This is a genomic window from Streptomyces rhizoryzae (assembly GCF_023155275.1).
Taxonomy (GTDB): domain Bacteria; phylum Actinomycetota; class Actinomycetes; order Streptomycetales; family Streptomycetaceae; genus Streptomyces; species Streptomyces rhizoryzae.
On sequence record NZ_JALMUV010000045.1, the window covers coordinates 1 to 56,779 of the forward strand.

The 56,779-nt window shown below is 73.0% G+C and carries 49 protein-coding genes, 1 tRNA gene and 3 pseudogenes (1 of these 53 cut by a window edge); 26 read left to right on the forward strand and 27 right to left on the reverse strand.

Annotated elements, in window-relative coordinates; genetic code table 11:
• Window positions 1–52: 52 nt before the first annotated feature.
• The 5 genes and pseudogenes from MUU72_RS28260 to MUU72_RS28280 form a co-directional block, all read right to left on the reverse strand.
• Window positions 53–1,129: pseudogene (locus tag MUU72_RS28260) on the reverse strand (putative type IV secretion/conjugal transfer ATPase); the annotation flags it as partial.
• 26 nt (window positions 1,130–1,155) lie between these two features.
• Window positions 1,156–1,608, reverse strand: coding sequence for a DUF6238 family protein (locus MUU72_RS28265; RefSeq protein ID WP_248016246.1), 453 nt, complete (start codon window positions 1,606–1,608; stop codon window positions 1,156–1,158).
• A gap of 34 nt (window positions 1,609–1,642) precedes the next feature.
• Complete coding sequence (locus MUU72_RS28270) at window positions 1,643–3,109, reverse strand: SCO6880 family protein (protein WP_248016247.1); 1,467 nt, start codon at window positions 3,107–3,109, stop codon at window positions 1,643–1,645.
• 152 nt (window positions 3,110–3,261) lie between these two features.
• A complete protein-coding gene (locus tag MUU72_RS28275) occupies window positions 3,262–4,671 on the reverse strand; it encodes an SCO6881 family protein (RefSeq protein WP_443743068.1) in 1,410 nt (469 codons plus the stop codon).
• A pseudogene (locus tag MUU72_RS28280) lies at window positions 4,634–4,990 on the reverse strand (hypothetical protein); the annotation flags it as partial. The pseudogene MUU72_RS28280 and the gene MUU72_RS28275, both read right to left, overlap by 38 nt.
• Window positions 4,991–5,567: 577 nt before the next feature.
• Here MUU72_RS28280 and MUU72_RS28285 point away from each other — a divergent pair.
• A complete protein-coding gene (locus MUU72_RS28285; protein WP_248016248.1) occupies window positions 5,568–6,314 on the forward strand; it encodes a DNA-methyltransferase in 747 nt (248 codons plus the stop codon).
• Window positions 6,315–6,407: 93 nt separating this feature from the next.
• Here the strand turns inward: MUU72_RS28285 and MUU72_RS28290 are convergent, their stop codons facing one another.
• From MUU72_RS28290 to MUU72_RS28345, 12 genes are all read right to left on the reverse strand, one after another.
• Window positions 6,408–7,346 carry a DUF5655 domain-containing protein gene (locus MUU72_RS28290; protein ID WP_248016249.1) on the reverse strand — a complete coding sequence of 313 codons (939 nt, stop codon included), beginning with the start codon at window positions 7,344–7,346 and terminating at the stop codon, window positions 6,408–6,410.
• A gap of 197 nt (window positions 7,347–7,543) precedes the next feature.
• Window positions 7,544–8,395, reverse strand: a complete 852-nt coding sequence (locus tag MUU72_RS28295) for an immunity 49 family protein (RefSeq protein WP_248016250.1) — start codon at window positions 8,393–8,395, stop codon at window positions 7,544–7,546.
• A gap of 12 nt (window positions 8,396–8,407) precedes the next feature.
• Window positions 8,408–11,212 carry a hypothetical protein gene (locus MUU72_RS28300; protein WP_248016251.1) on the reverse strand — a complete coding sequence of 935 codons (2,805 nt, stop codon included), beginning with the start codon at window positions 11,210–11,212 and terminating at the stop codon, window positions 8,408–8,410.
• The gene (locus tag MUU72_RS28305; RefSeq protein WP_248016252.1) at window positions 11,209–11,661 is read right to left on the reverse strand and encodes a DUF6507 family protein; all 453 of its coding nucleotides are present in this window, start codon (window positions 11,659–11,661) and stop codon (window positions 11,209–11,211) included. The genes MUU72_RS28300 and MUU72_RS28305 overlap by 4 nt, the downstream gene beginning before the upstream one ends.
• Before the next feature lie 130 nt (window positions 11,662–11,791).
• On the reverse strand, window positions 11,792–12,103 hold the full coding sequence (locus MUU72_RS28310; RefSeq protein ID WP_248016253.1) for a pore-forming ESAT-6 family protein: 312 nt from the start codon (window positions 12,101–12,103) through the stop codon (window positions 11,792–11,794).
• A 52-nt stretch (window positions 12,104–12,155) separates the two neighbouring features.
• The gene (locus tag MUU72_RS28315) at window positions 12,156–12,488 is read right to left on the reverse strand and encodes a hypothetical protein (RefSeq protein WP_248016254.1); all 333 of its coding nucleotides are present in this window, start codon (window positions 12,486–12,488) and stop codon (window positions 12,156–12,158) included.
• Window positions 12,489–12,678: 190 nt separating this feature from the next.
• Window positions 12,679–14,097, reverse strand: coding sequence for a DUF6177 family protein (locus MUU72_RS28320; protein WP_248016255.1), 1,419 nt, complete (start codon window positions 14,095–14,097; stop codon window positions 12,679–12,681).
• An 81-nt stretch (window positions 14,098–14,178) separates the two neighbouring features.
• A complete protein-coding gene (gene eccCa / locus MUU72_RS28325; protein WP_248016256.1) occupies window positions 14,179–18,153 on the reverse strand; it encodes a type VII secretion protein EccCa in 3,975 nt (1,324 codons plus the stop codon).
• 57 nt (window positions 18,154–18,210) lie between these two features.
• Entirely contained in the window at window positions 18,211–19,443 is a 1,233-nt protein-coding gene (locus MUU72_RS28330) for a MinD/ParA family ATP-binding protein (RefSeq protein ID WP_248016257.1), read from the reverse strand.
• Between the two features lie 52 nt (window positions 19,444–19,495).
• Window positions 19,496–20,851 (reverse strand): type VII secretion integral membrane protein EccD, encoded by a 1,356-nt coding sequence (gene eccD / locus MUU72_RS28335; RefSeq protein WP_248016258.1) that lies wholly within the window; start codon window positions 20,849–20,851, stop codon window positions 19,496–19,498.
• A gap of 164 nt (window positions 20,852–21,015) precedes the next feature.
• Window positions 21,016–21,294, reverse strand: a complete 279-nt coding sequence (locus tag MUU72_RS28340) for a hypothetical protein (protein WP_248016259.1) — start codon at window positions 21,292–21,294, stop codon at window positions 21,016–21,018.
• 568 nt (window positions 21,295–21,862) lie between these two features.
• The gene (locus tag MUU72_RS28345) at window positions 21,863–22,732 is read right to left on the reverse strand and encodes a 3-hydroxybutyryl-CoA dehydrogenase (RefSeq protein WP_308403883.1); all 870 of its coding nucleotides are present in this window, start codon (window positions 22,730–22,732) and stop codon (window positions 21,863–21,865) included.
• Window positions 22,733–22,892: 160 nt separating this feature from the next.
• On the opposite strand from MUU72_RS28345, the gene MUU72_RS28350 reads away from it, so the two are divergent.
• Window positions 22,893–24,110 (forward strand): glycoside hydrolase family 10-like protein, encoded by a 1,218-nt coding sequence (locus tag MUU72_RS28350; protein WP_248016261.1) that lies wholly within the window; start codon window positions 22,893–22,895, stop codon window positions 24,108–24,110.
• A 54-nt stretch (window positions 24,111–24,164) separates the two neighbouring features.
• Here MUU72_RS28350 and MUU72_RS28355 read toward each other — a convergent pair whose 3' ends face one another.
• Both MUU72_RS28355 and MUU72_RS28360 read right to left on the reverse strand, forming a co-directional pair.
• Window positions 24,165–24,374: a DUF1918 domain-containing protein gene (locus MUU72_RS28355; protein ID WP_248016262.1), complete on the reverse strand. Its 210-nt coding sequence runs from the start codon at window positions 24,372–24,374 to the stop codon at window positions 24,165–24,167.
• A 256-nt stretch (window positions 24,375–24,630) separates the two neighbouring features.
• Entirely contained in the window at window positions 24,631–25,602 is a 972-nt protein-coding gene (locus tag MUU72_RS28360) for a DMT family transporter (protein WP_248016263.1), read from the reverse strand.
• Between MUU72_RS28360 and MUU72_RS28365 the strand changes: the two genes are divergently transcribed.
• The 3 genes from MUU72_RS28365 to MUU72_RS28375 all read left to right on the forward strand — a co-directional run bounded on the left by MUU72_RS28365 (window position 25,601) and on the right by MUU72_RS28375 (window position 28,709).
• Entirely contained in the window at window positions 25,601–27,064 is a 1,464-nt protein-coding gene (locus tag MUU72_RS28365) for an aminotransferase-like domain-containing protein (RefSeq protein ID WP_248016264.1), read from the forward strand. The genes MUU72_RS28360 and MUU72_RS28365 overlap by 2 nt on opposite strands.
• Window positions 27,065–27,131: 67 nt before the next feature.
• Window positions 27,132–27,584 carry a GNAT family N-acetyltransferase gene (locus tag MUU72_RS28370; RefSeq protein ID WP_248016265.1) on the forward strand — a complete coding sequence of 151 codons (453 nt, stop codon included), beginning with the start codon at window positions 27,132–27,134 and terminating at the stop codon, window positions 27,582–27,584.
• A gap of 21 nt (window positions 27,585–27,605) precedes the next feature.
• On the forward strand, window positions 27,606–28,709 hold the full coding sequence (locus MUU72_RS28375; protein WP_248016266.1) for a pyridoxal-phosphate dependent enzyme: 1,104 nt from the start codon (window positions 27,606–27,608) through the stop codon (window positions 28,707–28,709).
• 17 nt (window positions 28,710–28,726) lie between these two features.
• On the opposite strand, the gene MUU72_RS28380 is transcribed toward MUU72_RS28375, so the two are convergent.
• Window positions 28,727–29,497, reverse strand: coding sequence for a helix-turn-helix transcriptional regulator (locus MUU72_RS28380; RefSeq protein ID WP_248016267.1), 771 nt, complete (start codon window positions 29,495–29,497; stop codon window positions 28,727–28,729).
• 312 nt (window positions 29,498–29,809) lie between these two features.
• Between MUU72_RS28380 and MUU72_RS28385 the strand changes: the two genes are divergently transcribed.
• Together MUU72_RS28385 and MUU72_RS28390 are read left to right on the forward strand one after the other, a co-directional pair.
• Window positions 29,810–30,001 carry a DUF1059 domain-containing protein gene (locus tag MUU72_RS28385; protein ID WP_248016268.1) on the forward strand — a complete coding sequence of 64 codons (192 nt, stop codon included), beginning with the start codon at window positions 29,810–29,812 and terminating at the stop codon, window positions 29,999–30,001.
• A gap of 172 nt (window positions 30,002–30,173) precedes the next feature.
• Window positions 30,174–31,748, forward strand: coding sequence for a N,N-dimethylformamidase beta subunit family domain-containing protein (locus MUU72_RS28390; RefSeq protein ID WP_248016269.1), 1,575 nt, complete (start codon window positions 30,174–30,176; stop codon window positions 31,746–31,748).
• A 38-nt stretch (window positions 31,749–31,786) separates the two neighbouring features.
• On the opposite strand, the pseudogene MUU72_RS28395 reads toward MUU72_RS28390, so the two are convergent.
• Window positions 31,787–32,137 (reverse strand): annotated as a pseudogene (locus MUU72_RS28395) (YybH family protein); the annotation flags it as partial.
• 143 nt (window positions 32,138–32,280) lie between these two features.
• On the opposite strand from MUU72_RS28395, the gene MUU72_RS28400 reads away from it, so the two are divergent.
• Entirely contained in the window at window positions 32,281–32,718 is a 438-nt protein-coding gene (locus tag MUU72_RS28400; RefSeq protein WP_248016270.1) for a winged helix-turn-helix transcriptional regulator, read from the forward strand.
• Window positions 32,719–32,980: 262 nt separating this feature from the next.
• Here the strand turns inward: MUU72_RS28400 and MUU72_RS28410 are convergent, their stop codons facing one another.
• Together MUU72_RS28410 and MUU72_RS28415 are read right to left on the reverse strand one after the other, a co-directional pair.
• The gene (locus MUU72_RS28410) at window positions 32,981–33,706 is read right to left on the reverse strand and encodes an SDR family NAD(P)-dependent oxidoreductase (protein WP_248016271.1); all 726 of its coding nucleotides are present in this window, start codon (window positions 33,704–33,706) and stop codon (window positions 32,981–32,983) included.
• A gap of 75 nt (window positions 33,707–33,781) precedes the next feature.
• Window positions 33,782–34,765 carry an amidohydrolase family protein gene (locus MUU72_RS28415; protein WP_248016272.1) on the reverse strand — a complete coding sequence of 328 codons (984 nt, stop codon included), beginning with the start codon at window positions 34,763–34,765 and terminating at the stop codon, window positions 33,782–33,784.
• Between the two features lie 177 nt (window positions 34,766–34,942).
• Between MUU72_RS28415 and MUU72_RS28420 the strand changes: the two genes are divergently transcribed.
• The 6 genes from MUU72_RS28420 to MUU72_RS28445 all read left to right on the forward strand — a co-directional run bounded on the left by MUU72_RS28420 (window position 34,943) and on the right by MUU72_RS28445 (window position 40,534).
• The gene (locus MUU72_RS28420) at window positions 34,943–35,395 is read left to right on the forward strand and encodes a MarR family winged helix-turn-helix transcriptional regulator (RefSeq protein WP_248016273.1); all 453 of its coding nucleotides are present in this window, start codon (window positions 34,943–34,945) and stop codon (window positions 35,393–35,395) included.
• Window positions 35,396–35,518: 123 nt separating this feature from the next.
• On the forward strand, window positions 35,519–36,547 hold the full coding sequence (gene argC, locus MUU72_RS28425; RefSeq protein WP_248016274.1) for an N-acetyl-gamma-glutamyl-phosphate reductase: 1,029 nt from the start codon (window positions 35,519–35,521) through the stop codon (window positions 36,545–36,547).
• Entirely contained in the window at window positions 36,544–37,698 is a 1,155-nt protein-coding gene (gene argJ / locus MUU72_RS28430) for a bifunctional glutamate N-acetyltransferase/amino-acid acetyltransferase ArgJ (RefSeq protein ID WP_248016275.1), read from the forward strand. The genes argC and argJ overlap by 4 nt, the downstream gene beginning before the upstream one ends.
• A gap of 64 nt (window positions 37,699–37,762) precedes the next feature.
• Window positions 37,763–38,752, forward strand: a complete 990-nt coding sequence (argB, locus tag MUU72_RS28435; protein WP_248016276.1) for an acetylglutamate kinase — start codon at window positions 37,763–37,765, stop codon at window positions 38,750–38,752.
• Window positions 38,749–39,972, forward strand: coding sequence for an acetylornithine transaminase (locus MUU72_RS28440; RefSeq protein WP_248016277.1), 1,224 nt, complete (start codon window positions 38,749–38,751; stop codon window positions 39,970–39,972). Before argB ends, MUU72_RS28440 begins: the two co-directional genes overlap by 4 nt.
• Before the next feature lie 19 nt (window positions 39,973–39,991).
• Entirely contained in the window at window positions 39,992–40,534 is a 543-nt protein-coding gene (locus MUU72_RS28445; protein ID WP_248016278.1) for an arginine repressor, read from the forward strand.
• 140 nt (window positions 40,535–40,674) lie between these two features.
• On the opposite strand, the gene MUU72_RS28450 is transcribed toward MUU72_RS28445, so the two are convergent.
• Window positions 40,675–40,748 (reverse strand) — tRNA-Pro (locus tag MUU72_RS28450).
• A gap of 145 nt (window positions 40,749–40,893) precedes the next feature.
• Here MUU72_RS28450 and MUU72_RS28455 point away from each other — a divergent pair.
• From MUU72_RS28455 to MUU72_RS28475, 5 genes are all read left to right on the forward strand, one after another.
• Entirely contained in the window at window positions 40,894–41,286 is a 393-nt protein-coding gene (locus tag MUU72_RS28455) for a DUF488 domain-containing protein (RefSeq protein WP_248016279.1), read from the forward strand.
• A 162-nt stretch (window positions 41,287–41,448) separates the two neighbouring features.
• Complete coding sequence (argH, locus tag MUU72_RS28460; RefSeq protein ID WP_248016280.1) at window positions 41,449–42,885, forward strand: argininosuccinate lyase; 1,437 nt, start codon at window positions 41,449–41,451, stop codon at window positions 42,883–42,885.
• Between the two features lie 124 nt (window positions 42,886–43,009).
• On the forward strand, window positions 43,010–43,561 hold the full coding sequence (locus MUU72_RS28465) for a TetR/AcrR family transcriptional regulator (RefSeq protein WP_248016281.1): 552 nt from the start codon (window positions 43,010–43,012) through the stop codon (window positions 43,559–43,561).
• Entirely contained in the window at window positions 43,558–45,201 is a 1,644-nt protein-coding gene (locus tag MUU72_RS28470) for an MFS transporter (RefSeq protein WP_248016282.1), read from the forward strand. Before MUU72_RS28465 ends, MUU72_RS28470 begins: the two co-directional genes overlap by 4 nt.
• Before the next feature lie 284 nt (window positions 45,202–45,485).
• Entirely contained in the window at window positions 45,486–47,456 is a 1,971-nt protein-coding gene (locus tag MUU72_RS28475) for a bifunctional metallophosphatase/5'-nucleotidase (protein WP_248016283.1), read from the forward strand.
• Between the two features lie 101 nt (window positions 47,457–47,557).
• On the opposite strand, the gene MUU72_RS28480 is transcribed toward MUU72_RS28475, so the two are convergent.
• Entirely contained in the window at window positions 47,558–48,226 is a 669-nt protein-coding gene (locus MUU72_RS28480) for a lysophospholipid acyltransferase family protein (RefSeq protein WP_248016284.1), read from the reverse strand.
• 327 nt (window positions 48,227–48,553) lie between these two features.
• Between MUU72_RS28480 and MUU72_RS28485 the strand changes: the two genes are divergently transcribed.
• Together MUU72_RS28485 and MUU72_RS28490 are read left to right on the forward strand one after the other, a co-directional pair.
• Complete coding sequence (locus MUU72_RS28485) at window positions 48,554–49,720, forward strand: glycerophosphodiester phosphodiesterase (RefSeq protein ID WP_248016285.1); 1,167 nt, start codon at window positions 48,554–48,556, stop codon at window positions 49,718–49,720.
• Between the two features lie 203 nt (window positions 49,721–49,923).
• The gene (locus MUU72_RS28490) at window positions 49,924–50,412 is read left to right on the forward strand and encodes a GNAT family N-acetyltransferase (protein ID WP_248016286.1); all 489 of its coding nucleotides are present in this window, start codon (window positions 49,924–49,926) and stop codon (window positions 50,410–50,412) included.
• Between the two features lie 49 nt (window positions 50,413–50,461).
• Here the strand turns inward: MUU72_RS28490 and MUU72_RS28495 are convergent, their stop codons facing one another.
• Window positions 50,462–50,923 (reverse strand): hypothetical protein, encoded by a 462-nt coding sequence (locus tag MUU72_RS28495; protein WP_372503269.1) that lies wholly within the window; start codon window positions 50,921–50,923, stop codon window positions 50,462–50,464.
• Window positions 50,916–51,284, reverse strand: a complete 369-nt coding sequence (locus MUU72_RS28500) for a hypothetical protein (RefSeq protein ID WP_248016287.1) — start codon at window positions 51,282–51,284, stop codon at window positions 50,916–50,918. The genes MUU72_RS28495 and MUU72_RS28500 overlap by 8 nt, the downstream gene beginning before the upstream one ends.
• A 706-nt stretch (window positions 51,285–51,990) precedes the next feature.
• On the opposite strand from MUU72_RS28500, the gene MUU72_RS28505 reads away from it, so the two are divergent.
• The 5 genes from MUU72_RS28505 to cbiE all read left to right on the forward strand — a co-directional run.
• Window positions 51,991–53,049 (forward strand): methionine ABC transporter ATP-binding protein, encoded by a 1,059-nt coding sequence (locus MUU72_RS28505; protein WP_248016288.1) that lies wholly within the window; start codon window positions 51,991–51,993, stop codon window positions 53,047–53,049.
• Window positions 53,046–53,780, forward strand: a complete 735-nt coding sequence (locus tag MUU72_RS28510) for a methionine ABC transporter permease (protein ID WP_248016289.1) — start codon at window positions 53,046–53,048, stop codon at window positions 53,778–53,780. Before MUU72_RS28505 ends, MUU72_RS28510 begins: the two co-directional genes overlap by 4 nt.
• 87 nt (window positions 53,781–53,867) lie before the next feature.
• Window positions 53,868–54,725, forward strand: coding sequence for a MetQ/NlpA family ABC transporter substrate-binding protein (locus tag MUU72_RS28515; protein ID WP_248016290.1), 858 nt, complete (start codon window positions 53,868–53,870; stop codon window positions 54,723–54,725).
• A 210-nt stretch (window positions 54,726–54,935) separates the two neighbouring features.
• Window positions 54,936–55,571 carry a GNAT family N-acetyltransferase gene (locus tag MUU72_RS28520; RefSeq protein WP_248016291.1) on the forward strand — a complete coding sequence of 212 codons (636 nt, stop codon included), beginning with the start codon at window positions 54,936–54,938 and terminating at the stop codon, window positions 55,569–55,571.
• Window positions 55,572–55,749: 178 nt separating this feature from the next.
• Window positions 55,750–56,779 carry the 5' portion of a precorrin-6y C5,15-methyltransferase (decarboxylating) subunit CbiE gene (cbiE, locus tag MUU72_RS28525; RefSeq protein ID WP_248016292.1) on the forward strand. Its footprint extends 191 nt past the window's final position, so the window shows 1,030 of its 1,221 coding nt (coding positions 1–1,030); the start codon lies at window positions 55,750–55,752; its stop codon lies beyond the right edge, outside the window.

Below are 56,779 nucleotides of genomic sequence, written 5' to 3' on the forward strand. Positions count from 1 at the left end.
CCACATCAACGATCCGGACGCAGAGCAGTCACATGATCGGCCGGACAAGTCCTAGTGCGCTCTCCATCCACGCGGAAGCGCAGGTCATGGCCAAGACCAACGCGGTGTCGTCACCGGAGCCGCCGAGACGGGAGAGGTCGATGGACAGCATCGGGGTGGTGGGGTCGAAGGCCACCGTGGAGGGGGCGTCGAACATGCCGCTCAGGTCGCCGTGGACGAGACGGCGAAGGGCGTGTGCGAGGTCCTGTGCGGCGGCCCCCATGCGCCCGGCGTGGTCACCGAGGGCCCGGTCGAGGCGCTCGGGCGAGCCGAGGGCGTGCGCGATGTCGCCGAGCAGCGGCACCGTGCCGCCGGCGTCGGCCTCGGCGACGGCCAGGTCGAGGGCGAGGTCGAGAGCCGTGTGTTCCATCGGCAGGAGATCGCGCTTGAGGACTGTGCGGGCCAGGCCGGCCAGGAGCAGGAGGCGTCGCTTTCGCACCTCGGTGGTCCAGTCGCTCTCGCTCACCGAGGCGGGCCGGGCCGGAGCGTCCAGCGGGTTCAGCCGGCCCGGGAGCCCCGGCCCCAGCGCGATGCTGTAGCCGCCGAGGGCCTGGGCGACGGCCGTCCATTCTCCCTTGGGGTCGCACGGAACGTAGACCCGGTAGCCGTGGGCGATGGCACGGGTGGCTATCGACTTGGCCAAGGCGCTCTTGCCCATCCCGATGATTGCGGCCAGGACGGCGTTCGGATTGGTGAAGCCCTCGATCCGCCCGTTGCCGTACAGCGAGAAGGGGTCGTAGCAGAACGCCGCTTCGGCGTGCACGTCCCGGCCGATGAAGATCCCTTCGGCGCCCAGCCCGCCCTCCGCGAGAAACGGGTCCGCGCCGCTGACGGTGGCCGTGGTCATGCGGTGGGCGGGCAGGCTGAGCTTGCCGCCCCGGGCCGAGGAGGGGCCAGGGCGGCCGGACGGCGGGTAGGTCGGCCGCAATTCGGGGTCGAGGGTCTGCTCGGCGCGGTGCTTCGGTGAAGTTCCGGCGAGGCGGGCTTGGCGGCGGGCCTCGGCGAAGCCGGCACGTGCGGCTCGCTGCTGGGCGCGGGATGCCTTGCGGGGGACGAACAGGTGGGAGGCGCTGGCGCGGGGGCGGGGCATGAACGTTTCTCCAGACGGAAAGCTCGTCAGCGGTGGACGAGGCCGGTGAACGGCGCGTGCAGGTCGGCCGGGGTGGTGCGGCGGCGCACCAGATGCGCGGCGCGCTGGTGGCGCTGGCAGATGGTCAGCTCGGGCGCCCCTTCGGGCAGGCCGGCCTGGCATACCTCGGGCTCGGGCAGTTCGCCGGAGTGCGGCCGGGGTGCCGCGTGGTACGCGGTGTGGACGTGATCGGCGGCCTGCCAGATGCGAGTGCGGGCCGCGCGGAGCTGGTCTCCCGCAGCCGGGACGAGCTGCCCGGTGCGGACGGCATGGGCATCGAGCAGGCCGTGCAGTGAGACGAGGTGGGCGTGCAGGGCGTCCAGCTCGGCGCGAGTGGTGACGAGCGGGCCGCCCGGGATGTTGAGCGCGCGGTGGAAGTCGAGCGCTGCGGTGGCGAAGGGCACGAAGTCCTGCGCGGTCGGGCTGGTGGTGCGGGACATGGGCTGCTCTTTCGAAAGGGAGGGGCGGCCGGAGTCAGGTGGCGAGGGCGAGCGGCAGGGCGGCGGCGGTGAACGCTTCGGCCTGCTGCCAGGTAAGCGGCCGGAGGTTGAGCTGGGCGCCGACGGCCGCGGTCTCCACGACCGCGCAGGCGGACCGCAGTTCCTCCTCCGAGTCGACCGAGACGGTCAGCAGGCCGGTCAGGGCGACATCCGCGTGGCCGGCGATGAGCTGGCGCTCACGGGACTTGATGTCCTGGTACTCGATCGAGTCCGCCTCGGAGTCGACCTGGCCCCGCCGGGCTCGCTCGGCGGCGTCGGCGATCACACTGGCCTTCTTGCGCTGGACGTCGCGCAGCGCGGCGTCCAGTCCCTTCGGCTCGTACGACAGCGACAGGGTGCGCCGGCCCCCGGCGGTGAACAGGAGCTGGTGCAGGAAGCCCGCCGACGTCTCGGTCCGCGGCCAGTTCCCCACCCAGTACGTGGCGTGGACGGTGGAGTCGGTCGCGATGTGGTCCGACTTCTCAACGACCACGACGGGACCGGCAGCGGCGGGCTGGGCCTCGGGGCGGCCCGCGGTGGACCAACGGTCCAGCGTTGCGAGGGCCTTCGGGTCGTACGCGGCTCGCACGACGGCCGCGATCTCGCGGGATGTGAGCCAGCCGGTGGGGTTGAGCCCCGCGGTGCGGGCGGCCTGGTCGAAGGTCGAGGTCAGCTGGGCCAGGACGCTGAAGGCCCCGGTGAGACCGCCGCCGGCCTGGTTGATCAGACGTCGTGCGGCCTTGGCGTCCAGGGACACCGCGACGTACGCCTCGTGCGGCGCCGCGGCCGGGCCCGCGCTCTGGATCAGCTCGTTGTAGAGCGTGCCGGCCACGGGGGCATCGGGCCGGCCGTGCTCCTCCCAGTAGCGGCGCAGCGCGTCACCGGAGTCCGGGACGGTGCGCTCGATCACCTGGATGCGGGCGACCTGGCCGGTCCGGGTGAGCGCGGCCAGTGCGCGTCCCCAGCCATTGACGTTGGCGTTCTGGGTTCCCGGGTCGAGCAGCGCGTAGGCGCGGGAGGAGACCTCGACGACCGCGGTCAGGGTACCGGTGTGGGGGTTGTGGACCGCGCCGTACCGGCGGTCGGGGGCGGTGACCACACGCAGACTGGCCGCGGTACCGGGCAGGTGCAGGAGTCCTTCGCGGACCGGCCGGCGGGAGGGCCGGGCGAGCCAGATCAGCTGGCCCCGCGTCCGGCGCAGGACGTACCGGATGACGATCGGAGCCCAGTCGGCCAGGGCGCGGCCTCGGTACCGGACGAAGGTCAGGACGGCGATGACGGCCCAGAGGGGTATGAGTTCGAGGGCGCCGACCACGCCGTGCGTGAGGATCACGGCGAGGAGGAGCAGGCCGGTGAGACTGACGACGATCAGTTGCGGGGCGGTCAGGCCGAGCAGGATGCCGCGCCTGCTGCGGTGGGGAAATTTCACGGTGGCCGCTTGGGGCCGGTGCTTGTCAGACATGGTGATTCCAGACGGTGGGAGCGGGCGGAGGGCGAGGCGCGCAGCGCTCTTCTGGAGGTCATGGCGGGGCTCCGTTTCCGGCGATGGGCGGTGCGGGGTATGGGGCGCCGGGGGGCGGGCTGCGGGTGCGGCCCGCCCCCGGCTGTGGCTGGTCAGGAACCCGAAGGCGGCTGCTTCGGGAACACCCAACTGGTCGGTGTCGTAGATCCGATTGCCGAAGGCCCACTGGATGGCGGAGGCGGTGCGGCAGGGTCGCTCGTTCCGCCGGGAGCAGGGCCGGCAGGCGGCGCGGTACCCGCGTGGGTCATGCTGCCGCCCGGCGTCGTCGCGCCGGCGAACTGTCCACCCAGCGACCCTGCTTCGGAGCCCTCCGTGTCGCCGTCGCTGGGCCGGGTGATGAGCGGCGCGATGCCGGTGCGCTGGATCAGGGCTCGGCCCTTGTCGCCGGAGGCGTTCGGGTCTTCGCCGTATCGGAACCGTGTTTGGGGCTTGGGCGGTCCGGCGTCGATGCCCTCCTTGGTGAGGTTGCTGCCGGACGGGTTGATTCCGGAGGCGACACCGTCACTGTCTGCGCCGGGGACCTTGCTCGGCCCTTGCGGTGCAGGGGTGCCGGTGCCGGCCTGCATCGCCAGGCTGCCCGCGGTCTTCGCGGCCCCCGCGGCGACCGCCATGCCTGCGACGCCGGTGCGGTGCAGGTCGTCGTGGCCGCCACCGTCGCTCGCCCAGTGAACGAACTTGTACGTCGCGTACGGACAGAGCAGCACCAGGACCATTACGACGATGCCGGCCAACGCGTCGGACAGAGCCGCCATGCCGTCGTGGGCGTCGGACTTGCCCATCGCGGAGACACCGATCAGGAAGACCACGGTCATCAGCAGTTTCGAGACGACCAGGGTGGCGGTGGCCTCGATCCAGCCGCGCCGCCATCGCATGGCGACCTCCCAGCCGCCGCCGGAGCCGGCGAAGACGGCGAGGGCCACCATGATCAGCACGCCGACCTTGCGGGCGACCATCACGCCCCAGTACAGGAAGGCGCCGAGCGCGCACCCCAGGGCGACCAGGGCCGGGACGCCCCAGCCGAGGCCGTACATCGCCCCGAGCTCGTTGACCTTCACCACGCGCCGGATCGCGTCGTCGACTGAGGTGTTGGCTGCTTGGAACAGGCCGTCGGACAAGGCGTCGACCACAGTGAGGGCGACGGTGGTGAAGGCGAGGGCGCAGAAGCTGAAGAGGACGCCGGTCATGGTGCCGACCGCGGCCTTGGCCAGAGCGCGTTCGTCCCTCCGCCAGGCCGCGAACATCAACTGGATGCAGAACGTGCCCACGGTCAGGGCGAGCCCGATGGGCAGCAGCAGCTCGTAGTTGTGCCGGAACCACCCGGCGTTGAGATCGATGGCGGTCGTGTTGTTGACGGCCTTGGCGGCGAGATTCGACGCGCTGGCGGCCAGTTCTCCCGCCGACTTCGCGATCCACGCTCCGATGCCGTCGGTGACGGTTCCGGCGGGGTCGGTGGCGAAGTCAAGGCGAATCCCGGTCGCCGTAGGTGAGGTTCCGCAGGCCACTTTCCTGTAGTGCGGTGGCCAAGGCAACGACCTGCCCCCGGGCCGGGATGTGCATCGCGACGCCGGTGGCCTGGATCGTCTTGGCGTTGGGCACTTGCTCGGCCGGGTCGTCCAGCCCCGGCACGGCGACCGTCCCCTTGGTGCCACCGCCCAGGATCGCCTTGACCTGAGCGGCAACGGCTGAAGTGTCCACGGCCTGTGGGCCGTCGGTCGAGCAGGCGGCCGAAGCATTCCCGGCGCCGATGGCGAGGATCGGAACGGCCAACAGCAGCGGTCCGGTTGCGAAGAGACCGACGACCGCTCCGGTGGTCTTCTTCATCACCGCCGCCGTTCACCGACGCGCAGGTGCCGGCCGGATAGCGGTGCTGGATCAGGGCGCGGACGTATCAGGGCATGCTGCATCGCAGCGGCTCCTCGTGGTTCGTAGGAGGCGCGGTGCCGACTTCTCGTGCAAAGCCGTCGGCACCGCGCCGATGTGCATCCGCCTCTCGGGCGGGCCCGGGCCAGAGGAGTTGCTAGCTCCTGGGCGCCGGTCTCCGGTCACGCGCGGCAGCCAGCCGCGCTCGTAATCTCAGGCGGAACACCGGGTCTCCTCACGGCTTCGGGAATGAGCGGCCAATGGGCCTGCCGTGCTGCTCCTTTGGATGAGCCGACACGGATAAGTACAGGTCAGCGCGGGTGGAGCGAGGCTCTGTCCCGGTGACATGGCGAGACAGTAGGCCGGGATTCCGGCCGCACCAAACGGCTCCCGGCCCCGACCGCAGAGCACCGCTCGGATGGTTGGGTGCCGCCGGGAAACGCGGCTAACCTCCGGCGCACCCCCGCTCGGAACGACCGCTGCTGAAGCGCCGTGCGGAGCGGTTCAGTTCCGCCATGTCCTGAAAGAGGCCCCGCACATGAGCTACACGCTGCATCGAGGCGACGCCCTGACCGTGCTGAAGACCCTCCCGGACGAGAGCGTCAACGCCGTCATCACCGATCCGCCGTACAACTCCGGCGGACGCACCAGCGCGGACCGCACCGGCCGCACCGCGCGCGCCAAGTACGTCACCAGCAACAGCGCACACGACGTGCAGAACTTCCCCGGCGAGAACCGCGACCAGCGCAGCTACCGGAGCTGGTTGACCGCCCTGCTCACCGAGGCGTACCGGGCCTCCACCGAGCACGCGGTCGCCCTCGTCTTCTCGGACTGGCGCCAAGAACCGACCACGTCCGACGCCGTGCAGATGGCGGGCTGGACCTGGAGCGGCACGATTCCGTGGATCAAGCCCGCCAGCCGGCCTCGCAAGAGCGGGTTCAAGCAGTCGGCCGAGTTCATCACCTGGGGCGTCAAGGGCAGCCTGGCCAAGGACCGGGATCTGTACCTGCCCGGCCACTTCATCGCCTCCCAGCCGCGCAAGGACCGGGTGCACATCACGCAGAAGCCGGTCGAGATCATGCAGCAGCTCGTACAGATCTGCCCCGAAGGCGGAGTCGTCCTGGCCCCGTTCACGGGCAGCGGCTCCACCGGAATCGCGGCCCTCCGCGAGGGCCGTCGCTTCGTGGGCGTCGAGCTGTCCTCGCACTACGCCGACGTGGCCGAGCAGCGCCTCCGCGCGGAACTGACGCAGGACGACTTCGTCCTCGCCGGACCGGGGGAGTGACCATGAGAGCGGGCCCGGGGCCCGCGGACCGCAGACGCCAAAGGGCGGCCGGCACATCGAGTAAACGATGCGCCGGCCGCCCTTCCGCTTGCGTCAGGCCGCCTCGAACGCGCGCCGGATCAGCGGTGCTGCCTTCTCCAGGTCGGCCGCCGAGGCGATACGTACCTCCAGGTCCCCGGTCCCGAGATGTCCGATGCCGCGCATGTCCCGCGTGAAGCCCTCCTCCAGCGCGACGGTGCCCGGGTCCAGTCTGAGGTAGACCAGGATCGCCTCGTGCTTCGGACGGAAGATCACCGAGGCGACGTTGACCAGCCGGCGGTAGGCGATGTAGTGCCGGAGCGGGGCCACCTCGACCTCGCCCCACGCCGTGAGCGCGTCGTCCAGCTCCGCGTACAGGTCGCGCAGGCACTCAGGGACGAGACCACCAGGGTCGGTCGGCGCGGAAGCCGCCGGGGCCGCCGGCACGTCGGCGGTCGCCGTGGCGCGCTCCCTGCTCCGCCGAGACGAAGCAGCGTTGGCCGAACCGGGCGAGGAGTGCACGAGCAGCAGGCTCAGCAGGCCACCCTCGAAAACGCGGTAGCGCACCAGGTCGATCCGTTCGGGCAGCCGCTGCACGGCCACGCGGTCGTGGTGGGAGAAGCCCGCCGCGATGCAGACCATCCGCGGGCGGCGCCAGTCGATGGTCTCCGCGGCCTCCGCGCCGAGCACCCTCCGGACGAGTGCCTCGACCTCGTGGCGCGCCGAGTCCAGCCAGGACAGATAGGAGACGGCCTGCGACAGCACCCCGCTGTCGGAGCCCTTCTTGTACTCGATCACCACCGGGCTGCCGTTCTCATCCAGCCCCAGGGTGTCGATCCGGCCCCGGTGCCACGGACCGGTTGGGTACTCCGATGCTAGGAACCGGATGCCGAGCATCTGCTCCAGGCCGGCCTCGACCCGCCGCTGCAGCTCCACCTCCAGCGCCACCGTCGAGCCGGGCAGCTCGACATCCCGCCCGTTCTCGTCGCGTCGGAACAACATCAGCTCGGCCACCAGCGTCCCCCTCCCGTGATCTCTGCAAGAAGACCAATCAACGGGGGACTCTGACTATTCCGCAGTGGGCAGCCAAAACGGCTGTTTTCCCAGTTCTCTGGGCTATGACGGCCCGTCATCTAGCACCTGTCCAATGGGCCAGTACGGCCCATCGGATATCTCGCGGTGGAATGTCGGTGCGGCAGATGGGGTGGCTGCTATGTGGGGAACTCTCCGCACCAGTTGCGCTTGATGAGGACGGCGGGCAGGTACTCGGACTCGATCTCGATGGGCATGCCAGCGTCGTGGGCGATGCAGGCCATGGCGAGCGGGGCGAGGGCGACGAGGCCCGAGATCTCGAAGGCTCGCTCCTCCTCGCTCCAGTACTGCTTATGCCACTGTAGGGCGTTGGCCAGCGCCTTGTTGAAGCCGTCCTGGTCCTTGCGGATGAATCGGTGAAACATCTCCATCGGGGGATACAGCAGCTTGCCTACCGTTTCAGGATCGTCGACTGCTTCCGGGTCGGTGGCGTCGACCGCGGCCACCAGCTTCGGGACGAGGTCCTGGCCTCCGAGCCAATAGGTCTGGAGGGTTTCGATCCAGGCGTAGTCGTACTCCCCGAAGCGTGAGCCGTTCTCCCGCAGCAGGGACAGGGGTACCTGGCACAGGGCTGTGATCCTGTCCTTCTCCCGGCACACCACCGCCAGGTAGAAGGCACTAAGCCAGGATCCCGGGTGTACGTACCACTGCGGGCCCGTGGCCGAGAGCGTGCGGTCCTTGTGAGCGATGCGGCACTGCACGTGCTCATCGGTCGTGGTCGCGGCGGCGAACAAGGCGGAGCCGACCTGCATCGCGTTCACCCAGGCGTCCCACGTCGGGAAGATCGCGGCCCGTGGGTCCAACAAGCAGTGTGCCTCGGCCAGGGTGAGCGTGGTGCCCAGAGCATCGCCCAGATTAGCGGTGCCCGCCTCCAGACCGTCGATCAGTTCCTGCGCGTTCTCCTGGAGCACGGCGAGGCCGTCTTCCGCGTTCCCTGTGGGAAAGGGGTGGCGGGGGATGCTCGAGACCAACGCGTTTTCTCCTTAGAAGATCTTGAGGTATTTGAGCTCTGCGCCAGCATAGCTTCCGGTGTTTTCGGTGGCCTGGACGAGAACGTAGCGCAGGGTCTTGTTCTCGATGGCCGCTCTGATCTCCTTGGCGTATTGCGCGTCTTTCGGCGACACAAGGGCGCGCTGCTCCATATCGGCGCAAATGGTGCGGACATACTCGAGGGTTCCCTGCTTCACCATGGTGCCCCGGTCGAGCGCACCGTTGCCCTTGCGCCAGTCCAGTCGCGCGTTCGGGCCCTTCGCCTCGACGATGATGAGGTTACCGTCCTTGTCACGCCAGAGCTGGTCGAACCTCTTCGAGCCGTTGGGCGTCTCGGGAAGGTCGGTGATCTCGTGGGCCCCTTCGAACTCCTTCTGCAGGAGCATGTGGCAGCGTGCGGCCTCCTCGCCGAGGGCTTCGCCGAGCTTGGTGTTGTTGGAGACACCCTCGCCGACCGTCTTGTTGAAGTGATCCTGCGCGTCGGCGAGTGCCTGAGCGGTCTCATGGGTCGGGTTGTTCTCGTAAGCCTTTTCAGCGCTCTTCAGGTCCATGCCTGCTACGCGCTTGGCCGAAACGTCGTCGAGGTGGTTGAGGTGGCCTTGGTGGCCGACCGTATCCCGGCCCCGTACGAGGTCGTCCAGGTGGTACTTCTCGGAGTTCGCGTAGGGCAGGTCATCGGCGGCCATCCATCCGCCGCCCGGTTTCTCGGCCAGCTTCGGCAGAAGCTGGCCGTCGACCAATGCCTCGCCATTGTTCCGTTTGCCAAGCCCCCACTTGTCGTAGTGCTTTGCGCGCCAGACCGGGTCCTCGTTGGCCAGCCGGACGTGCTCACGGGTGATGGCCGCCCGTTCTGCGGGTGTCCGCTCGTCGGCAGGCTTCTCGCGGGCAGCTTCGTACTCCGCTCGGTGTGCCGCGTTCTCCGCGCCGCGGGCCGACTCCTCCGGGCTGCCCGGATGGATTCCACCTGCCGACGGGGGCTCGTGGTGGCTGCCGCCCGCGCCGGGCCCGTCGGCGTGAGAGCCGCCTGCCGACGGCCCGTCCGAATGACTAGGGTTGTGGCTATGGTCGGCAGTTGACGGGCTGTCCGGGTGACTACCGTCCGTGTGCGGTGCGTCACCTCGGCCACCGCGGGAGGCGTTGTCCAGCTCGTTGGTGACCATGCGGTCAGCTGCGTGGCCGGCAGGAGTGTGGCTCAAGGTGCCGCCCGGAGCCGTGTCGGTGCGGCCGACCGGGACGTCGTCTGCGGCACTCACCGGATCAGAGATGTCAGAGCCGACGCGTGTGACGTCGTCGCTGCGTCCGCCGACCCCGACCAGGACTGGCTGTTCCTGTCGGACTGGGCTCTCGGTCCGTGGGTTGTCCGCGCCCGTGGTAGGTGTGGTGGTCTGTCCCTTCGGGGCGTCTTCGGCGCGCTGGAAGAGGCTGCCATCCTCGTTGTAGAGGTCGCCTCTGCCGCTCATGTACCGCCCGGTGGCCGGGTCCTTCACCGTATTTGGCGGGAGTTCAACCGTTCCTTCGGGCAGTTTGACCCTGCTGCCGGAGAGTTTGTTCGCCCCTTCCGGGATGGCGGCGTCCTTGGGCAGCTGGATCGTGCCGTCCGGCAGCTTGGTGGCGCCTTCGGGCAGGCTGTAGACGCCCTCGGAAATCTTCGGGACCTGGAAGTGGCCGGCGTTCTTGAGGTGGGCCATCACGTCGCCGATCTTGGAGATGCCGGTGCCCGCGCCCTTGAAGACGTAGGTCATCGGGTCGATGACCTCGCCCACTTTCCCGGCTACCGACACGGCCCTGACCGCCACGCCGGCCTTTGTCGCGCCCTCCACGGCGGCGCCTCCGCCACGGGTGATGATCGCGGTGATGGCGTTGAAGGTGACCGCGCCGGCGGCACGGGAGCCGTTGGATTCCCACTGGTCCCAGGCCACGAATGCCTTGCCGGTCTCCAGCATCGCGGTACGGGAATCGCGGAACCAGGAGGGGAGCATGCGCCCCGGTGTCATCAAGTAGGGGGCGGCCAAGCCGGGCATGGCCAGGATGAGCGAAGTTGTGGTGGTGAGCTTGGCCAGGCCGAGCCATGCCTGTCCTGCGGCCTCCGAGCCCTCCCAGCCGAACAGGGTCAGCAGGCCCTTGATGCCGCCCCATGCGCCGTCGATGATGACGCCCTTGCCGAAGTCGTAGGCGTGGTCCCAGACCTTCCACCAGGGGACGGATTCCTCGACCGCGTCGCCCCAGGGCAGGCTGCGGGACTGCTTGAGGGTTTCGGCGTCGTAGCCGTAGCCGTTCTTGTGGGAGGCGTCGATGGCGTGGAGGGCTTTGCCGCCGACCAGGCCGACGATCTTGGCGTGACAGTCGCGTTCGGCCGCCTGGAACGCGGCCCACACCTCGGCGATCTTGTTGCGGCGCGCCAGGTTCTCGTCGGTCAGGTCACTGTCTTCGCGCCAGTCGTCGTCGCTGGAGTCGACTTTGTGGCGGAAGGCGGCGGCGTCCTGTTTGAGTTGCTGGAGCTGCTTGACCAGCGGGCGGATCTCGCTGGCGTAGGTGCCCAGGGCGCCGGCGATGACACGCGCGTCGTGGCCGACCTCGCGGGCCTTGTCCGCCACGGGCTTGGTGACGCCGAACAGTTGCTCCGCCTCGGGCGCCTTGTAGTAGGCGGACAGGCCGCCGAAGGACTTGTGGACGTCCGAGCCGGCGGTCGCGACCTTGGAGCCGCCGTTCGAGAGCGACTTCACCTTGGCTTCGAGTAGGTCCAGGTCGCCGGTGAAGACCGGTACCTCGGACGGGTCGACCGGTGCGCCGTCGCTCATCTCTGCTTCCCCCCGAAGTCCTTGAAGGCGTCCAGGCGCACCGCGCGGGCGGCGCGCTGGGCGTTCTGGGCAGCTTCCAGGTCGCCTTGGACGTACTCGTTGGTGGCTTTGGCCGCGCCCAGGACGGCGGCCTGGCAGCGATCGGCCATCGCCTTGAGGTCGCTCTTACGGGCCGCCGCGTACTCGGCCAGCGCGGCGCCGACCGGACCCGTCGACGTCTGCGACAGCACCGCTGCGCCCGTCGGCCCCTTCAGAGCGGGCCCCGGCATCACGGGCCCGTGCGGCAGCGCGGCCGCCTGTGAGCCCGGCACAGCCGTACCCGCTGCCCCAGCTGCCTCTCGCAGGTCCGCGAGCAGGGTGCTCAGGGCGTCCCCCAGATCTTCGGCGCGGGTGCCGACGATCTTCAACTGACCCTGGACTCCCTGCGGCTGAATGTCCCACGACGCCATGAAACGTCCGCATTCCTCTCTGCTGCGCTTTCACCGCCGCCACATCCCCCGTGGCTCCGCCGCTTCCTGCGGTCGGTAATCCGTCGGCGCACCGCGGAGGACCGCTCCTGCCGCTGCTGCGCCGGGTGGTTCAGCCGATGTTGTCGACCGCGGACTTCGCGCGGGCGAGCGTCTGGTGCGCGGTGGCGTCGTTCTTCTCCAGCGTGGTCTTGAGCAGGTGGATGATGTTCTTGACCTCCTGCGAGGCGCGGTTCCAGCGCAGTTCCTTGCCGTGGTACTCCTCGGCGACACCGTCCGCGGTGAAATCCGCCATCGCCTGCTTGACCTGAGCGTCACGTGCCGCGATCACCTGCTCCAGGCGGCCGATCACCGCCTGGATGTTGCCCTGTGCCTCCGCTGATGCGCCCGAGTCGTACGAGCGGCGGTCCATGCCGGCAGCCATCACAATCCTCCCCGTGGAAACCTGGTCGTAGTACGTCTGTCGCGGTCGGGCGTCAGCGGCCCGAGAAGCGGGCCGCGTCGAAGTTGGCCGCCGCCATCTGCGACCGGGCGTTGTCGGCCTGCTCCTGGACGCCGGTGCTGAAGGCCGATTCCATGCCCGACTGGCCCCCGATGATCGCGGCCAGCGCGCCGTTCAGCTCCGCTGTGATCTCGTCCGCGTGCGCCTTGAAGGAGTCGAAGGCCGCCTTGCCCGCGCCGTTGAACTTCCCCTCCAACGGCTGGGCCGCCTGGATGAGCTGGTGGATCAACGTCCCCAGCTCCGTGCTCGACCCCTGCGACTGCGACCTCAGCGTCGAGAGCGTCTGCGCCCCCATGTCGAACTTCATTGAGCTCCCCCCACTGGACTGGATGACCGTTTGCACGTCATGCCTATCAACTGCGCATCACCGGAGCAATCCGCCATCCCCATGCTATGACCAGGGTGTGACAACGGCTCAGAACCGCTGTCCGCCGACCCGGCGCCGCAGTGCGTTCGACGATGAGCGGGACGCGCCCGTCCACTCGGTGCAGGTGCGCTCACGCGCCTTTCAGATGCCGCATCAGGCGCTCGAAGTCCTGCCAGACCGACAGGTCCGACGGGTCTCCCTGGAAGGGGTAGTACAGCGCAGGGCGGGTCTGCGGTCCGAGCGGGGCGGGCGCCTCGGTCAGCGGGGTCTTTCGGGCGCGGTCGTCGGGTATCCCGCTGACTTCCTCTGCGCCGAGCACGAAGGCCAGTGGGACACCGGGGCCCTCGAAGCGGGGCGGCACGGCCAAGTCGCGGCGGGCTTTGCGGAGCTGGATGAGCATCGACTGGAGGCGGTGGCGGGTGGCGAGCAGCTCCGCGGCCCTGGGCAGGGCGTCTATCGGCGGGGCCTCGTCGGGGCCGTAGCCGAACATCAGCGTGACGTCTTCCTCCACGCCCGCTTTCGTGCGGCTGATCCGCACCGTGGCAAGGCCCGGCCGCTCCGGGTTGCCGACCACCACGACCCAGGTCGGCTCCGGCGCCCGGTCGCGGGCGAGGTCGGTGAGCTGTCGCGGTGACCAGGGGAGGTTGGCGGGTTCGGCGGTTCCCCAGCCGGCCGGGGGCCGGCCGGTGAGTTCGCGCCATATCGACTCCAGCGCGCCGCCGAGCACCAGGTGTTCGTCGGCGGGGTGGACGGTGCGGAAGGTCACGGCCAGCTGGCGCCCGGCGGCGGGTGTGACGTCCTGATAGGTGGCGGCCACCGGGGTGCGCGGGTCGTCAGCGGTTGCGTCGGGCGACGGTACGGGGGCGAACATGCCGTCGTGCCAGCGCAGTACGGCGCCGGTCAGCCCGTCGTAGTAGCCGCCCCGTTCGTCGCGTACCACCCAGCGGCAGGGCCAGGTGCTGAGGCTCTCGCGGACGGCCGGGGAGAGCGTCGCGCCTGGTGGGGTGACGACCTGGAGGCCGAGCTCGGCGGTGGCGGCGGCGCGGAAGGCGTCGGAGAGCCAGGCGGTCATGGCGACCACAGGCCGGTCCTGGATGACGACGGCGACCTTGTCGGTGAGGACATCGACGGCAGGGTGAGCGGCGGCCGGTTCGGGCGCGACGCTCAGGCCGTCGGTCTCGACCACGGCCAGGGACCGGGTGGCTTCCGGTGGCCAGGCGGAGCCGTCGGCCAGGGCGGCCAGTCGGGCCGCGCAGGTGCCGGCGAGGCGCTCGGCCTCTTCGACGCCGGTGGTGGCGCGGGCCTCGGTCCACCAGTACGGAACCGGCGGCGGGGTGGCCCCCAGCAGCCGCTCAGCCTCCCCGGGGACCTGTACGAACAGCGGTGCCTCGACGGAGACCAGCGGCCGGCCCTCACCGTCGCACAGCCGCACCACGGCGCCCTCGCCGGCCGTGTCGACCAGCTTGTCCGGGCCTCCGGAGAGGAGGCCCGCAAGCATGGCCCACGGGTCGGGCATCCGTTGGGTGAGGGCGATGACGTCCTTGGTCATGGGTCGTCTGGTCCTTTGCGTTGTTCGGGGCACCGGTGCCGTAGGTCCCGGGTGGTGCGCGTGCACGGGCACGTCCGGGAGTCAGGCGCCGGAGTGCACGGTCTGGATCAACCGGTTGGGGTGGCCCCTGCGGATGAGGATGCCGCGGCCGGCCGGTTGCCGGGACGCGTACACGCCGGGGAACAGCTGTCCCTCGCCGCGGTCGCCGGACATGACGAGGGCGGCGGATCCCGATTCGCGCAGGGCCTGTACGAGGGGTTCGTAGAGGCCGCGGGAGGCTCCTGCGACGCGGCGGGTGAGGACGAAGTGCAGGCCGATGTCGGCCGCCGAGGGGATGAACGGCAGGAACGGGGCGAGGGGTTCCTGGCCGGCGGTGGTGAGGACGTCGTAGTCGTCGACGAGGACCACGATCCGCGGACCGCCGCCCCAGTTGCCGGGTTCCAGGTCCTCCAGCCGCGCACTGTCATCGGGCAGCCGTTTGCCCAGGACGTCGGCGATACCGTGAGCAAGGCCCGCGCACAGCTTGGCGTTGTAGGCGTAGCCGCCGTTGAACTCCTCAGGGACCGCGCCGCGCAGACTGCGCCTGGGGTCCATGAGGGCGAAGACCAGCTCGTCCTCGCCGTACCGCTCGATGAGGCCCGCGGCGATGGTTTTGAGCAGGTTCGTCTTGCCGCATTCGCTGTCACCCAGGATCAGCAGGTGCTGGTCATGCCGGAACAGGTCGAGCACAACGGGCTGGAGCGCCGCTTGGTCGAGGCCGATCGGCACCCGCCGGGGTTCGGTGGCGGGACCCGGCAGGAGATGGGGCTCCAGCTTGTGCGGCAGCACCCGCACCGGCTGGGCGACCTCACCGCTCCAGGTGGCCCGGATCGTCCGGGCCGATCGCTCCAGGACGGTACCCACGTCCGCGGCATCGGTGCGTCCGTCGGTACGGGGAAGCGCGACCTGTGCGAAGAGTTTGCCGTCGGTGAGCACACGGCCGGGCTCGTCGGGGGAAAGCGTCGCGGCGAGCTTGTGGTCGATGCAGGACTCGCCGGGGTCGTTCAGCCGCAGTTCGATGCGGGTGCCGAAGTTGGACTGGACGGCGATGCGGGCGTCGTTCCAGCGGAGCATGCCCGCCACCACGTGGATGCCGTAACCACCGCCACGCTTGAGGAGGTCGGCGACGGCGTCGTCCAGCTCCTCGAAGTCGTCGCGCAGCGCGCCGAAACCGTCGATGACGAGGATGATCTCGGCCGACGTGAGCCGTGGCAGCCGGCCTGCTGCATGCAGGGCGCGCAACTGCTCGACGGAGTCGATGCCGTGCTCGCGGAAGAGGTCCTCCCGGGCCGCGAGCATGGCTCGTACCTCTTCGACTGTCCGGGCCGCGCGCTCACGGTCGGCGCGGCCCGCGATGCCACCGACGTGCGGCAGGCCCGACAGCGCCGGCAGGCCGCCGCCGACCAGGTCAAGACCGTAGATGCCGACCTCGCGTGGGGTGTGGGTCAGCGCGAGCGAGAGGACGAGGGTGCGCAGGAGCGTGGTCTTGCCGGACTGAGGGCCGCCGATGACGGCGGCGTGACCGCCGGCCACCGTGAGGTCCAGGTACCACGGGCCCTGCCACTGCCGGGTGGGGTCGTCGAGGAGCCCGAGCGGGACGTCGAGCGGCCCGCGGCGCCCCGCCACCTGCGTACCGCGGGCACTGACCTCCAGCGGTCCGGCGACGGTGTCCAGGGTGATGGCCTCGGGGAGCGGGGGCAGCCAGATGCGGCGCACCGGGCCGGCGGCGTTCGCCAGCTGCTCGACGATGACGCCCAGTTCGGTCGGCCCCGTCTCGCGCCGCCGCGCCATCTGTTCCTCCCCCTCCGAAACTCCGGTGGCGGCAGTGGAGTTGAAGGTGTCGTAGGGGAGGGCGAGGGGTCCGCTGTCCTCCTCCTCGTCGCGCTGTACGGGACCGCGGTAGGGGCCGGAGACGTAGCTTGCCTTGAAGCGGTCGTAGTGGCTGGTGTCGACCTTGAGGTAGCCGAAGCCGGGCAGCGGCGGCAGGTGGAAGGCGTCCGTGGTGTCCAGGACCGTGCGGGACTCGTCCGCGGAGAACGTCCGCAGGCCGAGCCGGTACGAGAGGTAGGTGTCCAGCCCCTTGAGCTGGCCGCCTTCGATGCGCTGGCTGGACAGCAGCAGGTGCACGCCGATGGAGCGGCCGATGCGGCCGATGGACAGGAACAGGTCGATGAAGTCCGGCTTGGCGGTGAGCAGTTCACCGAATTCGTCGATGACGACGAAGAGATGGGGCAGCGCCTCCAGGTCGGGCCGACTGCTGGTGCGCAGCGCGGTGTAGTGGCCGATGCCGGAGATGTTGCCGGCGTCCTTGAGGACCTGCTGACGGCGCTTGACCTCGCCGGCGAGGGAGGCGTGGACGCGTTCGACCAGGCCCGCCTGGTTCTCCAGGTTGGTGATGACGCCGGCGACGTGCGGCAGGCCGGCGAACGGCGCGAAGGTGGCGCCGCCCTTGTAGTCGACCAGGACGAGGGAGAGGTCCTCGGGAGGGTGGGTGGCGACGAGGGCGAGGACGAGGGTGCGCAGGAGTTCGGACTTGCCGGAGCCGGTGGCGCCGACACACAGGCCGTGCGGGCCCATGCCCAGCTCGGAGGACTCCTTCAGGTCCAGCAGCACCGGCTCGCGGGCGTCGTTGAGGCCGATGGGTACGCGGAGGAAGGCGCGTTCGCCGCGTGGTGCCCACAGGCGAGAGACGTCAAGGTGCGCTACGTCGTCGATGCCGAGGAGGCCGGCGAAGTCCACCGGCCCGGTCAGCGGGGCATCGGCGAGGGACTCGGCGGACAGACGCAGCGGCGCCAGCATCCGGGCCAGCCCCTCGGCAAACGGAATGCTCACCTCGTCCACGGTGCCATGGGCGGTGACCGGCTCCCGCTCCCGCAGGTCCTCGATGAGGACCTGATCGTCGTCGACGGTGATCCGGACGCTCACCTGCCCCGGCTCCTGGACCCGCTGTTCCACCAGATGCACGACGGTGACACCCATTTCCCGCAGGCCGACCGCCTCGTCGGGACGCGGCAGGTCGACGGCGTCCTCGCCGTGGCCGTCAGCGACGACCACCAGCCGGGACGTCATCGCCAGGGCATCGCCGCCGGACAGACCACGGCGCACCTCGGCCGCGTAGGAGGCCCGGCGACCCAGTTCTGGGCCGAGCTGCCGGGCGAGCTGGAGGGTGGAGGGGGCGATGCGGCGGGCGGCGACCGGGCCGTCGAACTGCTCGGCGTCGAGCAGATGCGGCAGCCACTTGGCCCACTCCCAGTCGGCGAGCCGATCCCCGGGCACGGCGAGCGCCATCGCGACGTCATCCGGGGCGTGCAGGGCCGCGGCCTGGAGGAGCAGGGCACGCGCGATGCGCAGGCAGTCAGGGCGGGGGCCGATGATGCTGACGTTGCCGACGCGGTCCAGCGGGACGGTCAGGGGGAGCCCGGTGCCGGTGCGGAAGCGGGCTATCAGCGCCGACGCCTCGTTGAGCATGAAACGGTCCGGCGGGGTAAGGACCGACGAACCCTGCTGAGCGATCTTCAAGTCCCGCACGGGCATCTCACCGGTGCCCACCCGCACGTGCAGGAAGTCGCCGTCGGTGCGGCGGCGCTCCCACAGCCGCGCCGGATCCCGCACGATGTCATAGAGGGCGGCCGGCGGCGGGTTGAGGACCCCGGCGCGTTCGGCACGCCGGCGTTCCTCGGAGGAGAGCTCCTCGCGCAGGTCCTCCAGGTACACGAGGTATGCCTCGCGCTGGGTGCGTCGGATGCGCTGGGCCTTGCCCCGCTGGGAGAAGACGAGCGCGACGGACCCGATGACCGTGACGACGAGGATGATCGCGCCCAGCACGGCGAACTGGCTGTTGCGCACGACCGTCATCATCACCACCGACGACATGACCCCGGCGACGGGCAGCAGCGACATCGCGATGTTGCCCGCCTTCCCCTCGGGGAGGTTGGGCGGGGCCTCGATGACGCGTGCCTCAAAGGCGGCCGGGGGCCGGGTGGTCCTGGCCGGGCGGTGGATCAGTCGGGTACTCATCGGCGTCCGTCATTCACGGTTCGTCGTCCGTTGTTCACGGTCGGGTTCGGCATCTGGTCAGTGACGCTGCTGGGAGAGGTGGAAGACGTCCGCGGCGATGCGGGCGGCGGCCTGCCTGGTCGGGTGGGCGACCAACTCGGTCCGTATCCGGCCGCCGGCTGCCAAGTGCCGGTCATACGGCAGCACCTGCACGCTCACTCCGGTGGACCTGAGCCTCTCGGTGGCCTCGCCGAGGTCGATCCCCGACCGGGGCATCAACTCGGTGAGCACGACGACGGTGCCGGCGATCACGTGCCGGGGTAGCCCCCGCATCCACTGGAGCACCGCATACGTGCTGGAGATGCCCTCCGGCGTGGCCGGCGTGGCCAGCACGCGACCGTGGGCGGCGTTGAGCGCTACCCGGGCGACCTCGGCGGGCAGCGTCTCGCAGTCGATGACCATCACCCCGAAGTACCGCCGCAGCGCCACCACGGCCCGCTCGTATGCCCGGCTGTCCAGCATCGCGCCGACCTGGCCCAGGCTCGCGGGCAGCAGCCAGGCGTTGTGGGGGAGTTGGACGAGGTAGCCGGTGACGTCGAGCAGCGTCATGTCCGGCGTGACGATGTCCGCGATATCGCTCGTCGTCCAGCGCCGCGACGGGGCACCGAGCCGCAGCGGCAACGAGCCCAGCGCCGGATCCGCCTCCAGCAGGAGGACCGGATCCTGCCGGTAGTGCGCGAATGTCGTACCGAGCAGCGCGGCGACGGTCGTCTTGCCCGAGCCGCCCCGGATGGACGTCACAGCGATCTGCCGACCCGTCGTCACCGGCTGCTGAAGCACCCCGGCGGTCCGGGTGACCGCGGCGACCTCGCGTGCGGCCGACGAGGACACGGTGCGGCGCAGGGCGCGTGCGGCCCGCGCGGCGAAGGACTCGCCGTGCCGCGGCTTGCGCCGTACTGCTCCGGCCAGTTCCTCGTCCCTCACGGGCAGTGAGCCGGAGGCGCCGCCCGGTTGGGGACTCGCGGGGTGCGCCGCCGGGGCTTGCTGCTTCTGCTCCCGGTACGGATGGTTGCCCTGCTGCGACCAACCGTCCTGCCGGGCCGCCTGCTGCTCCTGCCCCGGATACGGGGAGGCGGCCGGCAGGGGCATCCCCCCACCCACGGCAGCCGGGGTCGGGGAGCCTGGTACGGACGGGCCCGCACCGGGCGCGGACGCCTGGTGCGCGCCCCCGCCGGGGCCCTGCGCACCCCGCTGAGCGCCGCCTCTCAGGTCGCGCAGCACCTCACCCTGCCAGCTGTCTCCGTTCGGCATACCTGCCCTTCACCCCACCCCGCTGCCCCGCCCGGAGCGCCTGCACATCGACTCAGAACTGGTTGAGCAGCTGCCCGTACACACCGAACACACCGAACGCGAGCGGGAAGAGCCCCACCATGCCCACGGATTCGACCAGGTCGGCCACGCGCCGCAGCCGCACCTGCACATGCTCGGGCACCTGCACCGCCAACACGACCAGCGGCAGCACCGCAGCCGCACCCAGCACAGCGAGCGGCCCGGCACCCGCCGCGTGCTCCCGCCACACCACCACAAGGCGCACGAGGAGACACGATGCGGCGACCAGGAGTGTCACCACCTCGGCGACCAGCGGGAAGGCACGCGCCCTCGACACGAGCACCACCACGACGAGCGACACCAGCAACACGGCCCACACGGTCGGGCTTTCGGCCAGGGTGAGCAACCAGCCGGCGGCAGCCGCAGAAACCGCCGTGACGACCGTTGACAGCACCAGACCACGGTGCGTCGCCGCCAGCGCGGTACCCACCTGGTGGCGGCTGACCGAGACCCCACCCGAGCGGCGATCGTCGAGCGCGGTCAGCCCCGACGCCATCAACGCAAGCCGCGGCAGCACGCCGAGCAGCACCAGGGAGAACACGGCCATGACGGCGCCGAGCCGGGCCGGATCGCCCTGGACAGCGGCGGCCACCTCCCAGACGACGGCGACCACGGCAGCCGTCACGGCGCCCACGAGCCCACCTTTGCCCAGCGGCGAGAAGCAACCAAGGCACCCGAGCGTCAGCACCAGCACACCCGCAACGCCGGCAAGCCGCGCCGACCCTGGCCAGGCGTACGCGTCAGCGGCCGTCCACGCCGTGAGAACGCCAAGTCCGCCGGAGGCGAGCAGGAGCGCGGTCGTCAGTCCACGGTTCCCCTGACCGATCTTGGCGACGAGCACCCCGGCCACCAGGAGTACGAGCGCGAGGGACGAGCAAGGACCGACGAGGGAGTCGAGCGCGAACTCCCGGCGGGCGAGCAGCGCGGCAATCACCGTGAAGGCGACCGACGCCGCGCCCGCGCTGGCCCGGCGCGCGGCCGGCCGCCAGCGCCACGCCCGGAGGTCGAGGTCGTCAGCCACCTGGTCGGTGACGTCGTGCACCACCGGGGCGGGCGGCGCGGAGTGCGTCCTGACGAGCCGGAGCACGGCACCGTCGACGATCCCGGCCGACGCCAGCGTGCTGTCGTGCGGCAGAACGGAGCCGTCAGACGTAATCAACTGCCGCGTCATCGGTCCCGACCCGGGCCGGTCGCCCAACAATTGCAGGATGTCGGGAAGCAATTGCCCGATGGGAGTGTCGGAAAGCAGGACGATGTCAGCCCGGCGCCGCTCGCCGACCAAGGTCACTCGACTCAGTTGCGCCCGGGAAGTCGTTGCTCTGCTCACCACTTACGTGAACCTATCATCGCGACGCTGAGAGCACTCAGGCCAACCGCAGACGCCCGTCCTGCATGTGCCTCCCCGGCACCGCTTCAGAGAGCCGTCCTCTGGGTACGGGATGCAGTCCGCGTATGTCTGGGAGTGCTGCAAAAGATTCCCGCATCTGCGGACTTCTAGGGTTTCGCTGGCTTCGTCGACGGCTCGTACTGCTGCACCTGGTGCTGCTGCTTGTCCTGCTCGACCTTCTGCTTCGCCAGCGTGTGCTGAAGGAAGGACCACCCGACGCACCCCGCGCACAGGACGGCCGTGATGGCGATCCCCGCGAACACCTTCCCGAGCCGCTCGTCCGCCGTGCGACGCCCCCGCTGCACACCGAACAACAAGGCGTCCCGCATCCTGCGCCGGCGTACCGCCACCGACTCCAGCAACTGACTGTCGTCATCCCGTGCCATTTCCTCGACCGTCGCCTCTCGTCCGCCGCTGCACCTACGCTCGTTGATCCCTTGGTCGCCGGCGACAACGTGCCAGCCACCGTGAGGCCCTCCGAACCTGCCCCTCACCCCCAGACCGGTACTCGGCCGCTCGAAGGACGCCAGTTCGGTCCGGGCATCGTGCCCCTGAGGGAGTCCTCAGGTGAGAGGACGCACTGCTGCCGCCGTCCATCGCCCGCCCGATGCAGTGCTCGGAACGCAGGTCAGGACGCTCCACAACGGGGACATGCCAGGGATTTTTCAGGGACTTTCAGCTCTGTCCCAGGGATTTTCCCGGGACTTTTCGCTGAGTGAGCGGGAAAGGCCCCGACAGCCCTGAAAGATGCAAAGCCCCAGGTCAGGGCCGGTTTTCCGGTCGTCGATGAGCCTCGCCGGGTCGTTTCCCTGGGGAGACCACGGGGACCGGGCGCGCCTGCGTGGGCGAGGGGCTGACCGGGCCTCGAAAGCCACCCGGCCGCAGCGCCGCCGCTGGCGCTGCCCGAGTGAACTCACCCTGGAACAGCGCCAGTGGGCGACGTCACCGTACTCCCTAGTACGAGTAGAAGCCGGATCCGCTCTTCCGCCCGAGTCGCCCCGCGTCCACCATCCGCGCGAGCAGCGGCGGCGCGGCGTACAGCGGCTCCTTGTACTCCTCGTACATGGAGGCGGCGACCGAGGCGACGGTGTCGAGGCCGATCAGGTCGGAGAGCTTGAGCGGGCCCATGGGGTGGGCGCAGCCCAGTTCCATGCCGTTGTCGATGTCCTCGCGGCTGGCCATGCCCGACTCGAACATCCGGATCGCGGAGAGCAGGTACGGGATGAGCAGGGCGTTGACCACGAAGCCGGAGCGGTCCTGGGCGCGGATGGCGTGCTTGCCCAGGACGTCCTGGGTCAGGGCCTCGGCGCGCTTGAGGGTCTCCTCGGCGGTGGTCAGTGCGGGGATCAGCTCGACCAGCTTCTGCACCGGCGCGGGGTTGAAGAAGTGGATGCCGATGACCTGGTCGGGGCGGGAGGTCGCGACCGCCAGCTTGACCAGCGGGATGGACGAGGTGTTGGACGCCAGGATCGCGTCCGGGCGGACCACCACCTGGTCGAGCACCTGGAAGATCTCCGTCTTCACCTGCTCGTTCTCCACCACGGCCTCGATGACGAGGTCGCGGTCGGCGAACTCGCCGAGGTCGGTGGTGAAGCTGAGCCGGCCGAGCGTCGCGTCGCGTTCGGCCACCGTGATCTTGCCGCGTTCGGCGGCCTTCTCTAGCGAGTTGGTCAGCCGGGTGCGCCCCAGCTCCAGTGCCTCGCCGGTGGTCTCCGCGACCTTGACGTCCAGGCCGGCGCGGGCGCACACCTCGGCAATGCCGGCGCCCATCTGGCCACAGCCGACCACTCCGACGCGTGCAATGTCGGCGAATGAGTCCGTCACCTCGTGCCTTTCGCTGATCTTCGGGACCGGCGGTACGCCGTAAGGGTCCGACGCCCGCCTCGCCCCCGACGTTACTCCGCGAGGTGCTGGGAGGACGGCCCCGGGGCGGGCATTCTGAGCCTGCCAGATGGGACGAAACGGACGAGATGGGGGCTTTTTGATGCGAGGGATCACACGCCGCGGGTTCGCCGCGGCGGCGGTGGGGGCGGCCTCCTGGCTGCTGGGCGCGGGTGCCGGACCCGGCCGGGGCGCCCCCCGCCGGGAGATGCGCGGGATGTGGCTGGCGACGGTGGCCAACCTGGACTGGCCGTCCCGGCCCGGGCTGGAGCCGGACGTCCAGCGCCAGGAGCTGACCCGCCTGCTGGACACCGCGGTCCGGCGGCGGCTGAACACGGTCTTCTTCCAGGCCCGGCCGAGCGCGGACGCGCTGTGGCCGTCACCGTACGAGCCGTGGGCGCAGTACCTCACCGGCACCCAGGGCCGCGACCCGGGCTGGGACCCGCTGGACTTCGCGGTCCGCGAGGCGCACCGGCGCGGCCTGGAACTGCACGCGTGGTTCAACCCGTACCGGGTCGCCAACCACGCCGACCCCGGCCGGCTCTCCGCCGGCCACCCGGCCCGCCGCCACCCGTCCTGGGTGGTGCCCTACGGCGGCAAGCTCTACTACAACCCCGGACTGCCGGAGGTCCGGCGCTTCGTGCAGGACGCGATGATGGACGCGGTGCACCGCTACCCCGTCGACGGGGTGCACTTCGACGACTACTTCTACCCGTACCCGGCCGCCGGCCAGACCTTCCGCGACGACGCGGCGTTCGAGGCGTACGGCGGCGGCTTCGACCGCCGCGCGGACTGGCGGCGGGACAACACCGACCGGCTGGTCCGCGAGATGGCCGAGCGGATCGCCGCGACCGGCCGGCGGGTGCGCTTCGGCGTCAGCCCGTTCGCGGTCTGGCGCAACAGCGGCACCGACCCGCGCGGCTCCCGGACCGAGGCCGGCGTGCAGACCTACGACGACCTCTACGCCGACACCCGGCGCTGGGTGCGGGAGGGCTGGCTCGACTACATCGTGCCGCAGGTCTACTGGCCGCTCGGCTTCACCGCCGCCGACTACGCCGAACTGGTGCCCTGGTGGGCCCGCACCGTGTCCGGGACCCGGGTGGAGCTCTACATCGGCGAGGCGCTCTACAAGGCGGGCCGGACGGCGCAGCCGGCGGCCTGGCGGGACCCGGCCGAACTCTCCCGCCACCTGGCCTTCGCCCGCCGCCACCCGGAGGTCGGCGGGCACGTGTACTTCTCGGCCAAGGACGTGGTGCGCGACCCGCTGGGCGCGCTGCGGCGGGCCGCCGAGGACCACTACGGGGCCGCGGCCCGGCCGTGACCCCGCGCACGGCGGCGGTGGCGGACGCGGGATCCGCCACCGCCGCCGGACGCGCTAGCGGATGGTGTGGGGTTCGGTGCTCCGGGCGTGCTGGACGACGCAGTCCGGGCCGGGCCACATGATCGTTTCGTGGCCGTCCTCGGCGCGGACGCGGAAGGGCGGTTCGCCGTTCGTCCCCAGCACTTCCACGATCTCGACGACGTGGTCGCCATGGCCGACGGTCCTGCCGTGCACCAGCAGCCGGTCGCCCGTCTTCGCGTGCATCTGGGCTCCTCCCGCCTGGGGTGGCCGCCGACCGGAGCGCCCGGCGCGCACGGCGGCCGGGCGGGGGGACGGCCAACGGATTGCGGGCCGGGAACGGCCCGGACGGCACTACCTGCCATCGCTGGCCAGTCTAGGTCCGGGGGCCGGGCCCGCGCCCGGCGAGCCGGGCCGGGCCGGGCGGACGGCGGGGCTCCGAGGGCGTCCCCCCAGGCCGCGGCCCGGGCCCGCGCCCGAGGCCCCCGGTCCGGCCGAGGGCTCAGCTGCGGGCCCGCTGGGTGACCACGATGCAGGCCAGGACCGCCAGCGCGGTCAGCGGGGCGGCCGGCGGCAGGTGCTCGCCGAGCAGTACCACCGACCAGACCAGCGTCAGCAGCGGCTGGGCCAGCTGGATCTGGCTGGCGCGGGAGACGCCGATGACGGCCATGCCGCGGTACCAGACCACCATGCCCGCGAACGTCGAACCGGCCGCCAGCCACAGCAGCCCGGCCACCGCCCGGCCGGTGACGTGCAGCGGCTCGGCGGCCAGCGCCCACACCGCGCCCGGCACGGTCACCGGCAGCGCCAGCAGCAGCGCCCAGCCGATGACGTGCCAGCCCGGCATGTGGCGGGCCAGCCGGCCGCCCTCGGTGTAGCCGGCCGCGCACACCAGCAGCGCGCCGAAGAGGTAGAGGTCGCCGAGGTTCGGCGCCCCGCCGCTCTGCTGGACCGCGAAGGCCAGGACGGCCGCGGCACCGGCCAGCGCGGCGATCCAGAACGCCCGGGAGGGCCGGGACCCGGTGCGCAGCGCCGAGCCGGCGGCGGTGGCCAGCGGCAGCAAACCGATGACCACGGCGGCGTGCGAGGTGGAGGAGGTCTTCAGTGCCAGCGTGGTCAGCAGCGGGAAGCCGAGCACCACCCCGCCGGCGACGACCGCGATACCGGGCCAGTCGCGGCGGTCGGGCAGCCGCGCCCGGCTGGCCGCCAGGCACCCGCCGGCCAGTGCCGCGGCCAGCACGCTGCGCAGCATCACCACCGTCCAGGGGCCCATACCGGTCAGCGCCCAGGCCGTGCCGGGGAAGGTCAGCGAGAAGGACGCGACGCCCAGGACGGCGAGCAGCACGCCGTACCCGGCCGGCCGGGCCGCGGGCGCCGCGGCCTGCGGTGCCCCGGCGGCCTGCGGTGCCTCCGGGGTCTGCGGTGCGGTGACCGCTATCGAACTCGGGCCAGTAGCGCTATTGTCTGTACTCATGCATGAGCGTAGCAGTGGTGCTGAGCTGGCCGCCATCCTGCGGGAGGAGCTGGAGCGCTACTCTCCTGGTGAGAAGCTGCCATCGAGTCGCGCCCTGATCGAACGGCACCGGGTCAGCCCGGTCACCGTCTCCCGGGCGCTGGCCGCCCTCGCCGCCGAAGGGCTCGTCGTCACCCGCCCCGGCGCCGGGGCGTTCCGCGCCGAACCGCAGCGCAGCGCACCGCGCCCGGCCGACACCTCCTGGCAGGAGATCGCGCTCAGCGCCGAGGCGGCCGGCGACCAGGTGCCGCGCAGCGTGGACGCCACCGGAGTGCTCGCCACCCTCACCGCCCCCGCCACCGGCGTCATCGAACTCAACGGCGGCTACCTCCACGGCACCCTCCAGCCCGAACGCGCCCTGGCCGCCGCGCTGGCCCGGGCCGGCCGGCGGCCCGGCGCCTGGGGCCGCCCGCCGGTCGACGGGGTGCCCGCGCTGCGGTCCTGGTTCGCCCGCGAGATCGGCGGCCCCGGCGGCGCGCTCGCCCCCAGCGACGTACTGATCACCGCCGGCGGCCAGAGCGCCCTGAACACCACCCTGCGCGCGCTCGCCCCGCCCGGCGCCCCGGTCCTCGTCGAATCGCCGACCTACCCAGGCCTGCTGGCCGTCGCCCGCGCCTCGGGGCTGCGGCCGGTCCCGGTGCCGGTGGACGCCGACGGGGTCCGCACCGATCTGCTCGCCGACGCCTTCCGGGCCAGCGGCGCCCGGCTGTTCGTCGGCCAGCCGCTGTTCCAGAACCCCACCGGCGCGGTGCTGGCCGCCCAGCGGCGCCGGGAGGTGCTGAAGGTGGCCCGGGCGGCCGGCGCGTTCGTGGTCGAGGACGACTTCGCCCGGCAGCTGGGCCACGCCGACGCGCCCCCGCCGCCGCCCACCCTGATCGCCGACGACCCGGACGGCACCGTGGTGCACCTGCGCTCGCTGACCAAGGTGACCTCGCCCGGTCTGCGGGTGGGCGCGCTGGCGGCCCGCGGCCCGGTGCTCGACCGGCTCCGCGCCATCCAGGTCGTCGACAGCTTCTTCGTCCCCGGCCCGCTCCAGGAGGCCGCGCTGGAACTCGTCGGCGCGCCCGCCTGGCCCCGCCACCTCCGGCAGGTCGCCGCGGACCTGGCGGAGCGCCGGCAGGCCCTGCTCGGCGCCCTGGCGCGCGAACTGCCCGCGCTCGCCGCGGCGGGCGCCGCCCGGCCCGCCCGCGGCGGCTGCTACCTCTGGCTGCGGCTGCCGGACGGCACCGACGAGGCGGCGCTGACCGGTGCCGCGCTGCGGGCCGGTGTGGCGGTGGCGGCCGGCCGCCCCTACTTCGCCGCCGAACCGCCCGCCCCCCACCTGCGGCTGAGCTTCGCCGGGGCGGCCGGCGCCGGTGAACTCGCCGAGGGCGTCCGCCGGCTGCGCACCGCCTGCGACACCCTCGGCGTCCCGGTGGCGTGAGCCGGCCCGGCGGCGCGGACCGGGAACGCGTTCGACTCCGGCCCGCGCCGTCTGCCACCCTCCCGGCATGAACGCGCGCGCCCTCGACGGCTACGAGATCTCCACCGACCCGGACCGCCTCGACTCCGCCCTGGTCCACCACTGGCTGGCCACCGACACCTACTGGGCCCTGGGCCGCACCCGCGAACACCACGACCGTGCGCTGGCCGGATCCCTCAACTTCGGCCTGTACGAACGGAGTTCGGGACGCCAGGCGGCCTACGCCCGGGTCGTCACCGACTACGTCACGTTCGCCTGGCTCTGCGACGTCTACGTCTGCCGCGACGACCGCGGCAAGGGCCTGGGCACCGCCCTGGTCGAGGCCGTCGCCGCGCACCTGGCCCCGCACGGCCTGGCCCGGATCACCCTGGCCACCCAGGACGCGCACGGCGTCTACGAGAAGGTCGGCTTCCGGCCGCTGGCGGCGCCCGAGCAGTGGATGACCCTCGGCCTCCTCGACCCGGGCCCGCTGGGCCCCTGACCGCCCCTCAGGGAGCCCGCCATGACCGCACCCGCCCCGCCCGCCGACGGCTCCTGGGCCGCCCGCGCGCTCGCCGCCCTGGCCGCCGACGCCGCGCCGACCCCGCTGCGGCCGGTGCCGCTGCCCGCCCTGCCCGCCGTCGGCCTGTACGTCAAGGACGAGTCGGCGCAGCCCACCGGCAGCATCAAGCACCGGCTGCTGCGGGAGCTGTTCCGCACCGCCGTCGCGGAGGGCGCGCTGACCGCCGGGACACCGGTGGTGATGGGCAGCGGCGGCGCCGCCGCGGTGGCCGGCGCGCGCCTCGCCGGGCTGCTGGACCTGCCGTTCACCGCCGTCCTGCCGCGGACCGCGCCGCCCGCCGTCCGGACGCGCATCGAGGCGTACGGGGGCCGCTGCCGGACCGGTGAACGGCCCCCCGCCGCCGTCCTGGAGGAGGCCCGCGAGCTGGCCGCCCGCACCGGCGGCCACTTCCTGGACCACTTCGCCGGCGCCGCCCGCCGCGCCCCGGACGGCCGTCCCCCGCTGCCCGGGTTCGCCGAGGAGATCCTCGACGGGCTGCGCACCACCCGCCACCCGGTCCCGGCCTGGCTGGTGACCGGCGCGGGCACCGGCGCCACCGCCGCGTCCCTGGGCGCCCGGCTGCGCCACCACCGCCCGCCGGCCCGGCTGGCCGTCGCCGACCCGGAGAACTCCGCGTACTTCCCGGCCTGGGCGAGCGGCTGCGACGCCTACACGACCGGGATGCCGTCGCGGATCCCCGGCATCGGCCGCCCGCGCACCGAGCCGGGCTTCCGCGCCGACCTGGTCGACCTGGTCGTCCCGGTCCCGGACGCCGCCTCGGTCGCCGCGATGCGCTGGCTGGAGCGGACCGCCGGGCTCGCCGCCGGCCCGGCCGCCGGGACCGCGCTGTGGGCGGCCTGCCACCTCGCCGCCCGGCTGGCGGCGGACGGCCGCGGCGGCGGTGTGGTCGCCGTCGCCGGGGACGGTGCCGGGCCGTACCGCGCCACCCACCGCGACCCCGGCTGGCTCGCCGCCCAGGGCCTGGACCCGGCGCCGTACGAGGCGCGGCTGGACCGCCTCGCCGCGGCGGGGGAGTGGAACTGGCCCGAGCCCGCGGGCGGTTGAGCCGCGCGGCGCCCACGTCATGCCGGGGTGCCGCGGTCCGGTGGCGGCCAGCCGTCCCGCATCAGCCAGGCGTTGGCCGCCGCCACCCGGCCGCCCACCCGCAGCTTGGCGTAGGCGTGCTCCAGGTGCTTGTCGACGGTGCGCGGGCTGATCGCCAGCCGGTGCGCGATCTGCTGGTTCGTCAGCCCGTCCGCGAGCAGGCCCAGGACGGCCGACTCGCGGCGGGTCACCAGCTCCCGGGCGGGCGCCGGGGCGGGCGGCGCGAGCCGGGCCAGGACCCGGCTGAGGCGGGTGCGCAGCAGCGCGGCGGCGGCCACGTCGGCGTCGGAGAAGTCCCGGCCGCGGCCGCCCCGGCTGACCACCACGGCCACCCGCCGCGGCACGCCCCCCGCGTAACCGGCCGGGAACGACATCGCCAGCTGCCGCTCGGCCCCGAACGGCCGGAAGACCTCGGGGTAGAGCGGCAGCGCGTGGAACTGCGCGGGCGTCTGGAGCGCCGAGCGGCGCAGCGGGGTGCCGCTGCCGAGCCGGGTGCGCCGGACGAACGGATCGCACCACCACGCGCGGTCGAAGGCGTCCAGCACGTCCTGGCTCAGGAGGTCCGCGGGCAGGGTGCGCAGCGGATGGTCCGCGGCCGGGCGGGGCGACCAGATGACGCTGTCGCCGGGGAGCGCGCCGAGCAGCAGCGGGAGCAGCGCCGGAACCAGGGAGTCCTCGTCCACGGCGTCGATGAGGAGGTCCACGACGGAGAGGATGCGCCGCAGGCCGGCCTCCGCGGCCGCGCTCATGGCTCCAGCCTGACCGGCGCCCGGACGCGGGTCAAGGCCGCTGCGGGCGGCCCCCGGCGGGGTCCGGGAGCCGTCCGGACCGCCCGGCCGGCCGGGGGAAGACCGGCCGGGGGCGTCGGGCGCGCGTGGCGCCCGACGGGCGGGGCGGGGACGCCGCCACCGGGCCGTCCCCGGTGGGGCGGGCGCCCGTCGTGTGTCGTCGCTGCCTCCACTGCACCAGCCCGGGCGCCCGCGGCGCCATACGCGGTTCCCCGTACGCGCCGCGCCGGGCCGCCCCCACCGCCCGACACTGGAGGGAGGAGGTGGTGGATCATGCGCAAGATGATCGACTGCCGGGACTACCCGAGCGAGACCCGGTGCAGCCTCGTCATCGCCGGCGAGGAGGAGGAAGTGGTCCGCGCCGCCACCGCGCACGCGGTCGCCGTCCACGGCCACACCGACAGCCCCGAACTGCGCGAGCAGATCCGGAAGTCCCTCAAGAACGAGATGCCGCAGCCCGCGTGAGCGCGCGGCGCGGCGCCGGACCTCCCCCGGCCGCCCCCCCGTGCGGGGGCGGCCGGTACCCGCGTTCGGGCCCGCTGCGCTCGTCCGGCCGCGCCGCCGGGCGCAGGATCGTCGTATACCGGGCGGTACCGGCCCGGCACCGGCGGCGCAACGGACGAGGACGGGAGCGGCGATGGCGGACGGCGCGGCACACCCCGCGGAGGGCCCGGACCCGCACGGCGGGTCCCGCGGCGGCCCGGACCGCCGGCACTTCCTCTCCACCGCCGCCGGCCTGGCCGCCCTCGCCACCGGCCTGGCCGCCTGCGGCAACCCGTCGTCCCCGCCCGCCGGCCACCGCGCCGACCCGCTGGCCGCCGAACGGGACCGCCCCGGCAGCCCGGACTGGCGGCTGCGCGCCACCGGCCCGCCGGACGCCGTGGCCGGCTACACCGACCGGGTCAGCGTCCGGCCCGGCGAGGAGTTCGGCCTGCACGTCTCCACCACCGCGCCCGGCTTCCGGGTCTCCGCCTACCGGGTCGGCTGGTACGGCGGCGCCCAGGCCCGGCTGGTGTGGCGCTCGGACCGCCTCCCCGGGCGCCGCGCGCCCGCCCCGCACCTGCTGGCCGGCACCCGCACCGTACGGGCCGGCTGGCCGCGCACCACCGCGGTCCGCACCGACGGCTGGCCGCCGGGCGCCTACCTGCTGCGCCTCGACAGCGATGACGGCCACCAGCGGTACGTCCCGCTCGTCGTCCGCTCGGACACCGCCGCGGGCCGCACGGTGCTGATGCACGCGGTGACGACGTGGCAGGCGTACAACGCCTGGGGCGGCCGCAGCCTCTACCGCGGCCCGGACGGCGGGTACGCCACCCGCTCGCTCGCGGTCAGCTTCGACCGCCCCTACGACGCCACCGGCGCCGAGAAGTTCCTGGTGTACGAGCGCGCCCTGGTGGTGCTCGCGGAGCGCCTGGGCCTGCCGCTCGCCTACACCACCTCCGTGGACGTGCACCGCGACCCGGCCGCGCTGCGCGGGGCCGCCGCCGTGCTCTCCCCGGGCCACGACGAGTACTGGACGCCCGAGCGGCGCGCCCACGTCACCCGGGCCCGGGACGCCGGCACCAACCTCGCCTTCCTCGGCGCCAACGCCTGCTTCCGCCGGGTCCGCCTGGACCCCGGCCCGGACGGCCCGCTGCGCACCGTGACCTGCTACAAGACCGCCTTCCGCGACGACCCCCGCTTCGCCGCCGGCCAGGGGCCGCCCACCCACGACTTCCGCGCCCCGCCCGCCGCCGACCCGGAGTCGTCGCTCACCGGCGTCTTCTACGAGGGCTACCCGGTGGACGCCCCGTACGTGGTGCACGGCGCCGGCCACTGGCTCTTCGAGGGCACCGGCGTACGGGCCGGGGACGCCTTCCCGCACCTGGTCGGCGTGGAGTACGACCGGGTCACCCCCGGCGCGCCGGCCCCCGCCGACCTGGAGATCGTCGCGCACTCCCCGCTGGTCCGGGGCGGGCGCGCCAGCCACGCCGACTCGGCGTACTACACCGTCCCGGGCGGCGCCGGGGTCTTCGCCACCGGCACCATGCGCTGGGTGGAGGCCCTCATGGCGGGCACCGGCGACAACGGCCGGAACCACGGCCTGGACCGCCGCACCGGCGCGTTCGTCACCCGCACCACGGAGAACCTCCTGCGGGCCTTCGCCGAGGGCCCGGCGGCCCGCAACCGCCCGGCCCCGGAACGGAACACCGCCCGGGTGTACGGGACCTGAGCCGGGCGGCGGCCCCTCGGGCCCGCCGCCCGGGGGCGCTATCCGGCGGGCGCCGGGTCCGGCTGCGCCGTGCCGAAGGGGTTGTCGATCACGTACCGCCAGCAGCCGTCCGCGCCCCGGCGGGCCACGTCCGTCGCGGTGCCCTCCAGGTGGACACGGGCGCCGTCGGGCCCGGTGCCGTCGATGACCCAGTCGACGATCAGCAGCGCGAGGTCGCCGGCGACGTAGGTGTGCCGGGGAGTGACGGAGATGGGCACCCCCAGGCCCTGGAAGGCGGACTGGGCCCGGTCGCCCTCCGCCCCGCGCAGCGCCCGGCCGGGCTCCGGGACGAAGACCGCGCCCGGTTCGCAGACCCGGGCCAGGGCCGCCGGGCTGCCGGAGGTGAAGGCTGCGGCGAAGGCCGCGGGGTGTTGCCCGGGATCGGTGGCGAGCGGAACAGCGGGGGCATGATCATGCCCCCGGCCGGCCCGGTGCGTCCGTCACCCGGCTCGATGCGTTCGGTAGTCATGGCAGCAGCCAAGCGGACCCCGACGTGGCTCACCGAACGGAAACCCACGGCCCGCCCGGCGCCGCGCCGCCCGGTGAACCGCGCGCCTGGGACGCCGAGTTGGTCCCGGACGCCCGCGGCCGCACCGGCCGGCCCAACCCGCACTGCCCGGTCGAGTTCGCGCCGGCCGCCGTCGCCGGCCGCTGGACCACCCTGGTCCTGCGCGAGCTGATGCACGGCCCGCACTCCTTCGGCGCGCTGCGCGGCCGGCTGCCGGAGATCAGCGCCAAGGTGCTCGCGGACCGGCTGCGCACCCTGGAGGAGCGCGGCCTGCTGGTCCGCGATTGGCTGCCCGGCTTCCCGGTCCGCACCCGCTACCGCCTGACCCCGGCCGGCCGCGCGCTGCGCCCGCTGCTGGTCGAGCTGTACCGCACCGGCCGCGCCCTGCGGTGCGCGGCCGGGACCGCCGCCCCAGGCGACTGAGCGCACCCCGGCCGGGCCCCCGCGCAGCCGGCCGACCACTACCGGCACTGGGGCCTGACGCACTTCCTGCTCGACGGCCACCACAAACTGGAGGCCGCGGCCGCGGCCGGCCGGCCGGTGCAGCTCCTCTCGCTCCTCGCCCTGGACGAGGGCCTGGCCGGCCCCGGGGAACACGCCCGGCTCCCCGCCCTGCGCGCCCGGCCCTGCGCGCCCCGGGCAGCCGTCCCCTGACCGCGCGGGGCCGGCCGCGCGGCGCCCGGGGTCACCACGGGACGGGCCGGCCGAAGCGGTCCAGGTATGCCAGGCCCGTGCCGCCGAGCCGCGAGAGCAGGACGTCCACGAGGAGCGGGACGCTCTCCTGCACGGTGTACGGCGCGTCGGCGCCGCCGAGTTCGGTGCGGATCCAGCCCGGGGCGAGCAGGAGCAGGGCGCGGTCGGTGTCCGCCTGGCGGGCGGCGTAGCTGCGCAGGAACATGTTGAGCGCCGCTTTGCTGCCGCGGTAGACCTCGCGCAGTCCGGTCGTGTTGTGGGTGATGCTGCCCTGTCCGGAGGACATCACGCCGATGAGGCCGCTGGGGGTCACCAGGTCGTCGAGTGCCTCGATGACGCGCAGCGGGCCGAGCGCGTTGGTGACCATGACGTCGATGAAGTCCTGGGTGGGAACGGCTCCGATGGGGGTCTGCTCGTTGTTGGTGATGCCCGCGTTCACGAACAGGACGTCCAGCCGCACTCCGGCCAGGCGCTCGCGCAGGGGCGGCAGGTGGCCGGGCTCGGTGAGGTCGAGGTGCTCGACGCGGATCCGTCCGGGGCGGCGGTCCGCGAGGTCGTCGAGCGGGGTCCGGGCGGTGCCCCGGACGGTGCCGATGACCGACCAGCCGCGGTCGGCGAGTTCGGCGGCCATGGCGCATCCGAGGCCGCGGGACGCACCGACGATCAGGGCGGTGGGGGTGTGCTCATGGGTGTGCTCATCGGTGGGGGAGTGCGGCATGTCCGACTCGTCTCCGTCTCGCCGGTGTCGGCTGTGGTGGGGGCAGGGGCGGGGGTGGCCACGGGCAGGGGCCGGTCAGGGCGCGGTGGGGTCGATGCCGAAGAGGGCGGCGGCGTTGGCCGAGCGGACCTTGTGCCGGTCGGTGTCGGTGGCGAGGTGCGCGAAGAAGGCGTCGATCTCCGCCCGGGTGGGCTGCTGGAAGGGGTAGTCGGTGGAGAAGATCAGCCGGTCGGTGGTGGTCACCGCCAGGGCGTGGTGCAGCAGGGCGGGGTTGAACATGCCCGAGGTCGTGAGGAAGACGTTGCTGCGGAGGTAGTCCGAGACCGGGCGCGGGAGGCCGGCGAGGCGGGCGAGGCTGTCGGCGCGGTCGAGCCAGAACGGCAGCAGCTCGCCCCAGTGGCCCAGCACGAGCTGTAGCCCGGGATGGCGGTCGAAGGTGCCGCGCAGCACGAGCCGCAGGGCCGCGGTCGCCGCTTCCAGGTGCCAGCCCCATCCGAAGGTGGCCAGCCCGAGGTCGGTCATCGGGTCGAACCCGCGGTAGGCGGCGTCGCGCAGCGCGTCGGAGGGGATCTGCGGGTGGAGGAAGACCGGCTGGCGCAGCGCCGCGGCGGCGGCGAAGAAGTCGTCGTAGACGGGGTCGTCGAGGAACCGGTCGCCGGAGCGGCCGTAGACCATCGTCCCCACGTGGCCCTGGGCCGCGGCGCGTTCGAGCTCGGCGGCGACGTGGCGCGGGGCGGACATCGGCAGGGTCGACAGGGACCGGAAGCGTGCCGGGTGGGCGCTGACCGCTGCGGCGGCGGTGTCGTTGGCGAGGCGGCTGAGCGCGACCGCTTCCGCGGGGGGCAGCGGATGGGTGCCCGGCGGGGTGAGGGCCAGGACGGCCACGTCGATGCCCTGGGCATCCATGGCGGCGATCCGGCCGGCGCCGAGGTCGGCGAGACGCCGGCCGGTGTCGCCCCGCTCGTTGAGGGCGAGGCTCTCGTCCGGGCGGGACACGGCGTTCAGGGCGGAGGTCAGTTCCGGCAGCGTCCAGTGTTCTTCGATGCCGATGAGGGGCATGGTCAGCGTTCCTTCGGGGTCGCGGGTGCGCGCGTCCTGAGAGGGCGGAAGCGCTCCGGGAAGGGGACGGGGGCATACGGGGCGGAGGCATGACGGTGCGAGTACGGGCTGGTGCGAGTACGGACTGTTACCTGTCAAAGGACAGCTATCACCTGACAAGTAAAATACACTGAGGGCGTGGAGGAGAAGCAAAAAGCCCAACTGTTCGAGCTCGCCGACCTGATCCTGGCGATCGGCCGGCACGTGCACGCCGCCAAGGCGGACGCGGCGGAGCCGTGGACGCCGCTGGAAGCGGCGGTCATGCGCTTCATCGACCACCGGCCGGGTGCCACGGCGACCCAGGCGGCCGAGGCGACCCGGCTGATCTCCAGCAACTTCAGCCGGGCGCTGCGCAAGCTGGAGCAGAAGGGCCTGGTGCGCCGCGAGGCCGACCCCGACGACGCCCGGCGCGTGCGCCTGTATCCGACGCCGAAGGCGGGCGAGAATCTGGGCCGCCTCCAGGATGCCTGGAGCCGTCTGCTGGGCGACGCTGTTCCCGACGCCGCCGAGGCGGACGCGTTGATCGCCGCGCTCCGGCGCATCGAGTCGCGGCTCCTCGACCGCCCCCGCGGCGCTGCGGGCGGCGCCTGAGCGAGGCGCGGAGGCCCGCGAGCCGGCCGCCGGGACGGCCGCACCGGGCACCTCCGCCAGCCCATTGCATAAAACTGCCGCCATCCGTATAGTCATGCCATCGAAGAGGAGGGTCCAGGGGCCATGACGGTACGAGCAGCAGTCGCCGGTGCGAGCGGATACGCGGGGGGAGAGATCCTGCGCCTGCTCCTGGCGCACCCGGAGATCGAGATCGGCACGGTGACCGGGCACTCCCAGGCCGGGCAGCGCCTGGACGCGGTGCAGCCGCACCTCGGCCCGCTGGCCGACCGGGAGCTCGCGCCGACCTCGGCGGCGGCCCTGGCCGGCCACGACGTGGTCTTCCTCGCCCTGCCGCACGGCCAGTCCGCCGCGGTCGCCGCACAGCTCGGCCCGGACGTGCTGGTGGTGGACTGCGGGGCCGACTTCCGGCTGGCGGACGCCGCCGACTGGGAGGCGTTCTACGGCTCCCCGCACGCCGGCACCTGGCCGTACGGCCTCCCCGAGCTGCCCGGCTGCCGCGAGGCGCTGCGCGGCACCCGGCGGATCGCCGTCCCGGGCTGCTACCCGACCGCCGTCTCCCTCGCGCTCTTCCCGGCCTACGCCGCCGGCCTCGCCGAGCCGGAGGCCGTGGTCGTCGCCGCCTCCGGCACCTCCGGCGCGGGCAAGGCCCTCAAACCGCACCTGCTCGGCTCCGAGGTGATCGGCTCGATGAGCCCGTACGGCGTCGGCGGCGGCCACCGGCACACGCCCGAGATGGTGCAGAACCTCAGCGCGGTGGCCGGTGAGCGGGTCGGGGTGTCCTTCACCCCGACCCTGGCCCCGATGTCCCGCGGCATCCTCGCCACCTGCTCCGCCAAGGCCCGGCCCGGCGTGGACGCCGAGGCGGTCCGCACCGCGTACGCCAAGGCGCTGGCCGGCGAGGCGTTCGTCCGCCTGCTGCCGGAGGGCCGGTGGCCCGCCACCGCCGCCGTGCACGGCTCCAACGCCGCGCAGATCCAGGTGGCGTACGACCCGGCGGCTCATCGGATCATCGCCGTCAGCGCCATCGACAACCTCACCAAGGGCACCGCGGGCGGCGCGGTCCAGAGCATGAACATCGCCCTCGGCCTCCCCGAGGACCTGGGGCTTTCCACGATTGGAGTCGCGCCGTGAGTGTGACGGCAGCCAAGGGCTTCCTGGCGGCGGGGATCGCCGCCGGGATCAAGGAGAACGGCAACCCGGACCTGGCCCTGGTGGTCAACAGCGGGCCGCGCCTGGCCGCCGCCGGCGTGTTCACCGCCAACCGCGTCAAGGCCGCCCCGGTCCGCTGGTCCGAGCAGGTCCTCAAGGGCGGCCGGGTCTCCGCGGTGGTCCTCAACTCCGGCGGCGCCAACGCCTGCACCGGCCCGCTCGGCTTCCAGGACACCCACGCCACCGCCGAGAAGGCCGCCGAGGTGCTCGACGGCCACAGCGCCGCCGAGATCGCGGTGGCCTCCACCGGCCTGATCGGCGTGCGGCTGCCGATGGACAAGCTGCTGCCCGGCGTCGAGAAGGCGGCCGCCGAACTCACCGCGCACGGCGGCGACAAGGCCGCCATCGCCATCAAGACCACCGACAGCGTCCACAAGACCGCCCAGGTCACCAAGGACGGCTGGACGGTCGGCGGGATGGCCAAGGGCGCGGGCATGCTCGCACCCGGCCTGGCCACCATGCTCGCCGTGCTGACCACCGACGCCGACGTCCCGGCCGAGCAGCTGGACGCCGCGCTGCGCGCCGCCACCCGCACCACCTTCGACCGGGTCGACTCCGACGGCTGCATGTCCACCAACGACACCGTGCTGCTGCTGGCCTCCGGCGCCTCCGGCACCGTCCCGGACGGGGACGCGTTCGCCGAGGCGGTCCGCGAGGTCTGCGCCGACCTGGCCCGCCAGTTGATCGGCGACGCCGAGGGCGCCAGCAAGGACATCCGGATCGAGGTGGTCAACGCCGCGTCGGAGGAGGACGCCGTCGAGGTCGGCCGCTCCATCGCCCGCAACAACCTCCTCAAGTGCGCCCTGCACGGCGAGGACCCCAACTGGGGCCGGGTGCTCTCCGCCATCGGCACCACCTCCGCCGCCTTCGACCCGGACCGGCTGAGCGTCGCCATCAACGACGTCTGGGTCTGCCGGAACGGCGCGGTCGGCGAGGACCGCGACCTGGTGGACATGCGCTACCGCGAGGTGCGGATCACCGCCGACCTCGCCGCCGGCACCGAGTCCGCGGTCATCTGGTCCAACGACCTCACCGCCGACTACGTCCACGAGAACAGCGCGTACTCCTCATGACCGGCCCCGCCGCGCGGCCGCGCGCACCCCACCCCCAGCCCCCGGAGCGGAACGAGACCGGCGTATGACCACCCGCAAGCACACCGCGCTCCCCAAGGCCCGTACGCTCATCGAGGCGCTGCCCTGGCTGACCCGGCACCACGGCCGGACCGTCGTCATCAAGTTCGGCGGCAACGCGATGGTGGACGAGGAGCTCAAGCGCGCCTTCGCACAGGACGTGGTCTTCCTCCGGCACGCCGGACTGCGCCCGGTCGTGGTCCACGGCGGCGGCCCGCAGATCAGCGCCCAGCTCGAACTCCTCGGTCTGGAATCGGAGTTCAAGGGCGGGTTGCGGGTCACCTCGCCCGAGGCGATGAACGTCGTCCGGATGGTGCTGGCCGGCCAGGTGCAGCGCGAACTGGTCGGGCTGCTCAACGAGCACGGCCCGCTCGCGGTCGGCATGACCGGCGAGGACGCCCGGCTGATGTCCGCCACCAAGCACCTCGCGGACGTCGACGGCGAACTGGTCGACCTCGGCCGGGTCGGGGAGATCACCGCGATCGACCCCGGCGCGGTCCGGGCGCTGCTGGACGACGGCCGGATCCCGGTGATCTCGTCCATCGCCCGCAGCAGCGACGACGGCGAACCCTCCGGCGTCTTCAACGTCAACGCCGACACCGCCGCCGCGGCGCTGGCCGCGGCGCTCGGCGCGGAGACGCTGATGGTGCTGACCGACGTCGAGGGCCTCTACGAGGACTGGCCGCACAGCGACGAGGTGATCTCCCGGCTGACCGCGAGCCAGCTGGAGAAGCTGCTGCCCGAGCTGGCCAGCGGCATGGTCCCGAAGATGGAGGGGTGCCTGCACGCGGTCCGCAACGGCGTGCGCACCGCCCGCGTCATCGACGGGCGGGTCCAGCACTCGATCCTGCTGGAGATCTTCACCGACGAGGGCATCGGCACGATGGTCGTCCCGGACCCCGACCCGGTACCGGCCGCCGGCCCCCGCTGCGCCGGCCCCCACGGCACCGGCACCCACGGCAGCGGCACACCCGACACCACACAGGGGGCGGAATGAGCACGGCGGCAGACACCCCGGCCACCGGGGGCAACGAGCAGCTCACCCGGCGCTGGCGGGGCGCCATGATGGACAACTTCGGCACCCCCCGCCTCCCGCTCGTCGAGGGCGAGGGCGCCACCGTCCGGGACGCCGAGGGCAACGCCTACCTGGACTTCCTCGGCGGTATCGCGGTCAACGCGCTCGGCCACGCGCACCCCGCGGTGGTCCGCGCGGTCGCCGACCAGGTCGCCACCCTCGGCCATGTGTCGAACTTCTTCGTCGCCGAGCCCACCGTGGCGCTCGCCGAGCGGCTGCTGGCCCTGGCCGGCCGCCCCGGCCGGGTCTACTTCTCCAACTCCGGCGCCGAGGCCAACGAGGCCGCCTTCAAGATCGGCCGGCTCACCGGCCGGACCCACATGGTCGCCACCGCCGGCGGCTTCCACGGCCGCACCATGGGCGCCCTGGCGCTCACCGGCCAGCCCGCCAAGCAGGACCCGTTCCGCCCGCTGCCCGGCGACGTCGAGCACGTCCCGTACGGCGACGTGGCGGCCCTGCGGGCCGCCGTCACCACCGACACCGCCTTCGTCATCCTGGAGCCCATCCAGGGCGAGAACGGCGTGGTCGTGCCGCCGCCCGGCTACCTCAAGGCGGCCCGCGAGATCACCGCCGCCACCGGCACCCTGCTGGTCCTGGACGAGATCCAGACCGGCATCGGCCGCACCGGCCACTGGCTGGAGTCCGCGGCCCAGGGCGTCGAGGCGGACGTCATCACCCTCGCCAAGGGCCTGGGCGGCGGCCTCCCGATCGGCGCCACGCTCGCCTTCGGACCGGCCGCTGACCTGCTCACCCCCGGTGCGCACGGCTCCACGTTCAGCGGCAATCCGGTGGTCTGCGCCGCCGCCCTCGCGGTCCTGGACACCATCGAGGCGGACGGCCTGCTCGACCACGTCAAGCGCACCGGTGAGCGGCTGCGGACCGGGATCGAGGAGCCGGGGCACCCGTTGGTCGGCCAGGTCCGCGGCGCCGGCCTGCTCCTGGGTATCGTCTTGACCGGGCCCCTCGCGCCGCAGGTGCAGCAGGCGGCCCAGGACGCGGGCCTTCTGGTCAACGCGGTCGCGCCGGACGTCGTCCGGCTCGCCCCGCCGCTGATCGTCTCCGACGCACAGGTGGAGACGTTCCTCCGGAAGCTGCCCGGCGTCCTGTCGACGGCCGGGCAAGCGGCCAACGGGGAACGATGATCCGGAGACTGACACAACGATGACCGAGCCGCAGGGGAACGAGTCGCAGAACAGCGGCCCGGCCGTACCGCAGACCCGCACCGCCCGCCACCGCCGGATCGTGGACATCCTCAACCGGCAGCCGGTCCGCTCCCAGAGCCAGCTCGCGAAGCTGCTCGCCGACGACGGCCTGTCCGTCACCCAGGCGACCCTCTCCCGCGACCTGGACGAACTGGGCGCGGTGAAGATCCGCAACACCGGCGGCGAGCTGATCTACGCGGTACCGAGCGAGGGCGGCGACCGCAAACCGCGGGCGCCGCTGGGGGAGTCCGCCAAGGAGGAGCGGATGCGCCGCCTCTCCGGCGAACTCCTCATCTCCGCCGAGGCGTCCGCCAACCTCGTCGTCCTGCGCACTCCGCCGGGTGCCGCCCAGTTCCTGGCCTCCGCCATCGACCAGGCTGAGCTCCACGACATCCTCGGCACCATCGCCGGCGACGACACCCTGCTGCTGATCAGCCGCGACCCCACCGGCGGCCAGCACCTGGCCGCCCACCTCCTGCAACTGGCGGAGGGCGCGCGGTAGCGGGGGAGCCCCGCGGCCCGGGAGGGCCCCGCCGATGCGGCGGGGCCCTCCCGGCGCGCCCGCGCGCCGCACCGCCCGCACGAACGACCGGAGGCCGCCATCGCATCTCTGCGACGACGGCCTCCGGCCTGTGTGCACCGTCGGGACGACAGGATTTGAACCTGCGACCCCTTGACCCCCAGTCAAGTGCGCTACCAAGCTGCGCCACGTCCCGGTGCCGTATCCGGCCGGTGTTTCCCCGGCCGGGGCGTGCAGAAAGAAAAATACCCTGTCCGGGCCGATGAATCCAAAGCGGGGCCCTTCCGGGGCGGTGCGGGGGCCTCCCGGCGGGCGCGCCGTGGCCGTGTTTGGATGGATATATGCCAGCAAAGCAGAGCAAAACGGATAAGGCGCGGCGGGACGGCATCCGGGTGCGGCGGGCGTACGACCCGCCGGAGCGGGCGGACGGCGCCCGGGTGCTGGTCGACCGCCTGTGGCCGCGGGGGCTGGCCAAGGAGGACGCGCGGTTCGACGAGTGGTGCAAGGACGTGGCGCCGTCGCCGGAGCTGCGGAAGTGGTACGGGCACGACGCGGAGCGGTTCGCGGAATTCGCCGAGCGCTACCGCGGCGAGCTGGCCGAGGGGGTGGCGGCGGAGGCGGTGGACCACCTGCGGGAGCTGGCGGCGGACGGCCCGCTGACGCTGCTGACCGCGACCAAGGAGGTGCCGCACAGCAATGCGGCGGTGCTCGGGGGGGTGCTCCGGAAGGGCTAGCCCCGGCCCCGCGGCTCGTTGACGAAACATGCGGTGCAATGCATAATTATGCCCACGGTGCACGCGCCTGGAGGAGTCACCGCCGCCGCGTGCGGCCCGGTGTGTTCCCCGCCGGCGGGCAGCCGGTCAACCACTCCCAACCACGCACGAGGAGCACCGCACGTGAGCAGCAACAACGGCGACGTCCGGCTCTGGGGCGGCCGCTTCGCCGACGGCCCGGCCGAGGCGCTCGCCGCCCTCTCCGCCTCCGTCCACTTCGACTGGCGGCTGGCCCCGTACGACATCGCCGGCTCCCGGGCCCACGCCCGCGTCCTGCACGCGGCCGGACTGCTCACCGCCGACGAGCTGACCCGCATGATCGAGGGGCTGGACCGGCTCGAACGCGATGTCGCCGACGGCTCGTTCACCGGCACCGTCGCCGACGAGGACGTGCACACCGCCCTGGAGCGCGGGCTGCTGGAGCGGCTCGGTCCGGACCTCGGCGGCAAGCTGCGGGCCGGCCGCTCCCGCAACGACCAGGTCGCCACGCTCTTCCGGATGTACCTGCGGGACCACGCCCGGATCATCGGCGGGCTGCTCGCCGAACTCCAGGAGGCGCTGGTCGGCCTGGCCGAGGCCCACCCGGACGTCGCCATGCCGGGCCGCACCCACCTCCAGCACGCCCAGCCGGTGCTCTTCGCCCACCACGTGCTCGCGCACGTCCAGGCGCTCTCCCGGGACGCGGAGCGGCTGCGCCAGTGGGACGAGCGGACGGCCGTCTCGCCGTACGGCTCGGGCGCGCTGGCCGGGTCCTCGCTCGGGCTGGACCCGGAGGCGGTAGCCGCCGACCTCGGTTTCGAGCGCGGTTCGGCGGGCAACTCCATCGACGGCACCGCGGCCCGCGACTTCGTCGCCGAATTCGCCTTCGTCACCGCGATGATCGGGGTCAACCTCTCCCGGATCGCGGAGGAGGTCATCCTGTGGAACACGAAGGAGTTCTCCTTCGTGACCCTGCACGACGCCTTCTCCACCGGCTCCTCGATCATGCCGCAGAAGAAGAACCCGGACATCGCGGAGCTGGCGCGCGGCAAGTCCGGGCGGCTGATCGGCAATCTGACCGGTCTGCTGGCGACCCTGAAGGCCCTCCCGCTCGCCTACAACCGCGACCTCCAGGAGGACAAGGAGCCGGTCTTCGACTCCTGCGACCAACTGGAGGTGCTGCTCCCGGCGTTCACCGGCATGATGGCGACGCTGACCGTGCACCGCGAGCGGATGGCCGAGCTGGCGCCGGCCGGTTTCTCGCTCGCCACCGACATCGCGGAGTGGCTGGTCAAGCAGGGCGTGCCGTTCCGGGTGGCGCACGAGGTGGCCGGCGAGTGCGTCAAGGAGTGCGAGGCGCGGGGCATCGAGCTGGACGAGCTGACCGACGAGCAGTTCGCCAAGATCTCGCCGCATCTGACCCCGGAGGTCCGCGGCGTGCTCAACGTCCCCGGTGCGCTGGCCGCGCGCAACGGCCGCGGCGGCACCGCGCCGTCGGCGGTCGCGGTGCAGCTCGCCGAGGTGCGGGCGGACCTGGTGCGGCAGCAGGAGTGGGCCGCGGCAAAGTCCGTGCGCGCGTAGCGGCGCGGTCGGCGCCGCCGACGAGGGCGGCCCCACCCGGGCGGGTGGGGGCCGCCCTCGTATGCGTTCCGGGGCGCCGGAAAAGAATGAGACGGTCATGTCTCATTCGGTTAGTCTGTGTCTCATGGCTGTGGACCGGGAACACGTACTCACCGAGGCCGCCGCGCTGCTCACCCGCCGCTCGACGACGTCGATGGACGAGATCGCGCGGGCCGCGGGCATCAGCCGGGCGACCCTGCACCGGCACTTCGCGGGGCGCGACGCGCTGATCCGCGCCCTGGAGGAGCACGGCATCGAGCGGTTCGCGCGGGCCATGGACGCCGCCCGGCTCGACGACGGGGACGCCGCCGGGGCGCTCCGCCGGCTGGTCCGCGAGGCCGAACCGGTCGCCGGGGTGCTGGCCTTCCTCTTCACCGAGAACCAGCTCTTCGAGAGCGGGACGGTCAACGCCGGCTGGGCCCGGCTCGACGCCCGGCTCACCGCACTGTTCCGCCGCGGCCAGGAGGAGGGCGACTTCCGCGTCGACCTCAGCTCGGCCTGGCTGACCGAAGCGTTCTACGGGCTGCTGGGCGCCGGCGCCTGGGCGGTCCACGAGGGCCGCGTGGCACGCAACGACCTCGACCATTCGATCGCCGAGCTGCTGCTCGGCGGCATCCGACGGAGCATGGAGAAATGAGCGATCCCCTAGCCGCACGGCAGACCGAACCGGTCCCGGGCCGGGCCGGTTCGGCCCATGTGGACGACCAGCCCCGGCCGGGCCGCTGGCTCGCGCTCTCGGTCCTCGTCCTGGCGGTCCTGCTGGTCGGCGTGGACGCCACCGTCCTCGGCCTGGCCACCCCGTTCCTCAGCGAGGACCTGCGGCCTTCGGGGACCCAGCTGCTGTGGATCGGCGACATCTACTCGTTCGTCATCGCCGGCCTGCTGGTCTCGATGGGCAGTCTCGGCGACCGGATCGGCCGGAAGAAGCTGCTGCTGGCCGGCTCGGTGGCGTTCGGCGCGCTGTCGGTGTTCGCCGCCTACGCCACCAGCCCGTCCATGATGATCGCCGCCCGCGCCCTCCAGGGCGTCGCCGGGGCGACGCTGATGCCCTCCACCCTCGCCCTGATCCGCAACCTCTTCCACGACCCCAAGGAACGCAGCCTGGCGATCGGCATCTGGGGCGCGATGGCCTCGGCCGGCACGGCGGTCGGCCCGGTCCTCGGCGGCTTCCTGCTCGGCCACTTCTGGTGGGGCTCGGTCTTCCTGATCAACCTCCCGGTGATGCTGCTGCTGGTCGTCGTCGGCGCCAAGGTGATCCCCGAGTCCCGCAACCCCGACCCCGGCCCGTGGGACATCCCCAGCGTCCTGCTGTCCCTGGTGGGCATCGTCGGCGTCGTCTACGCCGTCAAGGAGGCGGCGGTGCACGGTCTGCGCTGGGACATCGGGCCGGCCGCCGTCATCGGGGTGCTGGCGCTGGTGGTGTTCGTCCGCCGCCAGCTGACCCTGGACTCCCCGCTGCTGAACATGAAGCTCTTCCACCACCGGGGCTTCTCCGGCGCGGTCCTGGCCGACCTGCTGACCATCCTCGGCCTGTCCGGACTGGTCTTCTTCCTCTCGCAGTTCCTTCAGATGGTGCAGATGCGCTCGCCGCTCGACGCCGGACTGGTCGAACTCCCGGCCGCGGTCGGCGCGGTGGGCGCCGGCCTCGCCGCGGGCTGGGTCGCCCGCCGGCTCTCGGTGCGCCTGGTGGTGTCCGGCGGCCTCGCCGTGGTCGGCCTGTCGCTGGCCGGCTGCACGGCCCTGCACGGCGACACCGGTACCCTCGCGCTGTGCGTCATCCTCTTCGTCGTCGGCGTCGGCGCGGGCTTCGCCTTCACCGTCACCGCCGACGTCATCCTCTCCAGCGTCCCCAAGGAGGAGGCGGGCGCCGCCTCCGCGGTCTCCGAGACCGCCTATGAGCTGGGCGCCGCGCTCGGCATCGCCCTGCTGGGCTCCATCGTCACCAGCATCTACCAGGGCTTCACCGCCCCCGCCGGGGTGCCCGGGCCGGCCGTCACCGCCGCCCGCGCCTCGCTCGGCGGCGCCGTGGACTCCGCCGGCAAGCTCCCCGCCGACCAGGGCGCGGGCCTGCTGAAGGCCGCTCAGGACTCCTTCGTCAGCGGGGTGGACACCGCGGCCGGGGTGGGCGCGGTGGTGCTGCTGGGCGCCGCGGTCGCCGCGTGGTTCCTGCTGCGCGGTCAGGAGCTGGCGGACAGCGCGCCGTCGGCCCCCGCCGCGGAGGCCGGCGCCTCCCCGGTGGCCGGCTCCGCCGCCGGCGGCCCGGCCTGCCACCGCTGACCGGCCCGCCCGGGCCCCCGTAAAGCCCCCCGCCCGGGCACCCGCAAGAACGCCGCCCGGCGGGCGAACGAGGGACACCGCCCGGCCCCCTGCCCCCGTCCAGGCGTGTCCCGTGGATCGCGACCGCGCGCACCGGCCATGATCCACAGGACACGCCCTCGGGGGCGACTGTCCCCTGCCGTTCACGCCCGGTACGCGTCATGGTGGCTGGTCGGCCCGCACGGCTGGCTTTACTCTCCCGTCGTCCCCCCACAACGGTCGGACCCGCTCAGGAGAGTGACGCAGTGCGCGACATCGGAAGACGGTCCTTCGTAACCGCCGCGGGGGCGATGGCCACCACCAGTGCGATCGGCAGCCACGCCTACGCCACCGGCCACGCCCGCGACGCCGCCACGGCCGACGAATACGTCGACGTCCAACTGCTCAACATCACCGATCTGCACGGCTATCTACAGGGCGCCCCCGGCGCCAACTCCGTCATCACCGGCACCGGCGGCAAGCGCTACACCGTCGGCGGCGTCGCCTCCATGGCGGCCCACCTGGAGCGGCTGCGCGCCGGACGCCGCAACTCCATCTTCTTCGCCCCCGGGGACCTCTTCTCCGGCTGGGAGTTCGACGCCGCCGCGTTCGCCGACGAACCCACCATCGAGGCGCTCAACGCGATGCGCCTGGACTTCGCCTCGGCCGGCAACCACGAGTTCGACAAGTCGACGGTCTTCCTCCGGGAGCACATGGAACGCGGCCGGGTCTTCCCCGTCGCCGGCCGCGACGTCTCGTTCACCGACTCCACCGGACACCGCTTCCACGGCGCGAACTTCCCCTACTACAGCGCCAACGTCGTCGACCACAACACCGGCCGCCGGGTGCTGCCGCCGTTCAACATCGTGCACGTGGACGCCGGCCGCGGCCGCCGGCTGCCGATCGGCTTCATCCACCTGACCGCGATCGGCACCGAGTCCTTCCCCGGCTCCTACCAGCCCGGCCTGCGCACCCTGGACGAGCTGGAGACCGCCAACCGCTGCGCCGTCGCCCTCAAGGCCCGCGGCGTCAACGCCATCGTGCTCAGCATGCACGACGGCGCGGTCGCCGGCAGCAACTTCGAGAGCGGCAGCAACCCCTCGGGCCCGGCCTACGAACTGGCGCTGCGGGTCACGCCCGCCATCGACGCCATCGTCACCGGCCACTGGCACTGCGCCTTCACCATGATGCTGCCCGACCCCGACGGCGTCCCCCGCCCGTTCGTCGAGGCCGGCTGCTACGGCCAGATCATCAACGAGATCAACCTGCGGCTCGACCCGGACACCGGCAAGGTCGTCCGCGAGCTGACCACCTCCGTCAACCACCCCAACACCCGCGACATCACGCCCGATCCGGAGCTGAAGTCGATCGCCGACTACTGGGCGGGCTACGGCGTCCGCCGCGCCGCCACCCGGATCGGCACCCAGACCGCCTCGTTCACCCGGCGGCGCACCGCGGCGGGGGAGTCCACCATGGGCAACCTCGTCGCCGACTGGGCGCTGTGGGCGGGCCGGCAGCCGCGCGGCCCGATGGACGACCCCGGCGGGGCCCTCAACATCCCCGCGGAGCTCGCCGTCATCGCGGTGGCCCCCCGGGTCGGCGCCGCGATCATCTCCGGCGACCTGGTGCGCGACGAGGCGTCCGGCGGCGCCGTCACCTTCGGGCAGGCGTGGAGCGCGGTCGGCTTCGGCGACCCGATCATGACCGTCACGGTCACCGGCCGGCAGATCCACGAAGCCCTGGAGCAGCAGTGGGCGCCGACCCCCGGCGGCGGTCTCTCCTTCTCCCCGCTGGCCGTCTCCGGCAACGTCCGCTACACCTTCGACGCCGCCGCGCCGCCCGGCCGCCGCATCGCCCCGCAGGACATCCTCATCGACGGCCGCCCGCTGGTGCCGGCCCGCCCCTACCGCCTCGCCGCCCCCTCGTACACCCTCATCAACCAGGACGGCTTCAGCGCGTTCACCGGCTTCACCCAAGCGGTCCGGCACACCCGGGACTTCGAGAGCTTCATCGCCTACGTCCGCAGCCGCGGCGAACTGACCCCGGCGGAGGTGGACCGCGTCACGGCCCGCAACACCGAACTGCCCGGCGCCCGCACCGGCTCGGTCGCCGAGCACCAGCAGCTGCTGGCCGCCGACGGCAGCCGCGTCCCCCGGCCCGAGGCGGCGCTGCGCACCGCCCGGCCCGGCGGCGCCGAGGGCCAGCGCGCGCCCGGCGGCTTCCGGGTGCCCTGCTGATCCCCGCCGGGCGCCGGTGAGCACGCCCGGCCCTGCGCACGCCGAGGGCCCCGTCCGGGGAACGGACGGGGCCCTCGCGCGCTGTACGGGCCGGCGCCGGATCAGGCGGCGCGGGCCTTGGTGGCGTACACGTCGACGTACTCCTGGCCGGACAGCTCCATCACGTCGCTCATCACCTCGTCGGTGACCGCCCGCAGCACGTAGCGGTCGCGGTCCATGCCCTCGTAGCGGGAGAAGTCCAGCGGCTCACCGAAGCGCACGGTGACCGGGGCGATGTGCGGGAAGCCCTTGCCGCCGGGCTGCACCTTGTCCGTGCCGATCATGGCGAACGGGACGACCGGGGCGCCGGTCATCAGCGCGAGCCGGGCGATACCGGTCCGGCCGCGGTAGAGCCGGCCGTCGGGGGAGCGGGTGCCCTCCGGGTAGATGCCGAAGGCGTGGCCCTCCTCCAGGATCCGGCGGCCGGTCATCAGCGCCGCGACCCCGCCGTGCCCGCCGTCCCGGTCCACCGGCACCATCCCGGCGGTGGTGAAGAACCAGGCCATCAGCCGGCCCTTGAGGCCCTTGCCGGTCACGTACTCGTCCTTGCCGATGAAGAACACCGGGCGCTTGACCAGCAGCGTCAGGAAGATCGAGTCGATGAACGTGACGTGGTTGCCGGCCAGGATCACCGGGCCGGTCCCGGGGATCCGCTCGATGCCCTCGACCTTCGGGCGGAACAGGACACGCATCACCAGTCCGAGAATCGCCTTCAGCACAATGCGGGACAACGGGCCCTCCGGGTCGTGGCTGGTCAGGTCAGTGGGTCAGGGGAGCGCAGTAGCTCTGCAGCCCAGGACCATACTCGCGGGTCACTCCCGCGCGCACATCGGGTTCACCGGGCCGATACGCAGAGTTGACGTGCGTCACGTCCATGTTCCCCCCGGTACTCCCCGACGTCTCCCCGGCCTCACCCGTCCGTGCTTACGATCAAGGCGCTCCCCGGAGAGGTGCGCACACACCTCCCGCGGGACACCTTGATACACCGGAACGTCCCCGAACGCCCGGAACGTCACCGGGCCGTCCGGGGCACACGACGCAGAACGAGGAGCGCGGGCATGGAGAAGCGGCACGAGCCGGGACGGCGGACGGTGCTGGGGGCCGCGGCCCTGGGCGGGGCGGCGGTACTGGCCGGTGCGGGAACGGCCCGGGCGGCCGGCCCGGCGGACCGGGCGGCGCGGTCGGCGCCCGCGGGACGCCCCGCCGAGCTGCCCCGCCCCCTGGTCGTCGGCCACCGCGGCGCCAGCGGCTACCGCCCCGAGCACACCCTGGGCTCCTACCAACTCGCCCTCGACATGGGTGCCGACGTCATCGAGGCCGGCGACCTCGTCCCCACCAAGGACGGGCACCTGATCCTGCGCCACGAGCCCGACATCAGCGCCACCACCGACATCGCGCAGCACCCGGAGTTCGCCGGCCGCCGGACGACCAAGACCATCGACGGCAAGAAGATCACCGGCTGGTTCACCGAGGACTTCACGCTCGCCGAGATCAAGACGCTGCGCGCCAAGGAGCGCATACCGGACGTGCGCCAGCACAACACCGCCTACAACGGCGTCTGGCCGGTCCTCACCTTCGAAGAGGCCCTGAAGTGGGCCGAGAAGAAGGGGCGCGAGCGCGGCCGTCCGGTCTGGCTGCACATCGAGACCAAGCACCCCACCTACTTCCGCAAGCTGGGCCTGGGCCTGGAGGAGCGGCTCGCCAAGCTGCTGCGCCGGTACGGCCGGCACACCGCGCACGCCCCGAACTTCCTCCAGTCCTTCGAGCCCAGCAGCCTCAAGCGCCTCGGCGACCTGGGCGTGAAGTGCCCGAAGGTCGTCCTGCTCGACGAGCCGTCCGTCCGGCCCTGGGACTTCGTCGAGGCCGGCGACCCGCGCACCACCGCCGACCTGCTCACACCGCAGGGGCTCCGGTGGATCGCCGGCTTCGCCCAGGGCATCGGCCCCTGGCTGCCGCAGATCATCGCGCAGGACGACAAGGGCAAGCTCGGCGAGCCCACCACCCTGGTCCGCGACGCGCACGCCGCCGGCCTGGTGGTCCACCCGTACACCGTGCGCAACGAGAACAGCTTCCTGCCGCTGGACTTCCGTACCGGCAAGAACCCGGGCGACTACGGCAACGCGCTCGGGTACTTCAAGGCGCTCTTCGCCACCGGCATCGACGGCCTGTTCTCCGACAACCCGGACACCGCGCTGCTGGCCGCCGCGGAGTTCCGCCGGCACTGACCCGCGCCCTCCGGACCGGCGCCCGGCCCGCCCCACCCGCCCGCGCACTCATCTGAGTCGGGAATGTCACAGGGGAGCTTGGCGCCGGTCCGTTCCGTTTGTCCGCCGTGCCCGCGCAGAATGCTCGCGGCGGAGATTGCCGCCGCCGGATACCGGGGAGTCCGTCAAGCGGACAGCGAACCGAAAAGGGGAGGCAAACGCGCATGGGCACCAGCGTGACCATCTCGACGGCGACCGACGGCGACGCCGAGCAGATCCTCAAACTCCAGTACCTCTGCTACCAGACCGAGGCCGCCCTCTACGACGACTACGGCATCGAACCGCTGACCCAGACCCTGGACTCGCTGCGCGCCGAACTCGCCGAGAGCTGTGTGATGGTGGCCAGACTCGGCCAGGAGGTGGTCGGCTCGGTACGCGGCACCGTCGACCCCGACGGCACCGCCCGGATCGGCAAGCTGATCGTCCACCCGCGGCTCCAGCGGCACGGGCTCGGCGGCCGGCTGCTGGCCGCCGTCGAGCAGCGGCTGGCCGAGGAGCGGGCCGCCAAGCGCTACCGGCTCTTCACCGGCCACCGCAGCGAGGGCAACCTCCGCCTCTACCGCAGCCACGGCTACGCCCCGGTCGGCACCGAGCAGCTCACCCGCCGGCTGAGCCTGGTCACGCTGGAGAAGGAGCCCGCCCCGGCGCACTGACCCCGGTCCGGGCCCGCACCGACGGCGGGCCCGGCCGCCCGGCCGCCCGCTACGCCGTGCCGGTGCGGGCCCGGCGCAGCCACATCAGGCCGGTCACCGGCAGCGCGACCGGGATGAAGAGGTAGTCCATGCCGTAGTACGACCAGACCGTGGAGTCCGCGAACGCCGCCGGGTCCACCAGCGTCCAGGTCCCGATGCCGACCACCCCGAGCAGCTCCAGCGCGCAGCACACGACCGCTGCCCGGCGCGCCCCCTCCCCGCCGCGGACCAGCGAGAAGGTGATGAAGCCGTAGACCAGCGCGGAGACGGCGGAGAGCACGTAGGCCAGCGGCGCCCGGTCGAACTGGGCGAGCAGCTGGTAGACCGAGCGGGACGCGGCGGCCACGGTGAACACGCCGTAGACGGTGACCAGCAGCCGTCCCGGGCCCGCGCCCAGCCTGGTGGCCGGGTGCCGGTCGCCGGTGGTCCGGGCGGCGCCGTCCGCCGCGGTCTCCTGGGCAGTCTCAGACACTGCCGCCTCCCCAGATGTCGAAAAGCCGTACTTCCAGGACGGCCAGCACCACGGAGCCCGCGGCGACGGTGGCCGAACCCCACCGGGTCCGCTCGGAGAGCGACATGAACCCGGTCGCCGGGACGCACGCCGCCGCCCCGAGCAGATACGCCAGGAACAGCCCGGTGCCCTTGTCCGGGTGCTGCCCGCGGGCCAACTGCACCCCGGCGATGACCAGTTGCACGATGCCCAGCAGCGACACCACGGCCATGCCGATGAAGTGCCAGTCCTTGGTGGGCTCGTTGCGGAACGCGGCGAAGCCGCACCAGGCGGCCAGCGCGAGGGCGGCCAGACCGACCGCGAGCGTCAGCGCGTCGATCACCGCGGCCTCCGGGCGGGGCGGCGGCGCGCCGTGGGGTTGTGGGGCATGGGCCCGATGCTAATCGGCGGCGGGCCGGCCGCCGCGTCCGGCCCCGCCGCGGCCGCCCCGCGCCGGCCCCGCCGGCCCGTGCGCCCGGCCGCCATCGGCACCCCGGCGCGCGGGCCGGAGCGGGCGCCGTGGCGTTGGCCACACCCGCCCGGGACCCGCCCGCCACCGGGCCGGGCCGCCGGCCGACCCACCCGCCGTATCCGCGCAGGCCACGGGCGGCCGTCCGAGATCATCCGGGCCGGACGGCGGCCGGTCCACGGGCCGGGCGGCGCTGTCCGGTATCCGGACAGGCTTGATCGGGCCATACCGCTGTCTGGTTTACTGACCGCCATGACCACGACGAGCCGCCGCACCCCTGCGACCGAGGCGTTCCGCACGCCCGGTGCTCGTTGCATGTGTCGAATGTGTGACAGCTGAGGGCCCCCGCCCGAGCCTCGCGCCCCGAAGCGAGATGCGCACTTCCCCACGCTCTGCCGAGCAGGGAGGGACCACCGAGCCGTATGCCGCCCCCCGGCCGCCGCGGCCGCCCCGCGTCACCGGAAACCGGAGCCGGGCCCCGCGCCCACCGCCGCTCCGCGTTCCCCTCTGCCGCACTCGCACAGAATGCCCCGTGCCCGGCGGGCCAGCCGCCGAGCACTCGACAGTGACGGAATTCCCTGTGATCACCACAACGGGCCTGACCAAGGTCTACCGTTCGGGAGGCCGCGAGGTCACCGCCCTGGACGGCGTCGATCTGCACGTCCGCGAGGGCGAGGTGTACGGCGTCATCGGCCAGAGCGGCGCCGGCAAGTCCACCCTCATCCGCTGCCTCAACCTCCTGGAGCGCCCCACCTCCGGCACGGTCACCGTCGCCGGCCAGGACCTCACCGCGCTCGGCGGGCGCGGACCGCGCGCCAACGCCGCCCTGCGCGCCGCGCGCAGCCACATCGGCATGGTCTTCCAGCACTTCAACCTGCTGTCCTCGCGCACCGTCCAGGACAACGTCGAACTGCCGCTGGAGATCCTGCGGACCGGCCGCCGCGACCGCGCCCGCAAGGCCCTGGAACTCCTGGACCTGGTCGGCCTCGCCGACAAGGCCAAGGCGTACCCCGCCCAGCTCTCCGGCGGCCAGAAGCAGCGCGTCGGCATCGCCCGCGCCCTGGCCGGCGACCCCAAGGTCCTGCTCTCCGACGAGGCCACCAGCGCCCTCGACCCGGAGACCACCCGCTCCATCCTGACGCTGCTGCGCGACCTCAACCGGCAGCTCGGCCTGACCGTCGTCCTCATCACGCACGAGATGGACGTCGTCAAGACCATCTGCGACTCCGCGGCCCTGATGAAGCGCGGCCGGATCGTCGAGCAGGGCACCGTCACCGAGCTGCTCGCCACCCCCGGCTCCGAACTCGCCCGCGAACTCTTCCCGGTCGGCGGCGAATCCTCCGCCGACGACCGCACCGTCGTGGACGTCACCTTCCACGGCGCGGCGGCCACCCGCCCGGTGATCTCCGAGCTGGCCCGCACCTACAACGTCGACATCTCGATCCTCGGCGCCGCCATGGACACCGTCGCCGGCAAGCAGGTCGGCCGGATGCGCATCGAACTGCCCGGCCGCTTCGAGGACAACGTCGTACCCATCGGCTTCCTGCGCGAGCAGGGCCTCCAGGTCGACCTCGCGGACGGCGACGGCGCCGGCGCCGCGGCGTCCACCGCCCCGCTCCGGAAGGAAGATGCCCAGTGAGCTGGCACGACATGCGGCCGCTGCTGACCGACGCCACCCTCGACACCCTCTTCATGGTGTGGTGGTCCACCTTCTACGCGGTCCTCATCGGCATCCCCGTCGGCGTCCTGCTGCACCTGAGCGCCCGCGGCGCCATGCTCCAGAACGCGGCGCTGAACAAGGTCCTCGGCGCGCTCGCGAACATCGGGCGGTCCTTCCCGTTCATGATCCTGATCATCGTGCTGATGCCCTTCACCCGCCTCCTGCTCGGCGTCTCCATCGGCCCGACCGGCGCGGTGGTCCCGCTCACCATCGCCGCCGTCCCGTTCGTCGGCCGCCTCGTGGAGGCCGCGCTGCGCGAGGTCGACCACGGGCTGGTCGAGGCGGCGCAGGCGATGGGCGGCGGCACCTGGACCGTCATCTTCAAGGTGCTGCTCCCGCAGGCCCTGCCGGCCCTGGTCGCCGCCGTCACCACCACCGTCATCACGCTGATCGGCTACTCGGCGATCGCCGGCGCGGTCGGCGGCGGCGGACTGGGCGCCCTCGCCTACAACTACGGCTACCTGCGCTACGAGACCGGACTCATGATCGTCACGGTCGTGGAGCTGGTCGTCATCGTCACCGCCGTCCAGCTGCTGGGCGACCTGATCGTCCGCCGGCTCGCCGCCCGCGGCACCCGCGCGGCCTCCCTGCGGGTCGGCCTGCGCCGGGTCCGCACCGAGGAACCGGCCCCGGTGACCGAGGCCGCCTGACCCGAGCCCCCGCAGTTCCAAGGCCCGGACCCTTTGCCGGGCGCAGCCCACACGGAACCCCGTGTGCACCAGAAAGAGGCACTCTTCGTGCGTAACACCGCCAAGCTCACCGTGGCCCTCGCCGCCGCCTCCGCCGTCGTCCTCGGCGCGAGCGCCTGCAGCGCCCCCTCCGACGTCACCGCCGGCGGCGACAAGGGCGACAAGAACGCCCCGCTGGTCATCGCCGCCAGCCCCACCCCGCACGCCGCGATCCTGGACTACGTCAAGGACAAGCTGGCGCCGCAGGTCGGCCTCAAGCTGGTCGTCAAGACCTTCAACGACTACAAGCTGCCCAACAAGGTCACCGCCGACGGCGAGGTCGACGCCAACTTCTTCCAGCACAAGCCGTTCCTGGACTCCTACAACAAGGAGAACGGCACCGACATCGTCCCGGTCGTCAACGTCGAGATCGAGCCGCTGGGCGTCTACTCCAAGAAGATCCGCAAGCTCACCGACCTCAAGCCCGGCTCCACCGTCTCGGTCCCCAACGACCCGTCCAACGAGGGCCGCGCGCTCAAGCTGCTCGCCGACAACGGCGTGATCACCCTCAAGCCCGGCGTCGGCTCCGACGCCTCGCTGACCGACGTCAAGGACGCCAAGGGCATCAAGATCACCGAGCTGGAGGCCGGCCAGACCGCGCCGCACCTCACCGACGTCGACGCCGCCGTCATCAACGGCAACTTCGCCGTCGGCGCCAAGCTCAAGCCGTCCACCGACGCGCTGGCCCTGGAGAAGGCGCAGGGCAACCCCTACGCCAACTTCCTCGCCGTCAAGAAGGGCCACGAGGACGACCCGCGGGTCCAGAAGCTCGCCAAGCTCCTCAACTCCGACGAGGTCAAGAAGTTCATCGAGGACACCTACAAGGACGGCTCGGTCATCCCGGCCTTCGGCCCGGTCAAGAGCTGACCCGGGGCCCCGCCCCCGTACCGCCCGCGCGTCCGCCCCTTCCGGGGGCGGGCGCGCGCCGCCGTACCGCACCGCCCCGGGCGCGTGGCACGCCCGCGGGCCGATGCTGCATGCTGGTGCATTCAAGACGGTCAGGACGGCCCCGGCCGCACGGCGCAGACGGCCCGTGCCGCCCGGGAGCACCCCAGTCAACGGCGTTGGAGCATCGGCATGACATCCACCTTTCCGGACATCTCCCTCAGCACGGACCGGTTGGTGCTGCGCGCGCTCGACGAGGACGACCTCCCCGCCCTGACCGCGATGATGAACGACGAACTCGTCGCCGCCTGGACCGCGGTGCCCCAGCCCTTCACCGAGGACGCCGCCCGCAACTGGATCACCCGGTACGCCCCCACCGAACGCCTTGCCGGCCGCGGCCTGGACCTCGCGGTCACCGAGTTCCTCACCCAGCGCCTGGTCGGCGTCGTCCAGCTCGGCAACACCAACTGGCGGGTCCGCTCCACCGAGCTGTCCTACATCGTGGCCTCGTGGGCCCGCGGCGAGGGCTATGCCTCCGAGGCGGCCCTGGCCACCGCCCGCTGGCTCTTCCAGGACCAGAAGTTCGAGCGCCTGGAGCTGCGCACCGCCGCCGGCAACACCGCCTCCCAGCAGGTCGCCCAGAAGATCGGCTGCATCAGCGAGGGCGTGCTCCGCAGTGCCTGCATAGCCCGGACCCGCGCGGACGACGGCACCTGGACCGACCTCCGCACGGACCAGATCGTCTGGAGCCTGCTCCCCGAGGACCTCGACGGGCTCCCCGGCCGGATGGCCGACGCCAACGGCTTCGCCTACCCCGAGTGGAACTGACCCCGCGCCGCCCCCCTCCTCCCGGCCCCGGGGTACCCTCGCCCTGCCGGACCCCCGCCGGGCCCCCGGCACACCGCGCGGACCGGCACCCCGCAGCCCGCCCCGGCCGGCGGCCACCCCGCCCCCGGCCGCCCGTCCGCGCAACGCGTAACCCACCAGCCCCAGGAGACACACGAGCATGGCCGACCGGGTCACGGTGATCGGATGGGACGGCTCTCCGCTGACCGCCGCCGCCCGCTCCGCCCTCGGCGCCGCGACCCTGGTCGCCGGCGCCGCCCACCACCTCGCCCTCCCCGAGGTGCCGCCGGCCGCCGAACGGATCCGGCTCGGCAGCGTCACCCTGGCCGCCCGCCGCATCGCCCAGCACCGCGGCACCGCCGTCGTCCTCGCCGACGGCGACCCCGGCTTCTTCGGCGTGGTCCGCGCCCTGCGCGCCCCCGAATACGGCCTGGAGGTCGAGGTGGTCCCGGCCGTCTCCTCGGTCGCCGCCGCCTTCGCCCGGGCCGGCATGCCCTGGGACGACGCCCAGGTCGTCGTCGCCCACAGCCGCGACCTGCGCCGCGCGGTCAACGTCTGCCGCGCCCACCCCAAGGTCGCCGTCCTCACCTCACCCGGCGCCGGCCCCGCCGAACTCGCCCTCCTCCTGGACGGCGTGCACCGCACCTTCGTCATCTGCGAGGACCTGGGCACCGCACGGGAACGGGTGACCGTCCTGACCTCCGACAAGGCCGCCGACCACGTCTGGCGCGACCCCAACGTCGTCATCGTGGTGGGCGGTTCGCCGTCCGGCGCCGCCGCCCAGGGCACCGGCTGGCTCGCCGGCCACGAGGTCGGCCACCCGGTCGGCCCGCGCGGCTGGGGACTCCCGGACCGGGCCTACGGGGGCGCGCTCGGCGAGGGTGAGGCCGTCCAACTGCGCACCGCCCAACTGGCCCGCCTCGGGCCGCGCTTGGGCGACCTGGTCTGGGACATCGGCTCCGGCAGCGGCGCGGCCGCGGTGGAGACCGCGCGGTTCGGCGCCGCGGTCATCGCGGTCGACGCCGACCCCGACGCCTGCGCCCGCGCCACCGCCCTCGCCCGCCGGCACGGCGTGCAACTCCAGGCGGTGCACGGCCGCGCGCCGCAGATCCTGGAGGACCTCCCGGAACCGGACGTGGTGCGCATCGGCGCCGGGGGAGCGGCGGTGGTCACCGCCTGCGCGGCCCGCC

Coding starts and splice junctions, on each gene's coding strand:
- MUU72_RS28370 (WP_248016265.1), top strand. CDS start 27,132: ATGAACGCGCGCGCCCTCGACGGCTACGAGATCTCCACCGACCCGGAC.
- MUU72_RS28315 (WP_248016254.1), bottom strand. CDS start 12,488: ATGAAGTTCGACATGGGGGCGCAGACGCTCTCGACGCTGAGGTCGCAG.
- MUU72_RS28380 (WP_248016267.1), bottom strand. CDS start 29,497: ATGAGCGCGGCCGCGGAGGCCGGCCTGCGGCGCATCCTCTCCGTCGTG.
- MUU72_RS28485 (WP_248016285.1), top strand. CDS start 48,554: ATGGAGAAGCGGCACGAGCCGGGACGGCGGACGGTGCTGGGGGCCGCG.
- MUU72_RS28390 (WP_248016269.1), top strand. CDS start 30,174: ATGGCGGACGGCGCGGCACACCCCGCGGAGGGCCCGGACCCGCACGGC.
- argB (WP_248016276.1), top strand. CDS start 37,763: ATGACCACCCGCAAGCACACCGCGCTCCCCAAGGCCCGTACGCTCATC.
- MUU72_RS28355 (WP_248016262.1), bottom strand. CDS start 24,374: ATGCACGCGAAGACGGGCGACCGGCTGCTGGTGCACGGCAGGACCGTC.
- MUU72_RS28330 (WP_248016257.1), bottom strand. CDS start 19,443: ATGCCGAACGGAGACAGCTGGCAGGGTGAGGTGCTGCGCGACCTGAGA.
- MUU72_RS28490 (WP_248016286.1), top strand. CDS start 49,924: ATGGGCACCAGCGTGACCATCTCGACGGCGACCGACGGCGACGCCGAG.
- MUU72_RS28350 (WP_248016261.1), top strand. CDS start 22,893: ATGCGAGGGATCACACGCCGCGGGTTCGCCGCGGCGGCGGTGGGGGCG.
- MUU72_RS28340 (WP_248016259.1), bottom strand. CDS start 21,294: ATGGCACGGGATGACGACAGTCAGTTGCTGGAGTCGGTGGCGGTACGC.
- MUU72_RS28305 (WP_248016252.1), bottom strand. CDS start 11,661: ATGGCGTCGTGGGACATTCAGCCGCAGGGAGTCCAGGGTCAGTTGAAG.
- MUU72_RS28465 (WP_248016281.1), top strand. CDS start 43,010: ATGGCTGTGGACCGGGAACACGTACTCACCGAGGCCGCCGCGCTGCTC.
- MUU72_RS28455 (WP_248016279.1), top strand. CDS start 40,894: ATGCCAGCAAAGCAGAGCAAAACGGATAAGGCGCGGCGGGACGGCATC.
- MUU72_RS28375 (WP_248016266.1), top strand. CDS start 27,606: ATGACCGCACCCGCCCCGCCCGCCGACGGCTCCTGGGCCGCCCGCGCG.
- MUU72_RS28440 (WP_248016277.1), top strand. CDS start 38,749: ATGAGCACGGCGGCAGACACCCCGGCCACCGGGGGCAACGAGCAGCTC.
- MUU72_RS28310 (WP_248016253.1), bottom strand. CDS start 12,103: ATGGCTGCCGGCATGGACCGCCGCTCGTACGACTCGGGCGCATCAGCG.
- argC (WP_248016274.1), top strand. CDS start 35,519: ATGACGGTACGAGCAGCAGTCGCCGGTGCGAGCGGATACGCGGGGGGA.
- MUU72_RS28270 (WP_248016247.1), bottom strand. CDS start 3,109: ATGTCTGACAAGCACCGGCCCCAAGCGGCCACCGTGAAATTTCCCCAC.
- MUU72_RS28265 (WP_248016246.1), bottom strand. CDS start 1,608: ATGTCCCGCACCACCAGCCCGACCGCGCAGGACTTCGTGCCCTTCGCC.
- MUU72_RS28520 (WP_248016291.1), top strand. CDS start 54,936: ATGACATCCACCTTTCCGGACATCTCCCTCAGCACGGACCGGTTGGTG.
- MUU72_RS28385 (WP_248016268.1), top strand. CDS start 29,810: ATGCGCAAGATGATCGACTGCCGGGACTACCCGAGCGAGACCCGGTGC.
- MUU72_RS28410 (WP_248016271.1), bottom strand. CDS start 33,706: ATGCCGCACTCCCCCACCGATGAGCACACCCATGAGCACACCCCCACC.
- MUU72_RS28360 (WP_248016263.1), bottom strand. CDS start 25,602: ATGAGTACAGACAATAGCGCTACTGGCCCGAGTTCGATAGCGGTCACC.
- eccCa (WP_248016256.1), bottom strand. CDS start 18,153: ATGAGTACCCGACTGATCCACCGCCCGGCCAGGACCACCCGGCCCCCG.
- MUU72_RS28470 (WP_248016282.1), top strand. CDS start 43,558: ATGAGCGATCCCCTAGCCGCACGGCAGACCGAACCGGTCCCGGGCCGG.
- MUU72_RS28300 (WP_248016251.1), bottom strand. CDS start 11,212: ATGAGCGACGGCGCACCGGTCGACCCGTCCGAGGTACCGGTCTTCACC.
- MUU72_RS28285 (WP_248016248.1), top strand. CDS start 5,568: ATGAGCTACACGCTGCATCGAGGCGACGCCCTGACCGTGCTGAAGACC.
- MUU72_RS28320 (WP_248016255.1), bottom strand. CDS start 14,097: ATGACCAAGGACGTCATCGCCCTCACCCAACGGATGCCCGACCCGTGG.
- MUU72_RS28415 (WP_248016272.1), bottom strand. CDS start 34,765: ATGCCCCTCATCGGCATCGAAGAACACTGGACGCTGCCGGAACTGACC.
- MUU72_RS28445 (WP_248016278.1), top strand. CDS start 39,992: ATGACCGAGCCGCAGGGGAACGAGTCGCAGAACAGCGGCCCGGCCGTA.
- MUU72_RS28365 (WP_248016264.1), top strand. CDS start 25,601: ATGCATGAGCGTAGCAGTGGTGCTGAGCTGGCCGCCATCCTGCGGGAG.